The organism is Mesorhizobium sp. Z1-4 (assembly GCF_004000235.1).
Taxonomy (GTDB): Bacteria; Pseudomonadota; Alphaproteobacteria; order Rhizobiales; family Rhizobiaceae; genus RCIO01.
Genome location: NZ_RCIO01000001.1, coordinates 57,672 through 113,158 on the forward strand (window position 1 = coordinate 57,672; position 55,487 = coordinate 113,158).

The window sequence follows — 55,487 nt, forward strand, 5'->3', positions numbered from 1 at the left end:
CCTCAACGACGAACTCGGCACTTATCGTGCAAGCCTGCTCAGCGATGCCGGGGGGCTGACGCAGTTCGGGGCCTTTGTTGAAACCCTGTCTCCGGGCTCGAGATCATCGCGGAAGCACTGGCATGAGCGGGAGGACGAGTTCGTGTACGTGCTCGATGGTGAGGTCACGCTGCACGAAGGCGACAGCGAAACCGTCATGGGACCGGGCGATGCCGCAACCTTCAAGGCTGGCGTCGAAGCCGGCCACTGCCTGGAAAACCGGTCCGGGCGCGAGGTCTCCTATCTGGTGGTGGGCACACGCTCACCCGACGATGTTGTCCATTACACCGATCGCGACCTGTTGCTGGTCAAGTCAGGCGGGCAGCGGAAATGGACCGACCGCAACGGCCAGCCCGCCGAACCCGACTGACCGTTCCTGTGCACAGTGCCAAAGCTGCGCATTGCCTCTTGCCTCCCGCGCCGGCCACGATTAGAACATATCAGGAACAAAGAATGGAGTTGCGTGATGAAAAAAGACGGCAAGCTCGATTATCTCGAAATGGCGGCCGGCAACGGTTCGATCGATAGCGTGAAGGCGTTTTACAGCGCGGCCTTCGGCTGGACGTTCACGGACTATGGGCCATCCTACTCGGCATTCGAGGAGGGCCTCGATGGCGGCTTTGACGGGGCCACACCGCCCGGCAGCAAACCGCTGCCGGTTCTGTTTTCCACCAACCTGGAAAAATCGCTCGAAACGGTGACCAGTGCTGGCGGTAAGATCGTGAGGCCGATTTTCTCGTTCCCCGGCGGCCGGCGGTTTCACTTCACCGACCCGGCCGGCAACGAACTGGCGATCTGGAGCGAGGTATAACCCCTCCCCTCACGGGGGAGGACGCATCGGCTTAGCTCGCCTCGCGCAGCTGCTCGGCGGTTTGCAGATCGACCGAGACCAGCTGGCTGACGCCCTGTTCGGCCATGGTGACGCCGAACAGGCGGTTCATGCGCGCCATGGTGATGGGGTTATGCGTGATGATGACGAAGCGCGTTTCGGTCGATGACGCCATTTCGTCCATCAGGTTGCAGAAGCGCTCGACATTGTGGTCGTCGAGCGGGGCATCCACCTCGTCGAGCACGCAGATCGGGGCGGGATTGGTGAGGAAGACGGCAAAGATGAGCGCCATCGCCGTCAACGCCTGTTCGCCGCCTGAAAGCAGCGTCATCGTCTGCGGGCGCTTGCCCGGCGGACGAGCGAGGATTTCGAGCCCGGCTTCAAGCGGGTCTTCGGATTCGATCAGCTGAAGCTCGGCCGTGCCGCCGCCGAAAAGATGAGTGAACAGGCGCTGAAACTGCGCGTTCACTTCGGTAAACGCGGCCAGCAGCCGTTCGCGGCCTTCGCGGTTAAGGCTGTGAATCGCCTGGCGCAGCTTGCGGATCGCCTCGATCACGTCCTCCCGCTCCGAAACGATCGTCTCGAAACGTTCGGTTAGTTCCTGTTGCTCGGCCTCGGCGCGCAGATTGACGGCGCCAAGGCGCTCGCGCTCCACACGCAAACGGTCAAGCCGGCGCTCGAGTTCCGAAATATCTGGAAGCGCCTCGCCGTCGGACAGCCCCGCATGACGCAGCGCCTCGTGAGGGCCGACATTCAGGGCCTCGCGAATGCGGTGTTCCGCTTCCTTGCGCCGTTCTTCGGCTGCCGTCAGCTTTTCTTCCGCGCGCACGCGCTGCTCACGCGAGGATGACAGTGCCTCAACCGCGGCAATCGCCGTCCGGTCGAGCTCGGCCTGCCGGTTTTCAGCCTCCTGCAGGCGCGACGCAGCGCTGGTGCGCAACTCCTCGGCCTGCGAAAGCTGAGACAATAGCGCCCGGCGGCGTGCATCAATCTCGTCGGGTGTGTCGGCCAGCTTCTCCTGTTCGGACGCGGCCTCGGCCTGGCGCTCCGAAAGCGAGGCAATCTGCCGATCCGCATTTTCGGTTCGCGACGTCCAGCTTCCGCGTTCGGTCGCAATCGCGGCGAGCCGCTGCTGGCGCATCTCGGCATCGCGCGCGAGACCCTGATGTGCCGCGCGGGCTTCGGCGAGTGCGGCACGGTCCTGCGCGACTTCGGCCGAAACAGTGTCCAGCCGGCCCTGGAGCTCGGCAAGTTCGGGAGCGGCAGCCAGGGCAGCTTCGGCATCGCGGACGGCGGCGACCGCCTCGTCACGCGACTCCACCAGGCGCTGACGCGATTCCTCCAGTGCGGTGCGGCGGCTTGCGAGCTCGCCGGCGGCGCGCTCCGCACGCACCAGTTCAGCACGGGCATCTTCCAGCGTGCGCTGGGCGCTGCGCTGTGTCTCGCGCGCAAGCTTTTCCGCTTCGACTGCTTCTTTAACCGCTTGCTCGGCTTCGGCCTGCGCCGCCTCGGCGGCGCGCAGGTTCAAAGTCGCCTCCCGCACCTCGGCGTCGAGTTCGGCCAGCCGGTTTTTCTGGGCCAGACGCTGGGCGGCCGCAGTAGGCGCGTCGGCGCTTGCGACAAAGCCGTCCCAGCGCCACAGGGCACCGTCTCGGGAAACAAGCCGCTGGCCGGGTTTCAGCTGTGCCTGAAACCGGGCGCCCTCGTCTGCCTCAACCACACCGATCTGCGCGAGGCGCCGGGAAAGTTCGGCAGGGGCGCGGACCAGGTCGCCGAGGCTTTTGACACCCTGCGGCAGCTCGGGATCATCGCCGCTACCGATCGCTGCGCCCCAGTGGGCCGGCGCGGTGCGATCGAGCGGCGCGTCGAGGTCTTCGCCGAGGGCCGCACCCAGTGCAGCCTCAAACCCCTTGTCGACCGAAATGCGCTCCAGCACGGCGGGGAAGAGCCCACCGGACACAGCGTTGATAATGCGCGACAGTGTCTGCGCCTCGGTCTCGGCGCTTTGCAGCGCGGCGCGCGCCTCCTGCAATGCGGGCCGCAAGGCTGCCTCGGCCTCGCGGCGCTGAGCGACCAGGCTTTCGGCATCGAGCGCCCTCGCCTCCGCCGCGGTCAAAGCCGTTTCGGCAACCTCAACCGCCTCTTTTTTCGCGGCCGGGTCGGCAAGTTCGGCAATTCGCCTGCCGATCTCGGCCGTCTCGTCTTCGAGCTGTTTCAGCTGACGCTCGTGGCGGTCGCGGCGCTCCGTGCCTTCCTGAAGCGCGCGCTGCAGCTGCGTGCGGCGGGCCGAGACCTCCGCCCGTTCGGCGGTCAGTTCGCCAAGGGCTGCCTCGCTCGCTGCGAGCTTCGACTGTGCATCCTCGTAAGCAGCCTGCGCACGCCGCTCTTCCTCGGCCGCACCGTCATTGGCGGCGCGCAGCCCCTGTTCCTCGCTCTGCAGCCGCTCCAGAACTGAAGCATTGTCGGCAAGAAGCTGCTTCTCGCGCGCCATGTCGGCATCGAGCTGCATAATGCGCTTTTCGAGTTCCGCCTGGCGAGCGCGCACGCGCCCCGCTTCTTCGTCGATCTGGCCAAGCGCGATCTTGAGCCGCTGCAAGGCGGCAGCGGCTGCTGCCTCCGCGTCCCGCAATTCGGGCAGCTTGTGGGCGCCAATCGCCTGCTGTTTGGCGGCATCCATCTGCGCGGAGGCTTTTTCGCCAACGGCTGCGGTAGCGGCGGACAGTGCCGACTGCGCCTCGGCCTCTGAATCGCGCGCCTGCGACCATTTCAGATGCAGCAACGCGGCTTCGGCCTTGCGAATATCTGCGGAAAGGTTCTTGAAGCGCGATGCCTGCCGGGCCTGGCGCCTCAGGCTTTCGATCTGCGACTGCAACTCGCCGACAACGTCGTCGAGGCGCTCCAGGTTCTGTTCGGCCCCGCGCAGCCGCAGCTCCGCCTCGTGGCGGCGTGAATGCAGGCCGGAGATGCCGGCGGCCTCCTCCAGCAGAGCGCGCCGCGCCTGCGGTTTGGCCTGAATGAGCTCGCCGATGCGCCCCTGCCCCACCATCGAGGGCGAACGCGCACCGGTCGACTGGTCGGCGAACAGAAGCTGCACATCCTTGGCCCGGGCTTCCTTGCCGTTGATGCGGTAGATCGAACCCGCTTCGCGCTCGATGCGCCGCGAGACCTGCACTTCGTCGGCGTCGTTGAACGCCGACGGCGCCCTGCGGTCCGCATTGTCCAGGAAGAGCGTAACTTCGGCTGTGTTGCGTGCGGGCCGTGTGGCGGAGCCCGAGAAGATCACGTCGTCCATGCCCGAGGCGCGCATGTTTTTGTAGGAGTTCTCACCCATCACCCAGCGCAGGGCTTCAACGAGGTTCGACTTGCCGCAGCCATTGGGGCCGACAACGCCCGTCAGACCGCGTTCGATGACGAACTCGGATGGGTCGACGAAAGACTTGAAGCCGAGCAGGCGCAGACGGTTGAACTTCATCGCCGCGTCTCCGCAGTAGCCGTCGCTCCAGCGGGCAATGCGCCGCTAGAGATGGCTTTCGATGATGGCCGACATCTGGTCAACCGAGAGCGCCCCCGAATATTTGCCGCCATTGATGAAGAAGGTCGGCGTCGATTCGACCTTGAAATCATTCGCGCCGCGCGCGCGCACAGCCCGGACATCATCCAGAAGCTTCTGGTCCGTCAAGCAAGCCTCGAAGGACTCCTGTGAAAAACCGGCCAGTTTCGATATCTGGAGCAGCGCCGAACGCGCATCCTGCACCGACGCCCAGTCGCGCTGCTGGCTGAACAGCACATCGACCATGGGGAAATAATTGTCGTTGGAGCACCGGGCCAGCATGAATGCGGCTTCCGCGCGCGGATCGAACGGGAACTCGCGAAAAATCAACCGCGCCTTGCCGGTGTCGATGTAACGTTCCTTGATCGCGGGCAGCGTGGCCTCATGAAAAGAGGCGCAATGCGGGCAGGTCATGGAGGCATACTCCACGATCGTTACCGGGGCCTCGGCCTCGCCAAGAACCTTTTCGGGCAGCGCGCCCTCTTCCAGCAGCTTGGCCATATCGACGCTGCCCTGCGACGGCGGCACCTCGCCTGCGGTCGCCGGCGGCGTCTCTTCAGGCGCCTTGGCTTCCTCCTCGCCGCAAGCTGCGAGCAGCACGCCGGAGGCCGAAAGGGCGGCAAGGGAAATGAGAACGTTGCGACGAGGAAGCATTACGGTCATGCGAATCACCTGGCTATGCGCGGATTTTGCGGTTGGTAGGGGCAGAAAAGCGATAGATACCGCCGAATTAAGGCAGGTTCGTCCCCAGGCCAATTACCAACAGGCAATTTCGCCGATCACGAACGCGCGAGGCGATGCGGTCAGTTGCCGCTGCCAATGACACTCCTGCCGAGCCGGGCGAGCGAGGCGCGCAGCTCCTCGTCTTCGATCTTGGCCATCAGCCCGTCGATCCTGCCTGCTTCGGCGGCCGTAACCTGGCGCGGCGGGAGTGGGCGAGGCACAGCTTCGCCAACCGGCTTCTGGACGATGCGCAGCCTGCCGATCGCCGGAAACCCAAGATAGGCGTTCACCCTGCCGATCACTTCACCTGACTGATGCTGGAGATGCAGCGCATTGGCGCCGGAACAGCACACGACCAGCGTTGCAGGCTTGAAATCGTCCTCATCGCCGTCGCGCCGCGGCCAGATCACCCGCTCGGGCCGGGTGACGTCGCACAGCGACGGCCCGACGATCTCATCCCAGCTCTGCACCAGCCCGACCGATATGCCGGCGCGCTTGCGCAACACCGGGTCGAGGATCTTGCCGGCCGCCTCGCTGACCTGCACGGGATTGCTGAATTTGCGATTGGCTGCCATGTCGGTATCCGCACTCGAACCGTCTTGTAGCGCAATCCGGCCAGCACCGCACCATGCCCTCGACCACCCGACCGAAACCCGACGCCACTGCCAGGCTTCTCGCCTGGTACGACCGGCATGCGCGCGAGCTGCCCTGGCGCGTTGGGCCGGCAGATCGGGCATCCGGCTCCGTGCCCGACCCCTATCGCGTCTGGCTGTCCGAAATCATGCTGCAGCAGACGACCGTGGAAGCGGTAAAGCCGTATTTCCGGAAATTCCTGGAAAGCTGGCCGGATATCGAATCGCTTGCGGCCGCCGACAATGACGATGTGATGAAGGCCTGGGCGGGGCTGGGTTATTACTCCCGGGCACGCAACCTCAAGAAGTGCGCCGATACGGTAGCTGCCAAACTCCGCGGGCGGTTTCCCGCAAATTATGAAGCGCTTATCGAGCTACCTGGTATTGGCCCCTACACGGCCGCGGCCATCGCGGCGATCGCGTTCGACCAGCCGGAGCCGGTTGTGGACGGGAATGTCGAGCGCGTGATTACGCGTCTGTTTGCAATTGCAACGCCACTCCCGGCCGCGAAGCCGGAAATCAAGGCGCGGGTCGCGAAGATGCTCGCCGCCGAGCGGCCCGGCGATTTCGCGCAGGCAATGATGGACCTCGGCGCAACCATCTGCGCGCCGCGACGGCCAGCCTGCCTCACCTGCCCGCTGAACGATGACTGCGCGGCGCTTGAAAGCGGTGACCCGGCGCATTTCCCGGTCAAGCCGGCGAAGGCCGAGCGCCCTGCCAGGCGAGGCGCGGCATTTGTGGCTGTACGCGACGATGGCGCAGTGCTGCTGCAAAAACGCCCGGAGCAAGGGCTGCTCGGCGGCATGGCGGAAGTGCCCACGACGGGGTGGACCGCGCGCAAGGACGGCGAAACAGGCGTCGGCGGCGCGCCGTTCGCCGCAGACTGGCGGCATACGGGAACCGCCGCGCATGTCTTCACCCATTTCTCGCTCGAACTCACCGTATACCGCGCCGACGGCGTTGCCCGCGAACCCGGCAATGACGGCTGGTGGTCGGCGCCCGAAAAGTTGGCTGGGGAAGCGCTGCCTACCGTCATGAAAAAGGTGATCGAAGCCGCTATACCCGGAGCGACGCAAACGAAGCACCGGCAGTTGAATGGCCGGGGTAGGATACAATGACCGACATCCGTCACATCGTCTTCGACATCGGCCGCGTGCTGATCCACTACGATCCCGAAATTCCATTCCGCCGTCTCATTCCGGACGCGCAAACACGGCACTGGTTCCTTGAAAATGTCTGCACAGGCGACTGGAACCTGGAGCAGGACCGCGGCCGCAGCATCGCGGAGGCCGAGGCGCTGCTGATTGGCGAGTTCCCCGCCGAGGAAGAGAACATCCGAGCCTTCTACCGGCACTGGAACGAGATGGTGAGCCACGCTTATGACGACAGCGTTGCGATCATGGCAGCGTTGGTCGAGGACGGGCGCGACGTGACGATGCTGACGAACTTTTCGGCCGAGACCTATCCGCGGGCGCAGAAAATGTTCCCGTTTCTGGCGCTGCCGCGCGGCGTGTCGGTCTCAGGCGAGCTGGGCCTCATCAAACCCGATCGCGAAATCTACGACCATCACGTATCCGCATTCGGACTCGAACCCTCAGCGACACTGTTCATCGACGACAGCCAGAAGAACGTCGATGGCGCAATCGCGGCCGGCTGGCATGCCGTGCAGTTTACCGGCCCCGAGAAGCTGAAAGCCGATCTCGCGGCTCATGGTGTCGTCGTTTGAATAGGCAATAGTCACGCGTTCGGCTGCTTGCGGGCTTTGGATACGGCACCCGACAACCAATTGCGCGGAATCAGTTTCACGCGCGCCCATATTCATCATCAAATCGCTCGATATCGTCCTCGCCAAGATAATCTCCGCATTGCACCTCGATAAGCACCAGTTTCTCGATTGAGGGGTTCTCCAGCCGGTGGATACCGCCGCAGGGGATGTAAGCAGACTGGTTGGCTTCCAGTGTGCTGACGTCACGGCCGACGGTCACGCGCGCCTGCCCACTGACCACAACCCAGTGTTCCGAGCGGTGCCGGTGCGCCTGCAGGCTTAGCCGGCCGCCCGGTTTCACCTCGATGCGCTTGATCTTGAAGCGCTGACTTTCCTCCAGCACGGTGTAGCTGCCCCATGGGCGGCAAGCGGTACGATGCAACAGAGCGCTGTCGGACCCCGCCACTTGCAGCTGGTTGTAGACTTCCTTGATCTCCTGCGCGGCGTCTTTCGTGCACACCAGCAGCGCGTCGGGAGTGTCGACGACCAGCAGGTCCGAAACACCAACGAGACAGACCAGCCGGTCGGCACCGTGCACGAAACTGTCTTTTGTTCCTTTCAGCACCACATCCCCAATGACGCGGTTGCCCTCGCCGTCCGGCGACGTCAGTCCCGTTATCGCATTCAGCGAACCGATGTCGGACCATTCGAATTCGCACGGTATGCAGGCACCCCGTTTCAGTTTTTCCATCACCGCATAGTCGATTGAAACCGGGTCCACCTTGGCAAACTCGCCCTGGTCAACCTCGATCGTCGTGCGGTTGTCACAAGCGGATATGCGCGAAGCTTCGAAGGCGGCTCCGGTCCGGTTAAGCACATCCGGGCAATGCTCTTTCATCAACGCCAGCATGACGCCAACGCGGAAGCAGAACATGCCGCCGTTCCAGAAAAAGCGGCCGCTCTCCAGAAACTCCCGGGCTTTTTCCAGGCTCGGCTTTTCAACGAAACGGATGAGGTCGGTACCATCCGCCTCCACGTAGCCAAAGCCGGTTTCGGGCCTGTCGGGCCTTATGCCGAACGTTGCGACACGGCCTGCTGCCGCAATTTCTTCGGCGGCCAACACCGCCAATGAAAAGGACTTGGTATCCGCGATGAGATGGTCGGCCGGCAGCACCAAAGCGATTGCATCCAGCCCCTCTACCTGTGCCAGATGCAGACAAGCGAGCGCAACGGCGGCTGCCGTGTCTCGGCCAACCGGCTCCAGAATAAGGCTTTGCGCGATCCCGGCGGACCGTGCGTGCTGATACTCGTTCAATGCGAGAGACATCAGCTCGTGGCCCGTCACCGTCACAATACGGCCAACGCCCGACAGCGCAGCAGCACGCGTATATGTCTTGCGGATCAGCGTTTCGCCATCCGGCAGCGGAATGAACGGCTTCGGGCGGCCCTTGCGCGAAAGCGGCCACAAGCGCGCGCCTGCCCCGCCACACATGATTACCGGCACGACACTCATCTCGAAACTGCACTCCCGGCAGAGGCAGCTCGACAATCTCAATCAGGTCATGCCGAGATACTTCCGCGCCCGCGCCAGCCCCTCGTCCAGCAGAAACGACGCCCGATCATCGGAATTTGCTTCAGTATAGCAGCGCAACTCTGCAGCGTTGCCTGAAATTCTGAAATGAACAATACATCCATCTTTTCCAATAATCTGCAAACCGTCGGTTGTATTTATCATACTTACTTCAATTACATCTCTGAACATATCCGAAACAAACAATCCATCAGCCGCCATCTCGCGTATGAACGCCGCACTCATGTGAAAGTCGGCGTCTTTTATACAACCTGACTTTGATGCATTGAATTTCAGAGCTGCTTCCACTTCGGAAATTTTCGCTCCCGCGCGCTTCGACATATTGAGAACCGCAAGAATCGGCAGCATTGCGTCCCGGGTCGGCAATGCGGCGATCCGGCGGCCAGCCAAAAATACGTCACTCCCCAGCAGCACGCCGCCATTCGCTTCAAAGCCGACGACCGTGGAAGCGCCGCCTGCACTGGCGATATCCATCCCTTCAATTACATAGGGCGATCCGACCCGGGTGCGTATGACGCGCGCAAAGCGTCCGCTGCGTTCGATTCCCGTGTTGGAGGTTACAGGCGTTACAACGCTCCCAGCGCCCATGTCCGAGGCGGTCAAGGCGCCAATCACGTCACCACGCAGCAATCTTCCCGTTTCGTTGCCGATCATCGGACGGTCACCGTCGGCATCGGCTGAGACCACTGCATCAAGCCGATGTTCGCGCACCGCCGTGCCGCAGATCGCCGCATCAGTCGCGCTCAGTGCCTCGGTATCGATGGGCACAAACACGTCGCTACGGCCGAAGGGCACGACGTCCGCACCCAGCGCCGAAAGCACGTCGACAAGCAGATCGCGCGTCACGGACGAATGCTGGTAGATACCGATTCGCATCCCCTTCAGCGCGTCCGGCGCAAGCGTGCCGATCGCGCGCGCACGGTATTCGTCAACGGCCACGCCATGATCGCTCTCGGCATTTGCGGGCGCCACATTTTCAAGGAGCTCCGCTGCCCTTTCGGCATCTGCGATCGCGGCCTCGTCATGCTTGTCGATTTCGCCGTCGGGCCGATAGAATTTCAGCCCGTTTCGGTCTGCGGGAATGTGGCTCCCCGTCACCATGATCGCCGGGACGCCCAGTTTCATCGCGCGCGCGGCAAGCGCCGGTGTCGGCAATTCTCCGCAATCGACCGGCTCAACGCCCGCCTCGAGCAAGCCCGCAAAACAGAAGCGTGCGATACCCGGGCTGCTGGTACGCAGGTCGCGCCCGACAAGAAACCGCCTGCCTCTTTCCGCCCTGCCCTGCGCAATCATGACATGAGCGAACGCTTGTGCGTATGCGGCGGCCGGGCGTCCATTCAGCAATCGGGACAAACCTCGCAGCCCGCTCGTTCCGAATCTGAGCTCATCGTCCTTCACATGTGCAACCGATCGTTTTTGGTCAGCCCATGGTAACGGTTAGCCACTAGAATGTTCGCCGATCAAGTGAACAGAGCGGACCAGCAAATTGACAACTCTCATCACCGGCGGCGCGGGTTACATCGGAAGCCACATGGTCTGGCGCATGCTCGATGCTGGCGAGGACGTGGTCGTGGTCGACCGGCTGAGCACCGGTTTCGATTGGGCCGTGCCTGCGGAAGCCGAACTCGTGGTCGGCGACATTGCGGATCAGGAGCTCATCGAAGCCACGATCAAACGGCGCAATGTCGATGCGATCATCCATTTCGCGGGCTCCATCATCGTACCGGAGTCGGTGTCCGATCCGCTCGGTTATTACCTCAACAACACCGTCAAGTCGCGGGCGCTGATTGAAAGCGCGGTACGCACCGGTGTCGAGCATTTCATCTTTTCCTCGACCGCGGCCGTCTATGGCAGCCCCGAGCAGGTGCCGGTGACCGAGGATGAAACGACGAAGCCGGAATCGCCCTACGGCACCTCCAAGCTCATGACCGAACTGATGCTGCGCGATGCCGCGGCCGCACATCCGCTGCGCTACACCGCGCTGCGCTATTTCAACGTTGCCGGCGCCGACCCGAAAGGCCGCACCGGCCAGTCGACAAAGGGCGCAACGCATCTCATCAAGGTGGCATCCGAAACCGTCACCGGCAAACGCAACTACATGGAAGTGTTCGGGACCGACTATCCGACACCGGACGGCACCTGCATTCGCGATTACATTCACGTGAGCGACCTGGCGGACGCGCATTACCTTGCGCTCAAGCGCCTGCGCGTCGGCGGCGACAGCATTGTCGCGAATTGCGGCTATGGCCGCGGCTATTCGGTGCTGGAAGTTATCGACGCGGTGAAGAAGGTCGTCGGCCACGATTTCGACGTCCGCGTCAGCGGCCGCCGCGCAGGCGACGCCGTTTCGATCGTTGCCAATTCGGACCGCGCGCAGCGCGAGTTCGGCTGGACGCCGGCGCTCGACGATCTCGAGACCATCGTCAGCCACGCTCTCGCCTGGGAAGAGGCCCTGGCGAAGCGCAACAGCTAAGTGACTGCTCTGGCCTGCGCGACAATTTCTGTGAAAGAGCCGTCCCGCACTTAATGACCTGATTCAAGCAGCTCAGAAACTGATTCAAGGCGCTGCCGGAAAGATTCCGCGGCGCCTTCTTAGTTTTTGAAATCGTTAGACGATTAAGCGCCGGCAGCGGCCATGTTCTGGCGTGCGATACGCCGCAGTTCGTCGATCGGCATCAGTTTGCCGCCCTGCTCGTAATGCCAGAACGTCCAGCCGTTGCAGGCGTCCAGACCCTGCACTTTCGCACCCATGCGGTGGATCGATGCGGCCTCGCCATCGGCAAAAACCGTGCCGTCGGCGCGCACCTGCGCAGCCCATCGGCGGCGCGTGTCGTGCAGGATCGTGCCCGCAGCGATTAGCCCGGATTCAACCAGGCTGACAAAGGCCACACGCGGCTCGGCGCGCTTGCCCGGGATGACGCGGAGCTCCGCCTCGGCCAACGGCTCGACCGCGTCGATGCGGGCGCGGGCGGCGTCGATATAGTCCTGTTCGCGCTCGCAGCCGACGAAATGCCGGCCGAGTTTGCGCGCCACCGCACCGGTGGTGCCGGAACCGAAAAACGGGTCGAGCACGACATCGCCCGGCCTGGTCGACGACAGAAGCACACGCGCCAGCAGCGCCTCAGGCTTCTGTGTCGGATGCACCTTGTCGCCGTTCTCGTCCTTCAGGCGTTCGCCGCCCGTGCAGATCGGAAACAGCCAGTCGGAGCGCATCTGCACGTCGTCATTGGCTGCCTTCATCGCATCGTAGTTGAAGGTGTAGCTTTTGGCGTTTGCGTCGCGCGAGGCCCATATCATCGTCTCATGTGCGTTCTGGAAACGTCGGCCGCGGAAGTTGGGCATCGGGTTGGTCTTGCGCCACACCACGTCGTTCAGGATCCAGAAACCGAGGTCCTGCATGGCCGCGCCGACGCGGAAAATATTGTGGTAGGAACCGATCACCCAGATCGTGCCGTTCGGCTTCAGCACCCGGCGGCAGGCCAGCAGCCAGGCGCGGGTGAAGGCGTCGTAGGCAGCGAAATTGTCGAACTGGTCCCAGTCGTTGTCGACCGCGTCGACCTTGGACTGATCGGGCCGGTGCAGATCGCCATTGAGCTGCAGATTGTAGGGCGGGTCGGCAAAGATCGCGTCGATCGAGTGTTCCGGCAGTTTTTCCAGAGCCGCAACGCAATCGCCTTTCAGGATCGTGTCGATCCACTCGGCTTTGTCGGAGGATGCGGGAAGATCGGCAAGTAGGCGTATTGCGGCCATGGGTACACCAGAACTCGTACACATTTACTGAGACTGTTTACTGGCCGTTATGGTTACCGCTTTGCGTAAAGAATTGGTGAAGCCGGGTCCGTTTGCGCCTCGGGCTGCAATCGTGTAACCCGCCTGCGTGCGCTCCCTCCCGAGCTCCAACAAACAAATCCCGAGAGAATCCGCGTTGATCGAACTGGTTATATTCGACTGTGACGGCGTGCTGGTCGATTCCGAGATCATTGCCGCGCGCGTCGAAACCGCGCTGCTGGCCAAGGTGGGCATAGAGATCGACCCCATCGAATTTGCCGGGCGTTATGCCGGCCTCACCTTCCGCGACATTCTGATGCGCCTTGAGGCCGAAACGGGGCAAGTGCTGCAGGCTTCTCTGCTCGACAAACAAAGGGCGGAGCTCGACCGGCGGCTGGCGCGGGAGCTGCGTGCCATTTCAGGCGTTGCGGACGCCGTATCGGCGGTCAAGCAGCCGCGATGCATTTGCTCCAATTCGCGTTCCGAGCGGCTGGAAATGATGCTCGGCAAAACCGGGCTGATGCCACTCTTCGAGGGTCGCGTGTTCTCGGCAATGGATCTGCCGGATCAGCGGCCGAAACCGGCACCGGACGTTTATCTTCACGCGGCGTCCGTGATGAACACAGATCCGGCAAATTGCATGGTGCTCGAGGATTCCGTGCACGGCGTGGCAGCGGCCAAGGCGGCCGGCATGCGGGTGATCGGCTTTACCGGCGGCGCGCACAGCTATCCCGGTCATTCGGACGTGTTGACGGAAGCTGGCGCGGAAACCGCAATTAACCGCTGGGCAGATCTTGGGCCCGTGCTCGAGGCGCTGTCGATGTGGACGGAAGACGAGGCCGGCCCGGCCTAGGTTGTCACGAGCCGGATAATCGTGTCGGGCACAACTTGCACGGCTTCCTCCTCCGTCAGGCGTCCGGTCCTCAGCGCCGCGGCACCCTCATGCAATATCGCGTAGATGCAGGTCATCTGCCATTCGACGGGCTGATCGTCCCTAAAACGTCCCTCCCTTCGGCCGCGGTCGACAAGATACTGGAGTTGCGTCATCGGCTGGTCGTTGTACGTGCGAATGCGGTCCGGCTTGAGTTCCTGTTCGGCAGCCGCCAGCAACTGCTTGTGTTGGTCGACAAGCTTCCATGACAGTGAAATCAGCCTGCTGAGCGCGCCCGCCGGGTCACCGTTGAGGTCGACAGCGGCAAGCTGCTCTTCCGTACGCTGCATGACGTCCTGGAACACCGCTTCAATGAGTTCCTTTCGCGACGAAAAGTGGCCGTAAAGCGTGGCGCGGCTGACGCCGGCCGCTTGTGCCACGTCGACCATGCTCGCCTCCGAATCCCCGGCGATGCAGGCAAGCGCGGCATCGATGATCAAGTTCCGATTGCGCCGTGCATCCGCGCGCTTCTGAACCGTTTTTAGCGGATCTTTCATGTGACGCCTTTACTAAATTAGACACAGGTGTATATGTTGCTCACAAGTCAGACACTAGTGTATGAATTAGGTGGCAACATGACCATTTCCGACACCAATGCCGTTCAGAATGACATAACTGCTCCATCGTCGGGCACCCCGCGCGGATCGTGGATCGCGCTCCTGCTGCTCAGCGCAGCACAATTCATGCTGATACTCGATCTTACAATCGTGAACATCGCCCTTCCCGATCTCAGTCTTGACCTGGGGCTGACCGGCGACGCCGCCGGTTGGGTCATAACAGCCTACGCCATTCCCTTCGGTCTCCTAATGTTGCCGGGAGGCAGGGCCGCCGACAGGTTCGGCTCCCGCCGCATCTTCCTCATCGGCCTGGTGATGTTCACCATCTCGTCGATGGTTGCGGGCTTGGCCATTAACGCGCCATTGCTGATCGCCGCAAGAGCAGGACAAGGTGTGAGCGCGGCATTGATGTCGCCAGCAGCCCTGGCGACGATTACCGCTATGTTCGACGGAACCGATCGCAACCGCGCACTCGGTATTTGGGGCTCCATCGGTGCCGTCGGCGGTGCGGCAGGCGTGTTGATAGGTGGATTACTGACAGGCGGTCCCGGGTGGCGCTGGATATTCTACATAAATGTCCCCGTCGGGCTGGCGATTGCAGCGTTGCTGCCCATGTATGCACCGTATGTCACTCCGGCTGCCGACCGCTACTGGTCCGGCTTTCTGCGCAATTTCAGGGTCGTTCGCGACCGCGCAATACTGTCAGGACTCTACCTCATGGTGGGCGGCAGTGCATTGATGTTCGCCATCTTCTTCCTGCTATCCTTCGTGCTTCAAAGCCGGCTTGGCTGGTCACCGGTTTCTACTGGCCTCATGTTTCTGCCCGTTGCCCTGGGAACGGTCGTCGGAGCCCAACTTGCGGGGCATATAGTGTCCCATATGGGCGTGCGCCTGCCATCGGTCCTGGCTCTGGCCATCGCCGGCCTTGGCCTCGCGCTTCAGGCATACTTCCTTGATCAAACATGGATACTCATCGGCGGCGCAACAGTCGCAGCGCTCGGGCTGGGGGTCGTGATGGTCGCGGCAACAATCATAACGATGGGGCATGCGGGCGAGAACCAGCGCGGTTTCGTATCGGGGTTGCTGAATACGCTGCACGAGCTTGGAGGTGCGGCAGGGGTAGCGGGTTTCTCCGCTCTCGCTGCGTCCAGCATCGCAACGCCGGAACTGAGTGCCGAAGGCTTCGTCACCTCTCTCCTGGTCGGTGCCGGTTTCGCTGCCGTCGCGACAGTGATCTCGATAGTTCTGGTACCGGGCGGCAGACCCAAAGGCGACGTTTCGGGCTTCGTCCATTGAGGCCACCGGACCAAGCCAGATCGAGGGTGAGATAGCCATGTCGACCTGCGGCGCGCCGCCAGGTGGCGCGTCGCGCTAAAGCCTAGGGCGTATCGTACGGCCCCTCGTCGTAACCTGCGAAGATCAGCACATTCTGAGTGGCCGGCACAGGTATCTGGAACACGGCTTCGGAGAAGATGAACTGGGTCGCGCCGATCGTGTCGGGGATGTTCACCGGGTGCTTGTAAAGCTGTGAATAAAGCACGTCCGAGCCCTGTATCGCGGCAACCCGGATCGGCATGGTGATGGTACCGGCCTTACCCTTGGGCCCCGGCACAATGCGGCCAGCAATGGCGACTTTGATGTTCAGCATGTCGCCCGAACGGCTGCACTGCCGCGTCACATCGGCGATGGAAGCCTGGTAGATCACGCGGGTTGCGTCGTCCTTGCCGCCACGCTCAAAGGTGTTGAAATATGCCGTTCCTTCGCGCAGCTGAACCGCCGGGCAATACATACGCAGTTCGCTCAGCTTTACCGGTTCGTTGGCCCGCTGGTTTTCCAGATCAAGCGCGTCAACACCGCTGCCCGACTGGCACCCGGCCAGGCCGAGCGCGGCCAAAGCCAGCACCGATACGGCGGCAAAAGAAAACCTGCTCAATGAAAACCCCTGAAACTGTGCTTCCCACACGCTAAGTGGCTGTTCTATATCAATCACGCGCGCGGAAAGCGACCGAAGGAATACGGTTTTTCAAAGGCCGGTAAACAACACAGCAGCAGCCCGGATCAATCGAAATGCATTACATCAGCACCCGAGGCACCGCACCGCGGCTTGGTTTCTCCGACGTACTTCTTGCCGGGCTCGCACGCGACGGCGGGCTGTACGTTCCCGAAGAGTGGCCAACGTTCAGCGCAGCCGAAATTGCCGCGATGCGCGGACTTCCCTATGCCGAAGTCGCCAAGCGACTGCTGACTCCCTTTGTCGGCGGTGAAATCGAGTCATCGAAATTCGCGGAAATCATCGACGATGCCTACGCCTCGTTCCGGCATCCCGCAGTATGCCCACTGGTGCAGACAGATGCCAACGAGTTCGTGCTCGAGCTCTTTCACGGTCCTACCCTCGCTTTCAAGGACGTTGCCATGCAGCTGCTTGGGCGGCTGATGGACCATGTTCTGACCGAGCGCGGGCAACGCGCCACTATCGTCGGCGCAACTTCCGGCGACACGGGCGGGGCCGCCATCGAAGCCTTTGCCGGCCGCGAACGCGCAGATATCTTCATTCTGTTTCCGCATGGGCGCGTTTCGCCGGTCCAGCAGAAACAGATGACCACATCCGGCGCCAGCAATGTCCACGCGCTGGCGATCGAAGGCAATTTCGACGACTGCCAGGGCCTGGTGAAAGGCATGTTCAACGACCATGCCTTCCGCGACCGTCTGGGCGTGTCGGGCGTAAACTCGATCAACTGGGCACGGATCATGGCCCAGATCGTGTATTATTTTTCCTCCGCGCTTTCGCTGGGTGCGCCCGACCGAGCAGTGTCGTTCACGGTCCCCACCGGCAATTTCGGCGATATTTTCGCCGGTTACGCCGCGAAAAGGATGGGCCTGCCCATCGACCGCCTGATCATCGCCACCAACGACAACGACATTCTGGCGCGCACGCTCGAAACGGGGCGCTACGAAACGCGGCCTGTCATCGCCACCACATCGCCTTCCATGGACATTCAGGTGTCGTCGAATTTCGAGCGGCTTCTGTTCGAGGCCGGCGGCCGCGACGCCGGTGCCATTATACGAGCCATGGACGGGCTGAAGCAGTCAGGCGCATTCGGCATAGAGCCAGGCACGCTGGCGGCCATCCGCGCCGACTTCGCGGCGGGTGCTGCGACGATGGACCAGACGGCGGCCACAATCGATGCCGTGCTCAAAGGGTCCGGCTATCTGCTCGACCCGCATACGGCGAGCGCCATGCATGTCGCGCGCCGTCATGAAGCCGCAGCAACCCCCATGGTCGTGCTTGCGACCGCGCATCCGGCTAAGTTCCCGGACGCGGTTCGTACAGCAAGCGGTGTGGTGCCAGCCTTGCCGGCCTGGCTTTCAGGACTGATGGAAAAACCAGAAAAGTTTGAGGTTCTTTCATCTGATCTGAAAATGTTGGAGGATTATGTTGAGGAGCGTGCCCGCGCAGCGGTCTAGCGTTTCCCAGGGAGTAGGAAGTTGATGGGTGTACAGGTAAGCCGTCTGTCGAACGGCATGACGGTCGCTACCGAGAACCAGCCACATATCGAAAGCGTTGCACTGGGCGTCTGGGTCCGTTCAGGCTCACGCAATGAGCGCGACGACGAACACGGCATCGCTCACCTGCTGGAACACATGGCCTTCAAGGGAACCAGTTCCCGGTCGGCCTGGGACATCGCCTCGCAGATCGAGAATGTGGGCGGCGAGATCAACGCCGCCACAAGTGTCGAAACGACCGCCTTTTACGCGCGCGTAATGCGCAATGATGTGCCTCTGGCGATCGACATCATTTCGGACATCCTGACGGATTCCAAATTCGACGCCGACGAACTGGCGCGCGAACAGCATGTCATTCTGCAGGAGATCGGCGCAGCGCACGATACACCCGACGATATCGTTTTCGACCGCTTCACGGAGACCGCATTCCGCAACCAGACGCTCGGCCGTTCGATCCTGGGCACCCCGGATACGGTGCGCTCCTTCTCGTCGGACAATCTCAGATCGTTCCTCGACAACCAGTACGGCGCCGACCGCATGGTCGTGGTTGCGGCGGGCGCGGTCGATCACGACGCCTTTGTGCGCAGGATCGAACGCGGACTTGGCGGCTTCAGGGCGAAGGCTCCTGCAGGCGAACCGACCGACGCCACCTATGTCGGCGGCGACTTCCGCGAAGACCGCGATCTCATGGACGCGCAGATCGTGCTCGGCTTCGAAGGGCGCGCCTACCATGTACGAGATTTCTATGCCTCGCAGCTGCTTTCCATGATTCTCGGCGGCGGCATGTCATCGCGGCTGTTCCAGGAGGTGCGCGAGCGCAAAGGTCTCTGTTATTCGGTCTATGCCTTCCACTGGGGCTTTTCCGATACCGGCGTATTTGGCGTACATGCGGCCACGGGAAAAGAAGATATTGCCGAGCTTGTTCCACTGCTCCTGAACGAACTGCACAGAGCAGGCGACGAAATCACCATGGAGGAGCTCAACCGGGCACGTGCGCAGTATCGGGCCGGCCTGGTCATGGCGGCGGAAAGCCCGGCCAGCAGGGCTTCACAGGTCGCACGGCAATTGCTGCTTTACGGCCGGCCAATCCCGATGGAGGAGCTTATGGACCGGTTGTCGAACATCACCGTGGAACGCCTGTCGGACCTCGCCAGACGGCTCTTTTCCACCACTCCGACAATCGCGGCCATCGGGCCGGTCGGCTCGATGCCCGCATTCGAGACCGTGCGCAAGAATCTCGAGCGTGCGGACACGCCGGCCCACAGGATTGCTGTCTGACGCGGCGGCGATGCTCGGTCTGTCAGCCTATCGCCGACCTGAACCGGAGCTGGCGGCCGGATCGATCAGGCTTCGGCTTCCGCGACGCGGCGACTATCGCGAATGGGCCGCGTTGCGCAATCAAAGCCGTGACTTTCTGACGCCGTGGGAACCGCGTTGGGGAAAAGACGAGCTGGAAAAGGCAGCCTGGCGCGAAAGGCTGAGACGCTACCGGCAGGAATTCAATTCCGGTGCAGCCGTGCCGCTGTTCATCTTCGACGCTCAAAGCGGCGCGCTTGTCGGCGGCATCACGCTCAGCAACATCCGCTATGGTGTAGCGCAATGCGCCAGCATCGGCTACTGGCTCGGCGAGCCGCATGCCGGCAAGGGGCTGATGGTCGAGGCGCTTGAGCCGGTCGCTGTTTACGCATTCCAAAGGTTGCGATTGCACCGCCTCGAAGCTGCCTGTATTCCCGACAACAACCGATCGGTTCGCGTACTTGAAAAAGCCGGATTCAAACGCGAAGGACTGCTCAGATCCTACCTGAAGATCAACGGGGTCTGGCAGGACCATCTTCTATATGCCCGGGTGGCTGACGGCTACGGACGGGCGCCGCAGTGAGGCAGCGCGCATTGGCGACTACAATAAGAACAAGCATCAAGACGCTGATTGCCGGCCTGCTGGCGCTGTTGATTTCCGCCCTCTCGGCGGCTGCTGTCGAACCCATCAAGATTTCGCGCGGGGATATCGCACTCGACCTCTCCCGCGCGGTCGAAATCTACCGCAACCAGGGGCAGAACTTCCAGGTTTCCACGGCGCCGGGCCTCGACGGTATCGTGCGGCGCATCGAGGTGGAGGCAAGCAGCGAACGATCGACCGGCGACTGGGCGGTGTTTGCGCTGGCCAACAATACCGACCAGCAGCTCGACAGGCTGATCGAAGCACCGCATTTCCGGTTGTCGGGGTCGGGGCTCATCTGGCCCGACCTGGGGTCGCGCCGTATCGCCGCGATCACACCTAGCGAGGGTTTTGCGCTCGACCGGCAGGCCAGCAGCGATGCCGATGTGTTTCTGGTGACGCTGAACCCCGGTTCGGTGGTGACGTTTGTCGCCGAACTGTCGTCCTCACGTCTGCCGCAGGTCTATCTGTGGGATCCGGAAGCCTACAAGGACACCGTCAACTCCTACACGCTCTTCAGGGGTATCGTGATCGGCATCGCCGGTCTGCTGGCGCTTTTCCTGACGATCCTGTTTGTCGTCAAGGGAACGTCAATGTTCCCTGCCACCGCAGCGCTGGCCTGGGCCGTGCTGGCCTACATCTCGATCGACTTCGGCTTCATGACGCGGGTGATCGATATTTCGCCCGGCAACGAACAGCTGTGGCGCGCCGGCACCGAGATCGCCCTCGCGGGCACGCTGATCGTGTTCCTGTTCACCTATCTCAACCTCAACCGCTGGCACGGGCACTTCAGCTACGGCGCCCTCGCCTGGATACTCGCGCTGCTGGCGATTGGCGGCGTCGCGCTTTTCGACCCGGCGGTAGCGGCGGGTATCGCACGCATTTCCTTCGCCCTGACGGCCATCGTCGGCATCGCCGTGATCGCCTATCTGTGTTTCCAGGGCTATGACCGCGCAATCATGATCGTGCCGAGCTGGCTGATGATCCTGGCCTGGCTCACCGCCGCCTGGATGACGGTCACCGGGCTGCTCGACAACGACATCATACAGCCCGCGCTTGGCGGCGGACTGGTTCTGATCGTGCTCCTGATCGGCTTTACTGTGATGCAGCACGCATTCGCCGGCGGCGCCCTGCATCAAGGCCTCTTCAGCGACATGGAACGGCAGGCGCTGGCCCTGACGGGTTCCGGCGACAGCGTGTGGGACTGGGACGTGCCGCGCGACCGCGTCGTGACCCGGCCGGATATCAGCCGCCAGCTCGGGCTTGCTGCCAACAGTCTGCACGGGCCCGCGCGCAACTGGCTTCCGGCCCTGCACGCCGACGACCGCGATACTTTCCGCACGACGCTCGATGTTGTGCTGGAGCACAGGCGCGGGCGCATTTCGCAAGCGTTCCGCCTGCGCGGTTCCGATGGACACTATCACTGGTTCCTGTTGAGGGCGCGCCCGGTGATTGGCTCCGATGGCGAAATTATCCGCTGCGTCGGCACGCTGATCGATGTGACCGAGCAGAAGAAGGCCGAAGAGCGGCTGCTCCAGGACGCGGTTCATGACAATTTGACGGGACTGCCAAACCGGCAGCTTTTCATGAACCGGCTCGAGACTGTGATCACGCTGGCACGGGACGACGACAAGGTGCGCCCGACCGTGTTCGTCGTCGATATCGACCGGTTCAAGCACGTCAATGACAGCCTCGGCATCTCCGCCGGCGATACGATCCTGCTCACCATTTCCCGGCGGCTGCACCGGCTTTTGAAACCGCAGGACTCGCTGTCGCGTTTTTCCGGCGACCAGTTCGCCATCATGCTTCTGTCGGAGCAGGACCCTGCCCGTATTGCCGCTGTCGCCGACGCGATCCGGCAGGCGGTGCGCGCGCCGCTCACCTTTGCCAAGCGCGAAATCGTTCTCACGCCATCGATCGGTCTGATCTCCTGGACGTCGCAGCAGGCGACTGCAGAGGATATCGTCAAGGATGCCGAACTTGCCATGTTCCAGGCCAAGCGCTTCGGCGGCGACCGTGCGGAGCCTTTCCGCCCGGCGTTCCGGTCGATCGGCACTGACCGCCTGCAGCTTGAATCGGATCTTCGCCGGGCGCTGGAGCGGAAGGAACTGACGCTCGCCTATCAGCCGATCGTTCGTCTCGAAGACCAGTCGATCGCTGGGTTCGAAGCGCTCATACGCTGGGAGCACCCTCGCCGCGGCACCATTCCGCCCTCAGATTTCGTGCCTATTGCGGAGAGCTGCGGCCTGATCGTGCCGATCGGCCTGTTCGCCATGCAGCGCGCGGCGGAAGACCTTGCCAGCTGGCAGAAGCAGATCGACGACGTGCCGCTGTCGGTGTCCGTCAATCTCTCGAGTAGGCAGCTTCTGCGGCGCGATCTGGTGAACGACGTTTCGTCCGTCATCGCGCGCTCGGGCATCAAGCCGCGCTGCTTCCGGCTGGAACTCACCGAGTCGCTCGTGATGGACAATCCCGAACAGTCCAGCCACGTGCTCAACCGCCTCGCCGGCCTCGGCATCGGCCTCTCGATCGACGATTTCGGGACCGGCTATTCATCGCTCGCCTACCTGACGCGGTTCCCCTTCGACACGATCAAGATCGACAAGAGCTTCGTAGACGACACCAGCCCGAAGCGGGTCGTGCTGCTGAACTCCATGGTCAACATGGCGCATGAGCTCGGACTGTCGGTCGTGGCTGAGGGCGTATCGGACGAAAGCGATGCGCTACAGCTGAGACAGATGGGCTGCGAATATGTCCAGAGCTTTGCTTTCGGACCGCCACAGCCGGCCGAGGCAACTTTCAAACTGCTGAAGGAGCAGTACCCGCTCGCTCAGGCGTGACCGGCCGTTCCGCTGAAATGCACGAGATTGACACCGATACGCGCCAATATGCGCTCGTACTTGGTGTCGATGTCGGCATCGAACAGCATGTCGGAATCAGCCGGACAGGTTAGCCAGCCATTCTCGGCGATTTCGCCCTCGAGTTGGCCGGCGCCCCAACCGGCATAACCCAGCGCCATCAGTGCGCGGTCGGGACCTCTGCCCGTCGAGATGGCGCGCAGAATATCCACCGTCGCGGTCAGGCAGACCCGGTTGTCGACCTGCATGGACGATTCCACAACATAGTCGTCGGTATGGAGCACGAAACCGCGGCTGCGATCCACGGGCCCACCATGACGCACCACGATGTCACGTGCCGACGCGGGAATCTGGGTGGTCTCCCGTTCTTCGAGAATGCCCAGTTGCACCAGCAGGTCGGGGAAGCCGAGTTCCTGAACCTGATTGATGATCAGGCCCATCGCGCCTTCATCATTATGCGCGCAAACATAGATGACGGACCGCGCAAAGCGGTCGTCCTTCATTCCCGGCATCGCGACCAGAAACTGGCCGTCGAGATAGGCTTCCGCCTCCCGGGATCGCATGTCGTCGCCGTCAGCTGCCATGGCCGAAGCGTAGCGCCTTTCTGCGCGTCTTGGAAGCTCGCGGACCTGTCCGGATGCGACCAAATCATTCAGATCACGAGGAAATGAGACGGTACGGCCACGACACGCCTTGCTCTTGCCGCGCCGATGCAGAAACTGCCGCCATGAACCGTTCCCTGCTTAACACAGCTTGCGCCAGCCTTGTTCTGGCATGCACCTCGACCCATGTGTCCGCCGCTTCGAGCGAATGGGTCGGCGCCGAAGGCGGTGCTGTTCGCATGGTTGCCGAGCCCGCAAGCCACAACGGCAAGCTGCGGGCCGCCCTTGAGATCCGGCTTGAACCGGGCTGGAAAACCTATTGGCGCGATCCCGGCGAGTCGGGGATCCCCCCGATGATCGACGTCGCCACTGCCGAAGGGCCCGCGAGTGTGGAAATCGGCTACCCGGCCCCGGAGCGGTTCAATGACGGATATTCGACATGGGTCGGCTATGACGGCCCGGTCAGCCTCGCGCTGATCATCGATGTGCCGGCCGGTGCGCGCAAGCTCACCGCGTCAGTGCTCGTCGGCATTTGCGAGACCATCTGCATTCCGCTGCAGGCCGATCTCGCCTTGGACCTTGGCGATGACACAACCGGGCAAGCCGAAGCCCACCTGGTAGATGCCGCTTTTGCAGCATTGCCGCGCAGTGCCGGCCCATCGTTCGAAGCGTCCCTGAGCGACGTCAGCGAAACCCGTATCGTCGTCGATACACGCGCTCCCAGCACTCAAGACCTTTCCCTGTTCGTTGCGTCCTCCGGAGACTGGCTCTTCGGCACACCAACACCGCTCGGCAACGGCAACTCAACCGCCTTCGAAGTGCCGGTTTTCGCGGCGCCGGACGCACCCTCGGCGCCACAGCTCATCCACTACCTTCTGGCCGCCGGCGGTGACGCGGTTGCTGGCACATTCGAAATCACCCGCTGATCCTGCTTGGCAATTGCACAGTAACGCCCACCTTTGTAAGCAGGCCCCTGCTTAGAAATCATAGGGATAGAAGATGACGATTTCCGTTGGCGAAAAACTGCCCGACTGCAAACTGAAGCGCGCCTCGTCCGAAGGGCCGGCGGACACTTCGACTGCAGACTACTTTGCCGGCCGGAAGGTCGTTCTGTTCGGCGTACCCGGCGCCTTCACCCCGACCTGCTCGAACAGCCATCTGCCCGGCTTCGTCGAGAACCGCGATGCTATTCTGGCCAAGGGCGTCGACGCCATTGCCGTCGTCTCGGTGAACGACCACCATGTCATGGCTGCCTGGGCACGCTTTTCCGGCGCGGAAGACAAGATCGACTTCATCGCCGACGGCAACGCGGAGTTCGTTGACGCGATGGGGCTTTCGCTGGATGCATCGGCCGCCGGTATGGGCCGGCGCTCGCAGCGGTTCTCGATGATCGTCGACAACGGCGTTGTCACCGCCGTGAACACCGGCGACAAGCCCGGTCAGGCCGAGATCACAGGTGCCGCGCGCATTCTCGAACAGTTGTGAGGCTGGTTAGCGCTTCGCGCCATCGGGCTTGAATTCAGCCATGCCTTCGCGGGCCAGCTCGTCGGCGCGTTCGTTTTCAGGGTGGCCGGCGTGCCCCTTAACCCAGTGCCAGCTGATCTCGTGGCGGCGGGAGAGCGCATCGAGTTCCTGCCACAGCTCGGCGTTCTTGACCGGCTTTTTCGCGGCCGTTTTCCAGCCATTGCGCTTCCAGCCGTGGATCCAGCCGGATATGCCGTCTTTGACGTAGACGGAGTCCGTATAAAGATCGATGCGGTGCGGGCCGCCCTTCAACGCCTCCAGAGCGCGGATGGCCGCCAGCAGTTCCATGCGGTTGTTTGTGGTTTGCGCCTCGCCGCCGCACAGCTCTTTCTCGTTGCCATTGTAACGCAGAATGGCACCCCATCCGCCCGGACCAGGATTGCCCGAACACGCGCCGTCGGTGAAGATTTCAACGGTCTTCATGTGTCGAGACCGTATTCGGAAGCGGAATGGACCGCGCGGTGGAAGCGGACGCGACGCAGATATTCCTTGGGGTCACGTTTCTGGATCATGGCGCCGTCGGGCACATGCAGCCAGTCGTAGAGCCGGGTCATCAGGAAACGCAATGCGGAGCCGTGCGCCAGAACCGGCAGGGCGGCACCTTCGGACAGCGCGAGCGGGCGGACCGACTGATACCCGGCAAGAAGCGCGCGGCCCTTGGTCAGGTTGAAGGAAAAATCCTTCTCGAAACACCAGGCATTGAGGCACGTCGCGAGATCGTAGGCATAGAAATCGTTACAGGCGAAATAGAAGTCGATCAGACCCGACAACCGGTCGCCGAGAAAAAAGACGTTGTCGGGAAAAAGATCGGCGTGGATAACCCCCTCCGGCAGGCCTGACGGCCAAGCGGCTTCGAGCGCGGCAAAGTCCGCCTCAACCTCGTTGGCGAGACCGCGCTCTACCTCGTCCGCCCGGTCGCGGGCGCCCGCCCACAGCGCCTTCCAGCCCGGTATCGCCATCGCGTTTTGCCGGGTGAGCTCGAAATCGGCGCCCGCCCGGTGCAACTCGGCCAACGCCTTGCCCACCTCGCGGCAATGCGCAGCGCTTGGCCGGCGGACCCAGAACCCTTCGATGAACGTAATAATTGCCGCGGGCCGGCCTGCAATCTCGCCCATCAGCGCACCATCGCGGCGCTGAACCGGCAGCGGACATGAGATGCCCTTGTTCGCCAGATGCTGCATCAGGCCCAGAAAAAAGGGCAGGTCTGCCTTGTCTACGCGTTTCTCGTAGAGCGTCAGGATGAACTCGCCTGCGCTGGTGTGCAGCATGTAGTTCGAGTTTTCCGATCCCTCGGCGATGCCGCGATAGGAGCGCAGCCCGCCGATATCGTACTCGCCGAGAAACGCCGCCAGTTCGGTTTCGGTGATGTCCGTGTAGACGGCCATGAACCTCAGGCCGCTCCGTTTACGAACGCCATATCGGCAGCGGTGATCTCGGTGTCGCGCAATTCGCGATTGACCGGGAAGTTCTCGTCCTCGCGCACAGTGAGTGCGATTTCCACATTCACGTCGAAGCGCTGACGGAAAGCCTCGATGATTTCATCGACGATGATCTCGGGTGCGGATGCGCCGGCAGAAAGCCCTATGCTCGTTGCGCCGGCGAGAGTGTCCCACGGAATTTCGCTGGCGCGCTGCACAAGAAGACCGCGCCTGGCACCTGCACGTTCGGCGACTTCCACGAGACGGCGGGAGTTGGACGAGTTGGGGGCGCCGACAACAAGGAAAAGGTCGGTTCCGGGTGCGGCGAGCTTCACAGCCTCCTGGCGGTTCGTGGTGGCGTAGCAGATCGATTCCGACGCCGGCGGCTGCAGTGACGGAAAACGCTCTTCCAGCGCCCGAATTACGCCTGCGGTGTCTTCCACCGACAGAGTGGTCTGAGTGACATAACCCAGCGCCTGCGGGTCCGGCGGCGCGATGCGCTCGACATCGGCCTCCGTCTCGACAAGCGTCACAGTCCCAGGCTCAAGCTGACCCATCGTGCCAATCACTTCCGGATGCCCGGCATGGCCGACCAGAAGCACGTGGCGGCCGAGGCGGCGATGACGCATCGCCTGTTTGTGAACCTTCGAAACCAGCGGACAGGTCGCATCGAGATAGAAAAGGTCGCGGGCTTCCGCGTCGGCCGGCACCGACTTGGGCACACCGTGAGCGGAAAAGACGACCGGCCTGTCGCGATGTTCGGCCGGGATTTCGCTCAGCTCTTCGATGAAGATTGCCCCGCGGTCGCGCAATCCGTCCACAACGTAACGGTTGTGCACGATCTCGTGCCGCACATAGACCGGCTTGCCGTATTTTTTCAGCGCCAGCACCACAATCTGGATTGCCCGGTCGACCCCGGCACAAAAACCGCGCGGCTCGCACAGCTTGATGACGAGGTGTGTCTTGTCGGAATTTTCGGCGGTCGTTGCTGAAGCGTTCATGCTGCGCAGATGGAGGTTCGCGGCAGGGCCTGTCAAGGGCGGGTTGCTATGCCGCGCGACCGCGCCGGAAGCGGAAGAGAGCAACGCCGACCAGAGCGGCTGCAAGGCCGTACCAGGTCACCGCATATTGCAGATGGTTGTTCGGCAGATCGATCAGAGTCACGCCGCCCACAGGCAGGCCACCCGGATTCGGTGCCCCGCCGGCATCGACGAAAAACGGCACGATTTCGATACCCCGGGGCAAGTTCGCAGTCGCCGACATCGCTGCAATGTCCTTCCAGTAGAAGACATTCTTGCCAGGTTCGTTCTCGGGCACCATGAATGAAGGCTTTTCCCGCAGCGGATCGCGGGCAAGGCCGGCGATCTCCACCGGACCGGCGACCTGGCCGTCCGCACGCGTGGCCGCGTCCTTGCGGTCGTACGGCACAAAGCCACGGTTGACGATGATAACGCGGCCGTCGTCCAGCATCAGGGGCGTGTAGACGTTGAAACCCGATTGCCCCTTCCAGGTTGAGAAAAAGTGGCGTTCACCGGCATGGTGAAACGTGCCCGTCACCTCGACAGGCCAGTATTCGACGCCAGCGCCTTCCGCAAAGCGCCGCTCCATCTCGGCGAGTGTGACAGGCTGCGCCTTGGTGCGGGCGTCGATGTCGGCAAGCAGGCCTTCCTTCCACTGAAGGCGATAGACCTGCCAGGTGCCCAGCGCCATGAGGATGAAGAAGGCGCATGCCAGGACAATCAGCACGCCGGCAGAGAGCCGCGCCCTATTGCCAGACGTTTTGGCTACACCGTTCACCGGTCACCGCCCAGCCGCCCCTCGGCAGCCTTGTTGCGGTATTGCAGTGTGATCAGCACACCCTTCATCAAGCGCAGGGCAGTCAGGCACAGGGCGACCGCGAGCGGAATCCAGATCAGGAAATGAACAACGAGCGGCGGGTTGAGGCTTACCTCCATCCACAGCGCCAGCCCGACAACGATGAAGCCGATAATCAGGATGACGAATACGGCCGGCCCATCGCCCGCATCAGCAAAACCGTAGTCCAGGCCACACACTCCGCAGCCTTTGCCTACCGTCAGGAAGCCTGAAAACAGGCGCCCCTCGCCGCATCTGGGGCAGCGGCCCGAAAGACCGGCCTTGACCGGGTCGACCGGGGGCCAGATTGCGGTGTCCCTGTTGTGCATGTCCTCTTTCATGGCCTGATCTCGATCGGTGTTCCGTTGTCGACCATTTCCCATATCTCGTCCATGTCGGCATTGGTCACGGCAATGCAGCCGTCGGTCCAGTCAGCCATCTGGAGAAGCCACGACCACCACCCAAATCCATTCGGCTGTCCGTGGATCATGATATCGCCGCCGGGGCTGTAGCCGGCCGTTGCGGCTGCTGCACGGTCATCGGCGTCCGGATATGAGATGTGAATGGACAGATGAAACGCGCTGTTCGGATTGCGCCAGTCCAGCACATAGCGGCCTTCAGGAGTTCGCTCGTCGCCTTCGCGCTGCTTGTGACCGACCGGCGCATCGCCCAGCGCAATCTCGTATGTACGTACCGCTTGGCCCCCTTATAGCAGGATCATCTGCCGAGCCGCCTTTTCGACAACCACAAGGTCAATGCGCTGATCGTCCTTTGCGTGCGCCGCGGACAGGGTCACCAATGCAAAAAAGAAAATGGCGGCACGAAAGCTGATTTTCATGCCGCCATCACATCACTCGAATGCGTCCAAACGCGGACGCGGGTGGCTAGTGTGCCGCTATCGTCGCCCCTGCAGACGCCCAGACATAAACGCAGGCGAACAGGAACAGCCAGACCACGTCAACGAAGTGCCAGTACCAGGCGGCAGCCTCGAAGCCGAAATGCTGCTGCGGCGTAAAGTGCCCTGCCATCGCACGGAACAGACAGACGAGAAGGAAGATCGTTCCGATCAGAACGTGGAACCCATGGAAGCCGGTCGCCATGAAGAACGTCGCTCCGTAGATCGACTGCGAGAACTGGAACGGCGCCTCGGCGTATTCGTATGCCTGCACGCAAGTGAAGAGCACACCGAGCACAACTGTCAGGGCAAGACCCCGGATGAGGCCCTTGCGGTCATTGTGCAGCAGAGCATGGTGAGCCCAGGTGACGGTCGTGCCCGACAGAAGCAGGATGATGGTGTTGTAGAGCGGCAGGTGCCAGGGGTCGAGCACCTCGATACCCTCCGGCGGCCAGTGACCGCCAGTGTATTCCAGACGCGATACCTGAATGGCCTCGTTGGCAAACAGGCTTGCGTCGAAAAACGCCCAAAACCAAGCGACAAAGAACATCACCTCGGAGGCGATGAACATGATCATCCCGTAGCGCAGGTGCAGCGAAACCACGCGTGTGTGGTCGCCCTGATGGGCTTCCTTGATCGTGTCCGACCACCACGCAAACATCACATAAAGAACGATCGCGAAGCCGACGAAGAACAGCCAGGGATTGGCAAGGTTGATACCGAAAAGCGGGAACTCGCCGCCGTTCAGATAACGCATCCAGGCGACGCCGCCCAGTGCCATGATCAGCGCGCCGACAGCGCCGAGAACCGGCCACGGACTCGGATCTACGAGATGGTAATCGTGATGTTTGGCGTGTGAGTCAGCCATTTCAACCCCCGAGATTGTTGCCGGTTTTGGGCAATGAGACGGATTCTGCTTCCGGCGACGGTTCGTCAACCGGATAGAAGGTGTAGGACAGTGTTATGGTGCGAATGTTCTTCAATTCGGGAAGATCGACGATTTCCGGATCGATGTAGAAAACGACCGGCATTTCGATCTCTTCCCCTGGCGTAAGCTTGGTATCGGTGAAGCAGAAACACTCGACCTTCATGAAGTAACCGCCTGCAAGCGGCGGCGTCACGTTAAAGGACGAACGGCCCCAGGTCGGATTGCCGGCCAGGTTTTTGGCGCGATAGGCAATCTGCACAGTCTCGCCGATCTTCATCGTCACGTCGCGCTCGACAGGCTGGAAATCCCAGGCAAGACCGGCAGAGGTGTTGGCGTCGAACCGCACCGTGATCTTTTCGTCGAGAATGCTGCCCGAATACTGGGTCTCTGCCCGCTGCGTGGTACCGCCGAAGCCGGTGACCTGACAGAAGAGCTGATAGAGCGGAACAGCGGCGTATGCCATGCCGATCATGCCGACGAAAAACGCAGCGCACAGCATGGCGATGACACCGTTGCTGAAGCTCTTGCCGCCGTCGGTCGTGCGTTCGCTCATGACTGCCTCAGAACGACCGGTCGAGTATGGACGGGCCGAATTTGACCAGCGTGGTGACATAGAAGATCACGACCAGAGCGGCGAGCGCCAGCCCGAGTGCAACCGAACGGCTGCGGCGCGCCTTCTTCTGCGCGTCGGTAAGATCGACGAATTCCTGATCGGCCGGCTTCATCACATAAAGCTCCGAAGCACGATGCTGTCTGCCAGCACGAGCGCGAAAATCGCAAAAAGATAGAGAAGGGAATAACCGAATAGCGCTTTGGCGGGCCTGGTGTCGACCGTGGTCAGCACGCGGTAGGCATACCAGACGAAGCCGATGCCAAGCACCGAAGCGGCGGCGCCATAGACCATTGACGAAAAGCCAAACGCCCAGGGCAGAACACCCGCGGCTGCAACAAGCAGCGAATAAGCAAATATCTGGCGGCGCGTCGCCGTTTCGCCGGCCACGTTCGGCAGCATCGGAATACCCGCCTTGCCGTAGTCAGTTTGCGAAAACAGGGCGAGCGCCCAGAAATGCGGCGGGGTCCACAGGAAGATGATCAGAAAGAGGATCACGCTTTCGAGGCCGATCGCGCCCGTTGCCGCGGTCCAGCCGATCATTGGCGGGAACGCGCCGGCAGCACCGCCGATGACGATGTTCTGGGGCGTCGAACGCTTCAGCCACATCGTGTAGACAACGGCATAGAAGAAAATGGTGAAAGCCAGCATCGCAGCGGCCAGCCAATTGGCGACAAGCCCGAGCGTGACGACGGAAAATACCGAAAGCACGAGGCCGAAAGCGAGCGCGTCAGTCGCGCTCATCCTGCCGGCCGGTACAGGGCGGCCCGCCGTGCGCGCCATCACCCGGTCGATGTCTGCGTCGTACCACATGTTGAGTGCACCGGACGCGCCGGCACCGACGGCGATCGCCAGGATCGAGATTACAGCAATGAACGGGTTCGGCCATTCAGGTGCAATCGCGAGGCCGACAAAGGCCGTAAACACGACGAGCGACATTACACGCGGCTTCAGCAGGGCGATATAATCGCCCGCGGTCGCCTCGAATACCGAGCCGTCGGTATCGTCAATATGTCGTGCGTCGGCGATTGCCATTGCTCTTTTCCGGTCAATTCGACTGGCAAGGCCGCCGGGTGTTTGCCGGCGGCCGCCATCTCATCTGCCTTAGTTGATCTTCGGCAGCTTTTCCCACTGGTGGAACGGCGGCGGAGACGGCAGGTGCCACTCCAGCGTCGTTGCGCCTTCGCCCCAAGGATTGGCGCCTGCCTCACGCTTCTTGGCGAAGGCTTCGAATACGCCGACCAGGAAGATCACGACACCCAGCGCGGACAGGTAGGAACCGTAGGACGATACGAGGTTCCAGCCCGCAAACGCGTCGGGATAGTCGATGTAGCGGCGCGGCATACCGGCGAGGCCGAGGAAATGCTGCGGGAAGAAAATCAGGTTCACGCCTATGAAGGTGACCCAGAAATGCGCCCGCGCGATCAGCGGCGAGTACATATAGCCGGTCATTTTCGGGAACCAGTAGTACCAGGCCGCGAAGATCGCGAACACGGCGCCCATCGACAGCACGTAGTGGAAGTGAGCCACCACGTAATAGGTATCGTGCATGGCGCGGTCGAGGCCGGCATTGGCGAGCTGCACGCCCGTTACGCCCCCTACCGTAAACAGGAAGATGAAGGCGATCGCCCACAGCATCGGCGTGCGGAACTGGATCGACCCGCCCCACATCGTCGCGATCCAGGAGAAGATCTTCACGCCCGTTGGAACAGCGATCACCATGGTGGCGAAGACGAAATAACGCTGCGTGTTGAGCGAGATACCGGTGGTGTACATGTGGTGCGCCCACACGACAAATCCGATGCCGCCGATCGCGACCATGGCATAGGCCATGCCGAGATAGCCGAAGACGGGCTTGCGCGAGAAGGTGGACACGATGTGCGACACGATACCGAAGCCCGGCAGGATCAGAATGTAGACCTCGGGGTGACCGAAGAACCAGAACAGGTGCTGGAACAGGATCGGGTCGCCGCCGCCATCGGGCGCGAAAAATGTGGTGCCGAAGTTGCGATCCGTCAGCAGCATCGTGATGCCGCCGGCCAGAACCGGCAGCGACAGAAGCAGAAGGAACGCCGTCACAAGCACTGACCAGACAAATAGCGGCATCTTGTGCAGCGTCATGCCGGGCGCGCGCATGTTGAAGATCGTGGTGATGAAGTTGATCGCACCGAGGATCGACGACGCGCCTGCAATATGCAGCGACAGAATGGCCAGATCCATTGCCGGGCCGGGCTGTCCGGAGGTCGACAATGGCGGATAGATCGTCCAGCCGCCGCCAACGCCGAACGCGCCGGCCGGGCCGGGCACGAACATCGACAGAAGCAGCAGGATGAATGCCGGCGGCAGCAGCCAGAACGAAATATTGTTCATGCGCGGGAAGGCCATATCCGGCGCGCCGATCATGATCGGCACGATCCAGTTGCCGAAACCGCCGATCAGCGCTGGCATGACCATGAAGAAGATCATGATAAGGCCATGACCGGTGGTGAACACATTGTACATGTGCTTGCCGGCATCAATGGCGGCCGCGCCTTCATAACCGTAGACCATGGAGGCAAGGCCATGGAATATCTGGATGCCGGGCTCGGCAAGCTCCCAGCGCATCATCACCGACAGGAAACCGCCGATGATGCCCGCAATGATCGCGAAGATCAGGTAGAGCGTGCCGATATCCTTGTGGTTGGTCGAATAGACCCAGCGCGTCCAGCCGTAGGGCTGGTGATGTTCTTCGTGGGCGTCAGCCGCAGCGCCTGCCATGTTCCGCTCCGTTCCTGTTATCAGCCTGCCCGCACTAATTGCCGGCGGCAGCGAGTTTGGTGTCTTCGCGGCTCTCCGCTGAGGCCGTCAGATTCTTGTATGCGTTGCCAAGGTCGGCCTGCGCTTCAGCGCGCCAGGCATCATACCGATCCTGGCTCACGACATGAATGGCGATCGGCATGTAGGCGTGATCCTTGCCGCAAAGCTCGGAACACTGGCCGTAATACATGCCCTCGCGGTCGGCCTTGAACCAGGTCTCGTTGAGGCGCCCGGGCACGGCATCGACCTTGATGCCGAAGGCCGGCATGGCGAATGCGTGGATGACGTCCGAAGCCGTGACGAGCACGCGAACGGTGGTGTTCACCGGCACGACCAGTTCGTTGTCGACGGCCAGAAGCCGCGGATACTGCTCGACGTCTTCCTTGCCGGCTGCGGCACGGTCGGATTCCTGAAGCATGAAGGACGAGAATGAGAGGTTATCGTCATTCTGGTACTCATACTCCCAGCTCCACTGCACGCCGGTCGCCTTCACGGTAATGGCAGGCTCCTCCGGCGGCGTGTACTGCGCCGTCAGCAGCTGAAACGAGGGAATCGCCAGGAACAGCAGGATCACCACCGGCCCGACGGTCCAGATCACCTCGATCAGCGTATTGTGGCTGGTACGCGAGGGGGTCGGATTGGCCGACGCCCTGAAGCGGATCATCACCCATGCCAGAAGCGCCATCACCAGAAGGGTGATCGGGATGATGAACCACAGAGTGTAGACCTCGAACCAGATCACGTCTTCCATGATGCCGGTAGCGGCGGGCTGGAATCTGGTTTGCCACGGTGTCGGCTGTGCCGCGTACGCGGACTGCGCCCACGTGAAAAGCGGAAGAACAGCTGCAGCGGAAAGGATTTTCTTCATTATCCTCAATCTCTTCGGATCGGCCTCGCCGGAACATAACGCCTTCGCACCGATCTTTCATTCTGCAACAGAACGCGATCAGCACCGGCACGGAATCCCGGCGTTTTCCGGCGACGTTCAAACCATACTCTCATTGCGACCGCAAGGAACCCGTCGGTGCCAAGATGCGGCATTTTTGCGCGCGCTGCAGGGCCGTCTTGCGCCTGTCCGGCGAATGCAGCCATGAGGTGTAACGGCTTCAGCGCGATAGTGGCGGCCGCGCAAGTGTCGCATTTCGGTCGGATTTGACGATCAATAGGCTTGGTCAAAGGTGCCGGCGCCAGCCTCGCACATTCTTCCGCTTGTATTCGCACCACGCTACATTTCCGTGATTCGCTTGGGAGCTGACATGACGAACATCCCGTTCCGGGCAACGATGAGCGCGCTGGCAGCGGCGCTTCTTTTGTCTGCGCCGCTTCAAGCCGCGGCTCAGCAGGCCGGAACCGTGCGTTCCACGCATGGTGCATGGTCGATCATCTGCGATACGCCGCCCGGAAGCAGCTCCGAACAATGCGCCATGATGCAGAACGTGATCGCCGAGGATCGTCCGGAGGTCGGGCTTTCAGTGGTTGTGTTGAGAACCGCGGACAACAAGGCCGAGATACTGCGCGTACTGGCACCGCTTGGCGTGCTTCTGCCCAACGGGCTCGGCCTCAATGTCGACGGCCAGGATATCGGCCGCGCCTATTTTGTGCGGTGCTTCCAGGACGGCTGTTATGCCGAAGTCATTCTCGAGCCACAGCTTCTGGAAACGCTAAAGACAGGCGCCGCGGCAACGTTCATCGTATTCCAGACGCCTGAAGAGGGCATAGGAATACCGGTCGATCTCACCGGGTTTGGCGAAGGTTTCGGCGCCCTGCCCTGATGCGCTGTCGCAACGCAACGGCGATTCCGAGGCCGCCAGCAGCGCCAATGCCGGCTCCGGCAAGCGCATAATCCCAGCCAAACAAGGCACCCGAAACAGCGCCCGCAATCAGTCCGGTGGCAATCCAGCGTATGTAAAGCGCCAAGCCGATCTCCCTTGCCCCGCACCAAAGCTGTCACGGGTGCAATTCCCGTGCAATCGCCTATATAGCCGAGACAGCACCAGTTCGCATCGGAGCTCCAGCATGGCCGACCGGCTTCTCAACCAGTTCGATATTTCCGAAGACGCGGTTCGCGCAATTGTGGAAGATACGATCCACGGCGCCGATGACGGCGAGCTCTTCGTCGAGTATCGTGAAGGCGAAGCGCTCGTCTTCGACAATGGCCGGCTGAAAACCGGCAGCTTCAACACCGACAAGGGGTTCGGACTGCGGGCCGTGGCAGGCGAAGCGGTCGGCTACGCACACGCGTCCGAGCTCTCCGAAGCGGCGCTGAGGCGCGCCGGCGACGCGGTCTCCGCGGTCAAGACAGGTCATTCGGGAACGCTCGCCGAGCGGCCGGCCGGGACCAACCGGCATCTTTACGGCGAAGAGAATCCAATCGCAGCGCCGGGCTTTGAGGAAAAGGTCAAGCTGCTCACGGAGATCGACGCCTATCTGCGCGGGGCCGACCCGCGCGTGCGCCAGGTGACAGCCTCGCTCGCCGCCTCCTGGCAGCAAGTCGAGATCATGCGTGCAGACGGCATGACCTTGCAGGACATCCGGCCGCTGGTCAGGGTCAATGTCTCCGTTGTCGTGGGCGACGGCGACCGCCAGGAAAGCGGCTCCTACGGCATGGGTGGGCGAAAGAGCTTCGGCGAATTCGTCGCTCAGGACAGCTGGCGCTTCGCGGCGGACGAAGCGCTGCGGCAGGCGCTCGTCAATCTCGACGCCGACCCGGCGCCCGCCGGCACATTCGATATCGTGCTCGCCAGCGGCTGGCCGGGTGTGATGTTGCACGAAGCCGTCGGTCACGGGCTGGAAGGCGATTTCAACCGCAAGAAAACCTCCGCATTTGCCGGTCTCCTCGGCAAGCAGGTGGCGGCAAAGGGCGTGACGGTTGTCGATGACGGCACGATCGCGGAGCGCCGCGGTTCGCTCACCATCGACGACGAAGGCACACCAACAAACCGCAATGTGCTGATCGAAGACGGTAAGCTGGTCGGCTACATGCAGGACCGGCAGAATGCGCGCCTCATGGGCATGAAGGCGACGGGCAATGGCCGCCGCGAATCCTACGCCCACCAGCCGATGCCGCGCATGACCAACACCTTCATGACCGGCGGCGACAAGACGCCCGAGGAAATCATCTCCTCGGTCGACAAGGGCATCTATGCCGTCTCCTTTGGCGGCGGACAGGTCGACATCACTTCGGGCAAGTTCGTGTTCGGCTGCACCGAAGCCTACATGATCGAAAACGGCAAGGTGACTCGGCCGATCAAAGGCGCGATGCTGATCGGCAACGGGCCGGACGCCATGCACCGCGTTTCGATGATCGGCAACGACATGAAGCTCGACACCGGCATCGGCATGTGCGGCAAGGCCGGCCAAGGCGTGCCGGTCGGCGTCGGCCAGCCGCATCTGAGAATGGACGCGATGACAGTGGGCGGCACGCAGGCTGGCTAAAGCCAGGAAGCCGGCGATCTCGGCAGCCGATGCTCCGGGTCGACGACCTCCAACGCCGGGCCGCCTTCAGTATTCCATCGCCACAGGGCTACGCAGGTGCCGCCGGGCGACATGAACGAAGGGAATACCAACCCGTCGAAGCCGGCGGCCTGCAGCCGTTTTGCCACTCGATGCGTTTCAGGCACCCGGCCCGCGTCGAGTTCGGCGCGCCATTCGCATTTGTGGATCGAGGCATCGAGGCCGTAATGCAGAAGGCTTTCATCGCTGGTGAGGTCGGCCAGCGACGCGTTGGTGAGCTTCAACCTCGCGATCAGCGCCGGATGCTGGACGAATCCCTGATTGTATTCCGCCCACGCTGTCGAAAGCTCCCGCGCAGCATAGATGGCAGGCGTCCCGACGGCGTTCCAGCGGCCACCGAACTGCGCGGCACCTTCGCCGGAAAGCGGCAGATGCGCCCAACGCGGCACATAGGCGCGCCAGAGTTCGACGGCTTGCCCGTCACTCTCAGGCATAAACGCCGGCGCGCACAGCCTCCAGATAGGCGATCACCCTGTCGGCCTTGCCCCCGCGCACGAGATCGTAGGCCGTCTTGCCAGCCCAACCGGGAATAGGTTGATGCTTGAACCAGATCGCCGCACGGTCCTGCCCGCCGGTCATTTCCGCCGCCATCGCGAGAATGCGCACCACCGGGCTCAACGCGGCATCGACCTTGCGCGCACCGGATTTGGCTGTGAGAGTGTTGCGCGCGACGCCGGCCAGTGCGGCGAGCTCGGTCATGGTCACTCCCAGTTCTTCCGCCACGCGGCGCGCGGAAAGGAAGGGCGAATTGTCGGCCCCAAATCTTGAAGTCCAGTTCTCGGCAGTGATACCGGTCATTGTTTGCACTCAGACTGACATAGTTGCGCTCAATATGAGCTCAATTTCTGATCAATTCAAGTTCGATCACTGGACTATCGGATGAACAAGTCCCGCCCTTCCTCCATCGTCGTCCTCACCGGGGCGGGCATTTCCGCCGAATCCGGTGTCGACACGTTTCGGGACAAGGACGGTATCTGGTCGAAGGTCGATTTTCGCGAGGTCGCGACACCAGAGGGTTTTGCCGCCGATCCTCACAAGGTGCATGCTTTCTACAACCAGCGGCGCGCCGGGCTGAAAGGCATCGAGCCCAATGCGGCGCATTTCGCGCTCGCGCGGCTGGAGCGTGCGTTTGGCGGCGCTTTTCTTCTCGTCACGCAGAATATCGATCATTTGCATGAACGGGCCGGTTCCCAAGGCCTGATCCACATGCATGGCGAACTCGCCAATGCGCTTTGCGGCAATTGCGGCGACCGCCGCCAATGGGAAGGTGATCTTTCGACCGACAGCCCCTGCCCGGCGTGTCACGCAAACGGCTACCTGCGACCGGACGTCGTCTGGTTCGGCGAGATGCCTTACCAGATGGAACGGATCTATGCCGCGCTTGCCGGCTGCGATCTCTTCGTTGCCATAGGCACCAGCGGCACCGTCTACCCCGCCGCCGGCTTCATTGAAGAGGCCCGCGCCGCCGGCGCCCGTACGCTTGAGCTCAATCTGGAACCGACCGAGGGGACGAACCGCTTTTCGGACGCCATCCACGGCAAAGCGACCGAGATCGTGCCTGAATGGGTGGAAAGGGTGCTCGTCGACTAAGCGTCAGCGCTTTTCAAGCAGCGCCACCGCTTCGACATGCGCCGACCACAGAAACTGGTCGATCGGCGTGACCGACAGCAGCGTATAGTCGCTCCCGGTCAGGATGGAGAGATCGCGGGCAAGCGTGACCGGATTGCACGACACAGCGGCAACGCGTTTCACGCCGGATTTTGCAATCTGCTTCACCTGAATCTCAGCACCGGCGCGGGGCGGGTCGAAGACAATGCCGTCAAAGCGCGACAGCTCTTTTGCCGTCAACGGACGACGATCGAGGTCGCGACGCTCGGCCGATACCGGTCGCAAACCCGGTGTGTGGCGGGAGGCGCGATCAAGCGCAGCAATCGCGGCGGCATCCGATTCCACTGCGTGAACCTCCGACCTGACGGCAAGTCGCAGGGCGAAAGTGCCCGAGCCGGAAAAGAGGTCGGCCACACGCTTGCACCTCGCCAGATGCCCGGTCACCAGCCCGGCCATGGCAGCCTCCGCCTCGGCAGTCGCCTGCAGAAACCCGCCTGGCGGCACTTCCACCGTGGCCGAACCGAATGTCACCATTGGCTTGCGCGGCTCGATGATGATTTCACCAGCCATCGAAACGCGCGCCAAGCCCGCAGCTCCGGCAAAGCGCGCGATGGCCATACGCTGCTTTTCGCCAAGCTTTTTCAGGCCGCCAATGTCGATATCGAGGCCGGACTCAGTCGCCGTGACCGAAAGCCGAAGCACTTCCTTGCCGGGCTCGGCGAGGCTGACGATCTTTCGAATATCATCCAGACGCTCGAAGATAGCCGGCAGCAGAATCGGGCATTCTTCGATCGGCACGATCGTGTGAGACGCTGCCTGCCGATAGCCCAGAAGCACGCCGACCTGCGTGGTGCGCGCCGAGAATACGGCGCGGCGGCGCGTGTTTGGTTCACAGCGCACGATTTCGGCCACAGGCGCATCCAGCCCGCGGCTGCGCAGAGCGTGAACCACCAGTTCGCGCTTCCAGCCATTGTAGTCCTCGGCATTCATGTGCTGCAGCGCGCAGCCACCGCAGGTGCCGAAGTGCCGACAGGTTGGCTCGGCGCGTTGAGACGACGGTTCGATGACCGCTACCAGTTCGGCGCGGTTCTTCTGCCTCGCTGCGGTGACGACCTCACCGGGCAGCGTGAAGGGTATGAAGACCGGTCCGCTGTCGGTCTTCGCCACGCCATCGCCCTGCGCTCCCAGATGATCGATCGTGAAACGCGTGTTCATAGGTCCCGCACGCCCCCAAGAAGGAACTCGCGGTTGCCGTCTCCGCCCTCGATTGGCGATGGAATGGCGCCAAGGGACCGCCAGCCGGTCTGGCCATCGAGCCAGTCGGACATCTCCCCCGCGATGCGTTCGCCGAGCGCAGCATCGACGATGCCGCCCTTGCCGATCTGCTCCCTGCCTGCCTCGAATTGCGGCTTCACGAGGAAGACGCCATATGCACCCTCCGCCGCAAGGCCCAGTGCGAGCGGAAGCGCCAGGCGGATCGAAACGAAGCTCACATCGCAGACGACAATCTCGGGCGACTGGCCGTCGAGATGAGCGGACGTCAGTTCGCGTACATTCAGGCACTCGATATTGGTGACGCGCGGATCGGCGGCAAGCTCGGGCCGCATCTGACCGTGCCCGACGTCAATCGCCATCACATGACCTGCACCGCGTTCCAGCAGCACCTGCGTGAAGCCGCCAGTGGACGCGCCGACATCGAGCGCCAGCTTTCCCGACGGGTCAAAGCCGAAATGGTCCAGCCCCGCAACAAGCTTGAGAGCGGCACGCGAAACATAGTGCCTTGCAGGATCTTCAACCGATATCTCGGCATTTGCGGATACGGGTTTTCCGGGTTTGGCGGCGGCCGCGCCATCGACCGAAACCGTGCCGCGCAAAATAGCATCGCGGGCGCGCGAGCGGCTTTCGAAAAGCCCGCGCCGGACCAGCAGGTCGTCGAGCCTGAACTTCGTCGAATGAGCCGGAACCGATTGCATGGCTCTCAATGGCGAATGGCGTCAGCCAAGGCAAGCGGCGTGTGGGCTCAGGGCTTGCCAATCGTCACGCGCGGCAGTTCGGTCGCCGGTGCCAGCCCGTCCTTCCAGCCGTCCTTGTCGGCAGTGTCGTTTTCCGGCGCAGCCTTTGCGGGGCGGTAGAATCTGGGCCGGTTTTCATCCGAGAAGCCACCGCGCAACTGGCCGAGCTTGCTTACAGCAAGTTTGGTTGCAGCCTCTTCCAAAGCGGAATCATAATCCGGGGCAGCTCCCGCCAGCGACGGCAGCGCTGCCAAAAAACACCCAGCCGCCAGACATTTGGCGCGCATCATACCAGTTCTCCCTGTCCGAAGAACTGACTAGCAGCCAGCTGCTAAGAATCCGCCAAATGAAAGGGTTAGCAATTTGCCAACGGTTCAGGCGCGCGCGGACTTGTCGGCCTGACCCAGGGCGCCGAATACGGTGCGCACGATACCGGCACTGTCGAGCCCGGCATCGGCATACATCTTTTCCGGCTTGGCATGATCGACAAAGGCGTCCGGCAGAACCAACGGCCGTATCTTGAGCCCGTTTTCGAGCTGGCCGGTGTGAGCAAGATGTTGCAACACGTGGCTTGCAAAACCGCCGACGGACCCTTCCTCGACCGTGATCAGCACCTCGTGGTTGCGGGCCAAACGATCGACGAGGTCGGTGTCCAGAGGCTTGGCGAAGCGCGCGTCGGCAACGGTGGTCGAAAGCCCTGCAGCGTCCAGTTCCTCGGCCGCGGAGAGACAATCGGCAAGGCGCGTACCGAAGGACAGTAGCGCGACCTTGCTGCCCTCTCGCAAGATACGGCCCTTGCCGATCTCCAGCACCGCGCCGCGCTCCGGCATATCGACGCCGACGCCGTTGCCGCGCGGGTAGCGGAAGGCGATCGGGCCTTCATCGTAGGCAGCGGCGGTGCGCACCATATGTTTGAGTTCGGCTTCGTCGCCGGCGGCCATGACGACAAAACCCGGGAGGGAGCCGAGATAAGCGACGTCGAATGCGCCGCAATGCGTTGGGCCGTCTGCGCCGACAAATCCGGCGCGATCTATGGGGAAACGCACCGGCAGTTTCTGGATCGCAACATCGTGCACAACCTGATCGTAAGCACGCTGCAGGAACGTCGAATAGATCGCTGCAAACGGCTTGTAACCTTCAGTCGCCAGGCCGGCGCAGAAGGTTACCGCGTGCTGCTCGGCAATGCCGACGTCGAACATGCGCTTGGGGAACGCCTGCTCGAACAGATCAAGCCCAGTGCCGGAGGGCATCGCCGCGGTCACCGCGACAATCTTGTCGTCAGCTTCCGCTTCCTGGATCAGGCTTTGTGCAAAAACCTTGGTGTAGCTCGGCGCATTTGCGGGTGCCTTGGCCTGCGCACCGGTGATGACGTCGAATTTCGACACGCCATGATACTTGTCGGCTGCGGCTTCGGCGGGCGCGTAACCCTTGCCCTTCTGCGTCATCACATGAATGAGTACAGGCCCATTGCCGTGGTCGCGCACATTGCGCAGCACCGGTATCAGATGTTCGAGATTGTGGCCGTCAATCGGGCCGATATGGAAAAAGCCCAGTTCTTCGAACAGCGTGCCGCCGGTTACGTAACCGCGCGCATGCTCGACTGCCCGCGTCACCGCGCGGTCGATGCGGCGGCCGAGATACCCGGTCAGCTTTTTGCCGAAGTCGCGCACGCCGGCATAGGTGCCGCCTGAGGCGAGGCGCGCGAGATAGCCGCTCATCGCACCCGAAGGCGGGGCGATCGACATGTCGTTGTCGTTGAGGATCACGATCAGCCGCGCATCAAGCGCGCCAGCGTTATTCATCGCCTCATAGGCCATGCCGGCCGACATGGCTCCGTCGCCGATCACCGATATCACATGGTTTTTGCGGCCATCGAAATCACGTGCCACGGCCATGCCGAGGCCGGCCGAAATCGACGTGGAGGAGTGCGCGGCCCCGAAGGGGTCGTATTCACTTTCCGCCCGCTTGGTGAAGCCTGAGAGGCCGTCTTCCTGCCGCAGCGTTCGAATGCGTTCGCGCCGGCCCGTCAAAATCTTGTGCGGATAGGCCTGGTGGCCGACGTCCCAAATGACGCGGTCATCCGGCGTGTTGAAAACGTAGTGAAGCGCGACTGTGAGCTCCACGACGCCAAGCCCCGCGCCGAGATGCCCCCCCGTCTGCGACACAGCGTCGATCAGTTCGGTGCGCAGTTCATCGGCGAGTTGAGGAAGTTCGGCTTCCTCAAGCTGTCTCAGATCACCGGGGATGCGGACACGGTCCAGCAGCGGCGTGGCAGGTTGGTTACTCAATTCAGGCTCGGCGCTGTGTTACATAACTCTCTGGACATAAGCACTGACAGGCGGAAAGTAAACGCGTGCAGTGGCCGCACCAAGGCACGTCGCGCTCACCTCTCCGGCAGCGGAACGAACTCCTCCTCATCGCCCGGAACGATGTCGAATCGCCCCGTACGCCATTCTTCCTTCGCCTGCTCGATGCGCTCTTTCGAGGAGGAAACGAAGTTCCACCAGATGTAGCGCTTCGAACCCAGCGACGCGCCGCCGAACAGCATCAGATGCACTGCCGACGCTGCCTCGATGACAATCTCTGCGCCGGGCTTGAAGACGATCAGCCGGTCGGAGGGAAACCTGTCGCCTGCGATGACAAGGTTGCCCTGCAGTACATAGATCGCGCGTTCCTCGGCATCGGCCGGGATCGGCAGCCGCGCGCCCGGCTCCAGCCGGATATCGACATAGAGCGTTTCGGTTTCCGTACGTACCGGCGCGGCCTTGCCGTGAAACGCCCCGATGACGACCCGCGCATGCGCTCCGTCGCCCTCAAGCTCCGGCAGGTCACCGGCATGTGTGTGGTCGAATGCCGGCGCGATCTCCTCTCGGTGATCGGGCAGCGCCAGCCATGTCTGCAGGCCTGAGAGCGAAAGCGGGCCGCCGCGCAGTTCTTCCGGCGACCGCTCGGAGTGAACGATGCCGCGACCGGCCGTCATCAGGTTCACATCGCCGGGCGCAATCACCATCTCGGTACCGAGCGAATCCCGGTGCCGTATCTGCCCGTCGAACAGGTAAGTAACAGTGGAAAGCCCGATGTGCGGGTGCGGGCGTACATCCATTGCCTCGCCCGCGCGCAAAACAGCTGGACCCATTCGGTCGAAGAAGATGAACGGCCCGACAAGCCGCCGGCGCGCCGTGGGCAAAGCCCGGCGAACCTCGAAACCGCCGATGTCGCGCGCATTCGGAATGATCAGCGTTTCGATGGCATCGCAGGCGAAAGCGTCGCCGGGTTGAGGGTCGTTGCCGGGAAAGAAGCTCATTTCGCAATCACCATGTCAGCATGGCAACATCGTAGCGCGACAGCTGGCGATCATATGTCACGAGTTGCATGTTTTCGATGATTGCCTGCGAAATCATCATCCGGTCGAATGGGTCGGCATGGATCAATGGCAAACGTTCCACAAAGGCGGCGTGGGGAGCCGTTACGTCCAGCATGTGGAAATCTGCGGCGGCGAACTCGTTGACGGCCTGATGAGCTGACAGCGGCGGAGCGTCCGAACGGCCAAGAGCACGCTTGATGGCAATTTCCCAAACCGCCACGACTGAAACAGCTACCTGATTTGCCGGGTCTTCGATCGCAGCACGCAATTGGTTCGACAGGCGTTCGGGCGTGTTTGTCAGCCACACCGCAATATGTGTGTCGAGGAGAAGTCTCACTTCTCTTTCGTGGCTCCGCCGTAAAACAATGCCTCAACCTCGGCGTCCAATGCCTGAAAGGCCTCGAAATCCAGCGGCGGATATTTTCCGCGGGCCAAGCCAAGCCGACGCTTCTGCTTCGGAGCGGCGTCGAGCGGAACCAGCTTGGCGGCAGGCTTTCCATTGCGGGCGATGATGATCTCGCTCTCCGCTCCCGACTCTACCGCCTCAACCAGCTTGGACAGCTTGGTCTTAGCTTCGAGCATGTTGACCGTGCTCACGGCATTTCTCCTTAGCTAAGTCTAGCTAAGATGGGTCGGCTGCCGGCACCTGTCAAGTCAGCGAGGCCCCGACATTCAGGCTTCGGCGCGCGCAAAACGTGCGGTGGAGCGGGCGCGCGCCTTCTCGGCCTCTTCCTCGCGGTTCTTCGGAGGTTGCGCGGTTTCCATCGCGTCCAGCAATTCATGGACGCTTGCGGTGATCGCCATAACGGCGCGATCGAACGCTGCTTCATTGCGCCTGGAAGGCCGGGTCGAGCCGCTCACCTTGCGCACGAACTGCAGCGCGGCATCGTGGATTTCGTCACGCGTTGCCGGCGGCTCGAAGTTGAACAGCGGTTTGATATTGCGGCACATATCTTCGCTCCCTGCTCGTTCTGACGCCAGAATTGTGGCGGTAAAGGCGGCGATTACATGTCGCCGTCGAGCGGCACCGTACTCTCAGGCTTGCCTTCGCGCGACAGCCTGATCTTCTCGACCTTGTCTTCGGCTGCCTTCAGCAGCTTGTCGCAATGCGCCTTCAGCGCCTCGCCGCGCTCATAGGTGCGGATGGATTCGTCCAGCGGCACGTCGCCACGCTCCAGGTCCTCGACGATCTTTTCGAGCGCCTCAAGCGCCTTCTCGAAGGTCATTGTCTTGATATCGTCGTTGCCGTTCTCGGCCATTTCTTATCCCTTCATCAGGCGGCTGACATGAGCTGCAGTCGACGTTGCAAGCCCCTGCAGGTCGTAACCGCCCTCAAGCAGACTGACGAGCCGGTTCGAACAGAACCGCCCCGCCCGTTCCAGAAGTTCGCCCGTTGCCCAGTCGAAATCGTCTTCAACGAGATTGATCTCGGCCAGCGGGTCGCGGTGATGCGCGTCGAAACCCGCCGAAATGATGATCAGGTCCGGTTTGAAGGCATCGATTGCCGACAAAACGCGCGTGCGCATCGCGTCCTTGAAGGCCTCGCCCTCGTCACCGGCGGCGAGCGGCGCGTTGACGATGTTGCCGGCCCCGGTTTCGTGCCTGTCGCCCGTGCCGGGATAAAGCGGCATCTGGTGCGTGGAACAATAAAGCACGCTCGGGTCGTGCCAGAAAATGTCCTGCGTGCCGTTGCCATGGTGCACGTCCCAGTCGACAATCGCGACCCGCTCGGCGCCATGCTTGCGCTGCGCGTGACGCGCGGCGATCGCCGCATTGTTGAACAGGCAAAAGCCCATCGCCGTTTCGCGCTCGGCATGATGCCCCGGGGGACGCGACGCGACGAATACGTTATCGGCGGCACCCGAAAACACGTCGTCCACGGCAGCCGTTGCCGCGCCGATCGCGGTCAGCGCCGCCTCCCAGCTTTTCGGACTGGCCGAGGTGTCCGCATCGATGCGCACAAGGCCCTCGGTCGGGATAGCCGCTTCGACCTTCTCGCGATACGACAGCGGATGCGCCAGGAGAATGGCGTCGGGGTCTCCCGGCGGCGATTCCTTTCGGTCGAGCGCATCGAAGCGCTCGTCCTGCAAAGCCTGCGCGATGGCGCGAAGCCGGTCGGGCCGCTCTGGGTGGCCGGTCGGCGTCAGGTGCTCAAGGTAGATCGGGTGCGTGTAGAGGCGCGTCGTCATGCCCCGATATAGGCGCTTGAGGCGCGATTGACCATCGCGGACACAGCCGCGCGGCGCGTGTTCAACAGGTCACGCACCTTCGGCCGCGGACGGGCGCCCGCCGAAAGACGACACCGCCTTCTCCTTCAATTCGCGAAAGTGGCTGGAGGCGCCCGCGAGCCGCTGATCCCATTCCGGGTCCGGTACCTGGCCTTCGATCACACGGAAATAGACCTGCATGAGTGCGGCGATCGCAAATGGTTCGATCAATGCGGCTTTGATGGCCCAGGCGAAGATGATGGCCAGCACAAACGACCAGCCCGCAAGCTGCCCCGGCATGACGTAGAGGACCGCAGCGGCCGGCGCCAGCATCAGGAGGAACACCAGCAGCGCCAGCACCCACATGAACAATGCCAGCCAGACCGCGTTCTTGACCATCACCATGCCGTTTTGGGCATAAAGAACGACACCCTGGCGCGCGGTATCGAACGGGTCGCGTGAATTGATGCGGATATTGTAGCCGAGCAGCACTTCGTCGACATAGGTCAGGGACAGCCGGATGACGGTGTTGATGAAACCCACAAGACCGTTGAGGCCGGGGATCGGCAGAAAACGCGCTATGCCGCCCAGCAGACCGGTGATGACCCTGATGGCGCCTTTCACCAACTGGTCCACCACGAAGAGAACATTGGCCTCGCCGAAACGCTCGGTCACGACAGCGCGGGCATGATCGATCTGGCTTTTTCCTGCGGGCAGTTCCCTGCCCTCGATCAATTCGACCAGAACCGCGATATGCCCGGCCTTGACCATGTAGAGGATGTATTCGCGCAGCCAGTAGAGCACGACAGAGACGACGACGATGCCACCGAGACCGCCGAAGACGGCAAAGCCTGCCGGACCATCGGCGTCTGCGAACACGTGGCCCAGCCCGAAGCCAACCCCGGCCCCTACACCCGTCGCCAGCACGTAAGCCAGGGTGATGGAAAAATAGACGACCAGCCGCAGCAGGATGAACGGCCAGGTGCGAACCATCATGCCCAGTGTCCTGCCGATATCGAAATCCCACATCTTCGAACTCACTCCTCGTCTTCTTACCTGTGTGCCTATGCCGGCAGATCAGGGAATCACTGCAAGCAGAGTACCATTATCGTCTGCCGTCACGATGGCACCCCCCACATTGGAGAGCGCGGTGGCGACGCGACCGGGCAAGCGGGTTCTGGCAATCGCCCCTCTCGAGACAAAGACAATCGAACGGCGGTCAGCGCTGGGCAGTGCGAGGTCAAGCCGGCCATCGCCGGTGAAGTCGCCAGTCGCGGACAACTGCTGCTCGCGCGAACCGATGAAATGATTGGAGAAACCCGTGCGGTTTTTGCCGAAGCGCTTGAGCCTGCCGTTTTCGAACGTCGCCATCTTGAGCGTGCCGCCGATATGCGGAGTTTCCACCCAGGCGACGACCGGCCTGCCTGCACCGTGGTAGCCGGCGATGCCGGCCACGTTGAGCCAGCGGCGGCTGCGGCCAATCTCGGCCGATGCATCGAGAAGTTTCAGCTCGCCGTCGCGCAGGCCATAAACTGCCACCGCGCCGCCACGTGCGAGCGATGACCGTATCGCGACGATCTCGTTGCGGCCGTCGCCATCGAGATCCGCGATGCGCGGGGTGATGTCTTCGAACACATGGCTCTCGGGCAGAACAAGCTCGTGCAGCTGGCCTGCAGCATCTCGTGCGACGAGCGAGCCCGCTTCGATACCGTCGCCCAGGACGGCGTGGTCATAACGTGTGGTCGGGCGGCCGTACCAGGCCTGCCTTACGTCACCCGAGGAGGCGCTGGCGATGCGGCCATCGGGAAGGCCATCACCGGGCGCCTTGGGCGGCAGCCCGGAAACTCGTGCCGATGCCAGACAGACGATCCTGATTTCGCAGCGCGCGAGCCTGTAGGTCGCACCGTCGCGCAGAACGGCAAATGAACTATCGCCAGCGTTCAACAGCATGCTCACTGGCGCAGGGGTGTCGATCGCATATTGCTCTGCAGCGTGCACCGAGGAGGTCGCGGCAACAATCCAACCCAGCGCGGCTGCTACTGCCGTCCGTTTGACCTGATCACCCATCCTCGCCCCTGTCCGTGCGCAATCCGTCCAGCATCGCCTTGAAAACCCTTACCGCGTCGGCGGAGACAGATTCAGGCTCATCCGAATTGGCGATCCACTGGGCGGCATGAAGCGAAGCGCCGTTGATCAGCCGGGCCGCGGCCGCCGGTGTAATGTCATGCCTGAAATAGCCTTCGTCCTGCAACCGGGTCACATTCGCCGCCAAAGCGGCGATACAGCCATCCTGGTTTGCCCAGCGCGACGGGTCGCCCAGCACGGCCGGTCCGTCGCGGTGAACGATGCGCTGGATTTCCGGTTCCAGAGCCATCTCGATATAGGCAACGCATTCTTCCACGAAGCCAAGCAAGGGGCTGGAAGCCTTTGCCGAAACGGCATTCAGCCTGACTGTCATCTCGGCATCGATCTGAGTTACCACCGCTTCCAGCAGGCCCTTTTTGCCTCCGAAGTGATGGTATATCGCACCCCGCGTCAGCCCCACTTCAGCGGTGAAGTCGTCCATCGAGGCGTCGGCATACCCGACCGTCCCGAAAGCGCGGCGCGCCGCCGAAATCAGCTTCGAACGGGTTTCGGCAATCATCTCGGCTCTGGGTCGATGGGCCATCTTCTGTCCTAATCGACATACGCCTCGTATGCCAATTGACATACGCCTCGTATGAAATTACCTGAATACATACGCAGCGTATGTAGATCATCCCGCGCCGCGAATCGAGGAGAAACTCCATGCCCAACCTTTACAGGGACATCTTTCGCGCGCCCGGCGCAAAGGGCTTCGCGGCGGCCGGATTCGTGGCCCGACTGCCGATCGCAATGGCACCGATCGGCATCGTGGCCATGCTGTCTCAGACCCATGGCGAATACTGGCTTGCGGGCGCGGTCTCGGCGACCTACGCGCTGACCAATGCTCTGGTTTCGCCGCAGATCTCACGCCTTGTCGATCGCTACGGCCAGGCCTCCATTGTCGTTCCGGCCACGCTCGTCTCCGTCATCGCGTTCACCGCGCTGATGATCGCGGCAAACCAGAACTGGTCAACATGGACGTTGTTTGTCGCGGGATTTTTCGCCGCTGCAATGCCCAGCATGCCGGCGATGATCCGTGCGCGCTGGACCGAGATTTTCCGCGGCAAGCCAGAACTGAATACCGCCTTTGCGTTCGAATCTTCGATGGATGAAATGATGTACATTGCCGGTGCATCGCTTTCTGTCGGGCTGGCGGTTTCGGTGTTTCCGGAAGCCGGCATCCTGGCGAGTACTGTACTTCTCACCATCGGCACCGCCGCCTTCATCATACAGCGGTCGAGCGAACCCAAATTGAGATCCGCCGATCAAAGGGCTACCGGCTCGGCGATCCGTCTTCCGGCGGTTCAGATCGTCACCCTGGCGCTTATCTTTGTGGGAGCCATATTCGCTACCGCTGAGGTCAGCGCCGTGGCAATCACGGAAGAACTCGGCCAGCCCAATGCCGCCAGCCTGGTAGTCGGCGTCTATGCCGTCGGTTCGTTCGTCCTAGGTCTCGTCCTCGGCGCGCTGAAACTCACAACGCCGCTTCAGAAGCAGTTTGCCGTAGCCGTGGGTGTCGTTGCACTCACGCAGGTGCCATTGCTGTTCTTCACCGGAACCGTACCGCTGCTTGCAACGGCAGTATTCGTCAGCGGCCTGGCAATTTCGCCAACCTTCATCACGGCGTTCGGCCTGATTGAGCGCCGGGTGCCCGAATCGATGCTCACCGAGGGTGTCACCTGGGTGATGACCGGTATCGGTATCGGAATGGCTCTCGGCGCATTCCTGGCCGGATGGGTCGTCGACAATCTGGGGCCGCGACATGGCTTCTGGGTATCGGTCTTGTCCGCATCCATCGCGTTGTCGGTGGTATTGCTCGGACAGCGCCTGCTGAGCGGCAGGCGCATGACCGCGGTGCCGGATCCGGCGACACAGCCTGCGGAATAGAACCGGTCAAGAGCTGGGGCGGTGCGGCGGGCCTGCCCGCCCCTGGCCTAAAGGATCTCGGTCGAGGCGATTTCGATGCCGAAGCCTTCGAGGCCGACATAGTGGCGCTCGCGCGAAGCAAACAGCCGGATGGATGAAATGCCCAGATCGCGGAGTATCTGTGCGCCCAACCCGATCTCCCGCCATTCATTCTCGCGCGTCACCGCCTCGTCATGGCCTTCGCCGTCCTCGGCTGCGGGGCGGCTGCGGGGCTGGTGCGCAACGCCTACCGACCCTTTGCGCAGATAGACGATGACGCCGCGGCCGCCCTTGCCCATTTCAGCGATCATCTCGTCCAGCTTGCTCTCGGCTCCGAACACGTCTGCCACGATATCCTCGCTGTGGAGGCGCACCGGCACCTCGATGCCGTCGCGTATGTCGCCGAACACGACCGCCAGATGGTGCATGGCATCCCACGGCACGGAGTAGGTGAATGCCTTTGCCGGCCCGCCTGCGGTTTCAAGGTCGAACGTGTCGACACGATGCACTAGAGATTCCTGCCGCTGGCGGTAGGCGATCAGATCGGCAACCGAAACCTGCTTCAGGCCATTCGCATCGGCAAAAGAGCTGACCTGCGGTCCGCGCATGACGGAGCCGTCATCGTTGACCAGTTCGCAGATAACGCCGACTTCGGGCAATCCGGCGAGCCGGCACAGATCGACCGCTGCTTCGGTATGGCCGGAGCGCATCAGGACGCCGCCCTCGCGCGCAACCAGCGGAAAGATGTGACCTGGCCGGACAAAATCGCCCGCACCGACATTCGGATTGGCGAGATTGCGGACCGTCAGCGTTCTGTCGTCGGCGGAAATACCTGTCGTGGTGCCGTGCTTGAAATCCACCGAGATCGTGAAAGCGGTCGAGTGCGGCGCATCGTTTTCGGCAACCATCGGCGCCAGGTTGAGGCGGCGGGCCGCATCGCGCGTCATCGGCGTACAGACGATGCCGGAAGTGTGGCGCACGATGAACGCCATCTTTTCCGGCGTGCAGTGCGTGGCCGCAACGATCAGGTCGCCCTCGTTCTCGCGGCCGTCATCGTCCATGACCACCACAATTTCCCCGCGCTCGAATGCACGAAGCGCATCGACAACTTTTTTCTGGTCGTAAGCCAACATCGCCGGTCCTTTACACGCGGCCGGTCTGGCCACGATGCCGCAAATAGTGGTCCGCGATCGCGCAGGCAACCATCGCCTCGCCGATCGGGACAGCGCGAATGCCGACACACGGGTCGTGACGGCCCTTGGTGACGACCTCGACTTCCCTGCCGTCAGCGTCGATCGACTTGCGCGGCGTGAGGATGGAGGATGTCGGCTTGACGGCAAAACGCGCCACCACCGGCTGTCCGGTCGAGATGCCGCCCAGAATGCCGCCGGCATGGTTTGAGTTGAAAACCGGCTGGCCGTCATTGCCGATGCGCATTTCGTCGGCGTTTTCGACGCCGGTCATGCGCGCCGTCTGAAAGCCGTCGCCGATCTCGACGCCCTTCACCGCGTTGATCGACATCAGGTTCGAGGCGATGTCCTGATCGAGCTTGGCGTAGACAGGCGCGCCGAGGCCGGCCGGCACGCCCTCGGCCACGACCTCGATCAGAGCGCCGACAGAGGAACCGTCCTTGCGGATGCCGTCGAGATAATCGGAAAAAACCGAAACCGAAGCAGGGTCCGGCGTGAAGAAAGGATTTTCCGCGTCACCGACGAAATCCCAGTTCCAATTGGCGCGGTCGATCTCTTTTTTACCCATGCCGACGAGTGCGCCGCGAACAACAAGGCCAGGCACAACCTTGCGGGCAAGCGCGCCAGCTGCCACGCGCGCCGCCGTTTCTCGAGCGGACGAGCGCCCGCCGCCGCGGTGGTCGCGGACCCCGTACTTCACATCATAGGTATAGTCGGCATGGCCCGGCCGGTACTGGCGGGCAATCTCGCCATAATCCTTGGAGCGCTGATCGGTGTTTTCGATCATCATCGAGATCGGAGTGCCTGTCGTCACCAGCATATCGCCGTCTTCGATGAAGCCGGACAGTACCTTCACCTCATCCGCCTCGCGGCGCTGCGTGACGAATCGGGACTTTCCAGGCTTGCGGCGGTCGAGCTCGGCCTGAATGTCGGCGACCGTGAAGCGAATGCCGGGCGGGCAGCCGTCCACCACGCAGCCGAGCGCGGCTCCATGGCTTTCGCCCCAGGTCGTAACCCGGAAGAGATGGCCGAAACTGTTGTGCGACATTAGAAAAGCGTCCGCGCGGATGGTGCCGATCGCCCACGCTTCTATTGTTGAACGGCGTTGTGGTCAAACCGCACGGCGCGAAGTAATTTTGACACATTCGGTGTGTTTGTGCCTGTGTACGGATTGGGGCCGGGGCACGCTTGCCGAAGGCAGGCGAAAAGATCAAGGAATACGGGAATGCGCAGATTGATTGCCGCAGCCGGGGCACTGATGTTGATGGTTTCTGGCGCTCTTGCCGGCAACACTGAAGGCGAGATCAAACAGCTCAACACCGATGAGATGACGATCACGCTGGATGACGGCAAAACCTACAAGCTGCCGGCCGAGATGGACATGAGCGTTCTGTCCGAAGGCGTCGTGGTCGCCATTGCCTATGACGCGCGCGAAGGCGTGAACCAGATTACGGATATGTTTCTTCCGTAAGGCTAGAGCCAGCGAAGCCGCCCTTCATTAAGTTCGAGTATCCGGTTCTGAGGCACCGGATCCTTGCAGGCCGCTTCGACCGGCCAGCCCTCGATCAGCCTGAACAGCACCCGGATGATGCCGCCATGCGTTACACATAACGTTGGCTGCTTCAGTTCCGCCAGCCACGGCGAAATGCGCTCCGCCAGAAGTTCATAGCTCTCGGCCTTCTCGCCCGGCGGACGATAGTGCCATTTGTCGCCTTCCCGCGCTTCAGAACTTCCGGGCGTGCGCTGTTCGATCTCGGCGAGCGTAAAACGCTCCCAGTCGCCATAGTGCATTTCGATCAGGCGGTCGTCGGTGCGGTAGCCCTCGCGTGGCAGGCCCATCGCGGCCCGGACGCGCTCCATCGTTTCGCGGGTGCGCCGTTTCGGGCTGGCGACGAAATCGAAACCCTCTGCGGTGCCGATCAGTTCGGCCAGCCGCGCCCCGTTGCGGTCCGCCTGACGGCGGCCGGTTTCGTTGATGTCAGTGTCGGTCTGGCCCTGGAAACGCCCCTCGGCGTTCCAGTCGGTCAGGCCGTGCCGGACGAAATAAGCGTGAGGGAGCATGTCGGAAGCGAACGGTGACCTATTCCTTCACCACCGAGATGTCCGGCGCATCGACCGCTTTCATGCCGACGACGTGATAGCCCGAATCGACATGAAGCACCTCGCCGGTGACACCGCGCGACAGGTTCGACAGCAGGTAAAGCGCGGAATCGCCCACTTCCTCGATCGTGACCACGCGCTTGAGCGGCGAATTATACTCGTTCCAGCGCAGAATGTAGCGGAAGTCGCCGATGCCCGACGCCGCAAGCGTCTTGATGGGACCGGCCGAGAGCGCATTGACGCGGATGCCGCCGCCGCCGAGATCGACCGCGAGATATCGCACGCTCGCCTCAAGCGCAGCCTTGGCAACGCCCATGACATTATAGTGCGGCATCACCTTTTCGGCGCCGTAATAGGTCAGCGTCAGCATGGAGCCGCCGTCCGCCATCAGCGCCTCGGCGCGTTTGGCAACCGCAGTAAAGGAATAGACCGAAACATCCATCGTGCGCTGGAAGTTTTCGCGGGTGGTTTCTACGTAGCGGCCGTCGAGCTCGTCCTTGTCGGAAAAGGCTATCGCATGGACGAGGAAGTCGAGCTTGCCCCATTTCGCCTTGAGCCCGTCGAACACGGCATCGACGGAAGCCATGTCGGTGACATCGCAATCGCCGGCGACGATCGCGCCCAGTTCCTCGGCGAGCGGCTCGACGCGTCTACGGAAGGCATCGCCCTGGTAGGTGAGCGCCAATTCCGCGCCCTCGCGCTGCAGAGCCTTGGCCACACCCCATGCGATCGACCGGTTGTTTGCGACGCCCATGATGAGACCCCGTTTGCCCGCCATCAGGCCGTTGCCACCGCTCATGCCATGAAACTCCCTCGTGATTTTTCACGAACAAGCCTATCGCACAGGGCATGGACGCCATCAAGCGGGGAGCGGTTGGCTCAGCCTTGCCGCTTCCTCATCAGCGCTTCGAGCTCAACATCATCCTTCGGCAGCATGATGCGGACATTGGCGTAGAGGTCGCCGCGGCCGCCGGTCTTGACCGGCAAACCACGTCCCTTAAGCCGCAGAGCACGGTCCGAACTCGAGCCCGGCGGTACACTGACGGCGACCTTGCCGTCAGGCGTTTCGACAGGAACTTTCGCTCCGAGCACGGCATCCGAAAGGTCGACGGGAACATCGACATGAAGGTCTCGACCTTCAATCCGGTAGCGCGGATGCCGCCTGAAGCGAATCTTGGCCAGAGCATCGCCACGCCCGCCGAAGGGTGAGGGATCGCCCTGCCCTTTCAGGCGGATCGTCTGACCGTCCTCGACATAGGCGGGCAGCTTGACGGCGAGCTTGCGCCCGTCGGGAAACGCAGCCGTTACCTTCGAGGCCTTGATCACGTCTTCCAGCGTGACGTCGAGATTGACATTGAGATCGGCAGGCTTAGGTCCACCGCGGCTTTGTGCACCGGCACCGGGGCCGGCGCCCGGCCCGCCGCCGCGGCCGAATGCGTCGCCGAAAATTTCGGAGAAGATGTCGTTGCCATCGAATCCCGAGGTGCGGAATTCGAAATGGCGCGCACCGCCCGGGCCACCGCCCTGCTGGCGGAAGCCTGCGAACGGGTCCCCGCCACCGGCGGCATGGAAATCCTGGAAGCGGGGCTTGCCAGTCGCGTCGATCTCGCCGCGGTCGAACTGTTTGCGCTTCTTTTCGTCGCCAACGACCTCATAGGCCTGGTTGGCCTCCGCAAAGCGTTCCTTGGCCTTCGCATCATCCGGGTTCTGATCCGGATGATACTGCTTGGCCAGCTTGCGATAGGCCGACTTTATGTCTTTGTGCGAGGCGTCACGCGGGACGCCCAGAACGTCATAAGGATCACGCATGGGTTGCCAATACCGGAGTGCCGGGGATCAAGTCACCACGTTATATGCGCATTGCTAGGAAGAAATTCCAGTATTCCGGCCGTATTTCCGGTGTTCTGGCGCGGATTTCAGCCCTGGACGAGTTCAGACACCGTCCAGGAGCCACCCTCGCCGATGCAGGCCTTGCCGCGATAGCGCGTGCTGCCGGTGAAGCTGTCGCGCGTGGCACTGAACAGGCGGCAGCGGCGCGGTCCGTCGCGCGAATCCGCCAGCCGCGCGATTGCACCGCTGGACCCGGTATTGGCGTTGACCCACGGTACGGTCTGGGGCGGGGCCTCGTCGGGCGGCCATGCGGAGACTGCAGCGCGGATCGCCGCCTCGTCTGACACACGCGTATCAGGCTGCTGGCCCGTATGCTGGACCACG

The 55,487-nt window shown here is 62.3% G+C and carries 61 protein-coding genes (2 of these 61 cut by a window edge); 18 read left to right on the forward strand and 43 right to left on the reverse strand.

From position 1 onward, the window contains the following. On the forward strand, positions 1-409 hold the 3' portion of the coding sequence (locus tag EP165_RS00255; protein WP_127519563.1) for a cupin domain-containing protein. The gene continues 53 nt to the left of window position 1, outside the view; only the last 409 of its 462 coding nucleotides appear in the window; its start codon lies off the left edge, out of view; its stop codon occupies positions 407-409. A gap of 96 nt (positions 410-505) precedes the next feature. Beyond that, positions 506-850 (forward strand): VOC family protein, encoded by a 345-nt coding sequence (locus EP165_RS00260; RefSeq protein WP_127519564.1) that lies wholly within the window; start codon positions 506-508, stop codon positions 848-850. Positions 851-881: 31 nt separating this feature from the next. Here EP165_RS00260 and smc read toward each other — a convergent pair whose 3' ends face one another. From smc to EP165_RS00275, 3 genes are all read right to left on the reverse strand, one after another. Beyond that, positions 882-4,340: a chromosome segregation protein SMC gene (gene smc, locus EP165_RS00265; RefSeq protein WP_127519565.1), complete on the reverse strand. Its 3,459-nt coding sequence runs from the start codon at positions 4,338-4,340 to the stop codon at positions 882-884. 45 nt (positions 4,341-4,385) lie between these two features. Then, entirely contained in the window at positions 4,386-5,081 is a 696-nt protein-coding gene (locus tag EP165_RS00270) for a DsbA family protein (RefSeq protein ID WP_127519566.1), read from the reverse strand. 140 nt (positions 5,082-5,221) lie between these two features. Further along, positions 5,222-5,716, reverse strand: a complete 495-nt coding sequence (locus EP165_RS00275) for a DUF721 domain-containing protein (protein WP_127519567.1) — start codon at positions 5,714-5,716, stop codon at positions 5,222-5,224. A 53-nt stretch (positions 5,717-5,769) separates the two neighbouring features. Here EP165_RS00275 and mutY point away from each other — a divergent pair, with 53 nt between their 5' ends. Together mutY and EP165_RS00285 are read left to right on the forward strand one after the other, a co-directional pair. After that, entirely contained in the window at positions 5,770-6,891 is a 1,122-nt protein-coding gene (gene mutY, locus EP165_RS00280) for an A/G-specific adenine glycosylase (RefSeq protein ID WP_127519568.1), read from the forward strand. Further along, the gene (locus EP165_RS00285) at positions 6,888-7,499 is read left to right on the forward strand and encodes an HAD family hydrolase (RefSeq protein ID WP_127519569.1); all 612 of its coding nucleotides are present in this window, start codon (positions 6,888-6,890) and stop codon (positions 7,497-7,499) included. The genes mutY and EP165_RS00285 overlap by 4 nt, the downstream gene beginning before the upstream one ends. A gap of 76 nt (positions 7,500-7,575) precedes the next feature. On the opposite strand, the gene EP165_RS00290 is transcribed toward EP165_RS00285, so the two are convergent. Then, positions 7,576-8,991: a mannose-1-phosphate guanylyltransferase/mannose-6-phosphate isomerase gene (locus EP165_RS00290; protein WP_127519570.1), complete on the reverse strand. Its 1,416-nt coding sequence runs from the start codon at positions 8,989-8,991 to the stop codon at positions 7,576-7,578. 42 nt (positions 8,992-9,033) lie between these two features. After that, a complete protein-coding gene (locus EP165_RS00295) occupies positions 9,034-10,467 on the reverse strand; it encodes a phosphohexomutase domain-containing protein (RefSeq protein ID WP_127519571.1) in 1,434 nt (477 codons plus the stop codon). 88 nt (positions 10,468-10,555) lie between these two features. Between EP165_RS00295 and galE the strand changes: the two genes are divergently transcribed. Further along, a complete protein-coding gene (galE, locus tag EP165_RS00300) occupies positions 10,556-11,542 on the forward strand; it encodes a UDP-glucose 4-epimerase GalE (protein WP_127519572.1) in 987 nt (328 codons plus the stop codon). A gap of 143 nt (positions 11,543-11,685) precedes the next feature. Here the strand turns inward: galE and EP165_RS00305 are convergent, their stop codons facing one another. Beyond that, positions 11,686-12,819, reverse strand: a complete 1,134-nt coding sequence (locus EP165_RS00305; RefSeq protein WP_127519573.1) for a site-specific DNA-methyltransferase — start codon at positions 12,817-12,819, stop codon at positions 11,686-11,688. 175 nt (positions 12,820-12,994) lie between these two features. Between EP165_RS00305 and EP165_RS00310 the strand changes: the two genes are divergently transcribed. Next, positions 12,995-13,690 (forward strand): HAD family hydrolase, encoded by a 696-nt coding sequence (locus EP165_RS00310; protein WP_127519574.1) that lies wholly within the window; start codon positions 12,995-12,997, stop codon positions 13,688-13,690. Here the strand turns inward: EP165_RS00310 and EP165_RS00315 are convergent. Further along, entirely contained in the window at positions 13,687-14,265 is a 579-nt protein-coding gene (locus tag EP165_RS00315; RefSeq protein ID WP_127519575.1) for a TetR/AcrR family transcriptional regulator, read from the reverse strand. The genes EP165_RS00310 and EP165_RS00315 overlap by 4 nt on opposite strands. A 78-nt stretch (positions 14,266-14,343) precedes the next feature. Between EP165_RS00315 and EP165_RS00320 the strand changes: the two genes are divergently transcribed. Continuing rightward, on the forward strand, positions 14,344-15,621 hold the full coding sequence (locus tag EP165_RS00320; RefSeq protein ID WP_164742910.1) for an MFS transporter: 1,278 nt from the start codon (positions 14,344-14,346) through the stop codon (positions 15,619-15,621). Positions 15,622-15,703: 82 nt separating this feature from the next. On the opposite strand, the gene EP165_RS00325 is transcribed toward EP165_RS00320, so the two are convergent. Beyond that, the gene (locus EP165_RS00325) at positions 15,704-16,258 is read right to left on the reverse strand and encodes a hypothetical protein (protein WP_127519577.1); all 555 of its coding nucleotides are present in this window, start codon (positions 16,256-16,258) and stop codon (positions 15,704-15,706) included. A 134-nt stretch (positions 16,259-16,392) separates the two neighbouring features. On the opposite strand from EP165_RS00325, the gene thrC reads away from it, so the two are divergent. The 4 genes from thrC to EP165_RS00345 are packed head-to-tail and all read left to right on the forward strand — an operon-like array spanning position 16,393 to position 22,605. Next, on the forward strand, positions 16,393-17,790 hold the full coding sequence (gene thrC / locus EP165_RS00330; protein WP_127519578.1) for a threonine synthase: 1,398 nt from the start codon (positions 16,393-16,395) through the stop codon (positions 17,788-17,790). 24 nt (positions 17,791-17,814) lie between these two features. Next, positions 17,815-19,107: a M16 family metallopeptidase gene (locus EP165_RS00335; protein WP_127519579.1), complete on the forward strand. Its 1,293-nt coding sequence runs from the start codon at positions 17,815-17,817 to the stop codon at positions 19,105-19,107. A gap of 10 nt (positions 19,108-19,117) precedes the next feature. Continuing rightward, complete coding sequence (locus tag EP165_RS00340; protein WP_127519580.1) at positions 19,118-19,708, forward strand: GNAT family N-acetyltransferase; 591 nt, start codon at positions 19,118-19,120, stop codon at positions 19,706-19,708. A gap of 35 nt (positions 19,709-19,743) precedes the next feature. Further along, positions 19,744-22,605 carry an EAL domain-containing protein gene (locus tag EP165_RS00345; protein ID WP_501981648.1) on the forward strand — a complete coding sequence of 954 codons (2,862 nt, stop codon included), beginning with the start codon at positions 19,744-19,746 and terminating at the stop codon, positions 22,603-22,605. On the opposite strand, the gene EP165_RS00350 is transcribed toward EP165_RS00345, so the two are convergent. Next, entirely contained in the window at positions 22,596-23,207 is a 612-nt protein-coding gene (locus tag EP165_RS00350) for a YqgE/AlgH family protein (RefSeq protein WP_245439874.1), read from the reverse strand. The genes EP165_RS00345 and EP165_RS00350 overlap by 10 nt on opposite strands. Positions 23,208-23,350: 143 nt before the next feature. Here EP165_RS00350 and EP165_RS00355 point away from each other — a divergent pair, with 143 nt between their 5' ends. Together EP165_RS00355 and EP165_RS00360 are read left to right on the forward strand one after the other, a co-directional pair. Next, complete coding sequence (locus EP165_RS00355; RefSeq protein WP_164742911.1) at positions 23,351-24,151, forward strand: protein-disulfide reductase DsbD domain-containing protein; 801 nt, start codon at positions 23,351-23,353, stop codon at positions 24,149-24,151. A 73-nt stretch (positions 24,152-24,224) separates the two neighbouring features. Further along, on the forward strand, positions 24,225-24,710 hold the full coding sequence (locus tag EP165_RS00360; RefSeq protein ID WP_127519582.1) for a peroxiredoxin: 486 nt from the start codon (positions 24,225-24,227) through the stop codon (positions 24,708-24,710). 6 nt (positions 24,711-24,716) lie between these two features. Here EP165_RS00360 and rnhA read toward each other — a convergent pair whose 3' ends face one another. The 13 genes from rnhA to coxB all read right to left on the reverse strand — a co-directional run bounded on the left by rnhA (position 24,717) and on the right by coxB (position 34,118). Next, positions 24,717-25,172: a ribonuclease HI gene (gene rnhA / locus EP165_RS00365; RefSeq protein WP_127519583.1), complete on the reverse strand. Its 456-nt coding sequence runs from the start codon at positions 25,170-25,172 to the stop codon at positions 24,717-24,719. Next, entirely contained in the window at positions 25,169-26,134 is a 966-nt protein-coding gene (locus EP165_RS00370; RefSeq protein ID WP_127519584.1) for a homoserine kinase, read from the reverse strand. Before EP165_RS00370 ends, rnhA begins: the two co-directional genes overlap by 4 nt. 5 nt (positions 26,135-26,139) lie before the next feature. Next, the gene (ispH, locus tag EP165_RS00375) at positions 26,140-27,168 is read right to left on the reverse strand and encodes a 4-hydroxy-3-methylbut-2-enyl diphosphate reductase (protein ID WP_127519585.1); all 1,029 of its coding nucleotides are present in this window, start codon (positions 27,166-27,168) and stop codon (positions 26,140-26,142) included. A gap of 46 nt (positions 27,169-27,214) precedes the next feature. Then, positions 27,215-27,964, reverse strand: coding sequence for an SURF1 family protein (locus EP165_RS00380; protein ID WP_501981640.1), 750 nt, complete (start codon positions 27,962-27,964; stop codon positions 27,215-27,217). Next, the gene (locus tag EP165_RS00385) at positions 27,961-28,362 is read right to left on the reverse strand and encodes a DUF983 domain-containing protein (RefSeq protein WP_127519586.1); all 402 of its coding nucleotides are present in this window, start codon (positions 28,360-28,362) and stop codon (positions 27,961-27,963) included. The genes EP165_RS00380 and EP165_RS00385 overlap by 4 nt, the downstream gene beginning before the upstream one ends. Next, the gene (locus EP165_RS00390) at positions 28,359-28,700 is read right to left on the reverse strand and encodes a L,D-transpeptidase family protein (protein ID WP_501981649.1); all 342 of its coding nucleotides are present in this window, start codon (positions 28,698-28,700) and stop codon (positions 28,359-28,361) included. The genes EP165_RS00385 and EP165_RS00390 overlap by 4 nt, the downstream gene beginning before the upstream one ends. A gap of 27 nt (positions 28,701-28,727) precedes the next feature. Further along, positions 28,728-28,859 (reverse strand): hypothetical protein, encoded by a 132-nt coding sequence (locus tag EP165_RS20790; protein WP_348629548.1) that lies wholly within the window; start codon positions 28,857-28,859, stop codon positions 28,728-28,730. 46 nt (positions 28,860-28,905) lie between these two features. Continuing rightward, a complete protein-coding gene (locus tag EP165_RS00395) occupies positions 28,906-29,784 on the reverse strand; it encodes a cytochrome c oxidase subunit 3 (protein ID WP_127519587.1) in 879 nt (292 codons plus the stop codon). 1 nt (position 29,785) lies between these two features. Continuing rightward, positions 29,786-30,397 carry a cytochrome c oxidase assembly protein gene (locus EP165_RS00400; RefSeq protein WP_127519588.1) on the reverse strand — a complete coding sequence of 204 codons (612 nt, stop codon included), beginning with the start codon at positions 30,395-30,397 and terminating at the stop codon, positions 29,786-29,788. A gap of 7 nt (positions 30,398-30,404) precedes the next feature. Further along, positions 30,405-30,569, reverse strand: a complete 165-nt coding sequence (locus tag EP165_RS20340; RefSeq protein ID WP_164742912.1) for a cytochrome c oxidase system small membrane protein — start codon at positions 30,567-30,569, stop codon at positions 30,405-30,407. Then, positions 30,569-31,489 carry a heme o synthase gene (locus tag EP165_RS00405; RefSeq protein WP_127519589.1) on the reverse strand — a complete coding sequence of 307 codons (921 nt, stop codon included), beginning with the start codon at positions 31,487-31,489 and terminating at the stop codon, positions 30,569-30,571. The genes EP165_RS20340 and EP165_RS00405 overlap by 1 nt, the downstream gene beginning before the upstream one ends. 69 nt (positions 31,490-31,558) lie before the next feature. Further along, on the reverse strand, positions 31,559-33,211 hold the full coding sequence (ctaD, locus tag EP165_RS00410; protein ID WP_127519590.1) for a cytochrome c oxidase subunit I: 1,653 nt from the start codon (positions 33,209-33,211) through the stop codon (positions 31,559-31,561). A 34-nt stretch (positions 33,212-33,245) separates the two neighbouring features. Next, positions 33,246-34,118: a cytochrome c oxidase subunit II gene (gene coxB / locus EP165_RS00415; RefSeq protein WP_127519591.1), complete on the reverse strand. Its 873-nt coding sequence runs from the start codon at positions 34,116-34,118 to the stop codon at positions 33,246-33,248. A 415-nt stretch (positions 34,119-34,533) separates the two neighbouring features. Between coxB and EP165_RS00420 the strand changes: the two genes are divergently transcribed. Together EP165_RS00420 and tldD are read left to right on the forward strand one after the other, a co-directional pair. Further along, positions 34,534-35,022 (forward strand): invasion associated locus B family protein, encoded by a 489-nt coding sequence (locus EP165_RS00420; RefSeq protein WP_245440045.1) that lies wholly within the window; start codon positions 34,534-34,536, stop codon positions 35,020-35,022. Between the two features lie 244 nt (positions 35,023-35,266). Continuing rightward, positions 35,267-36,685: a metalloprotease TldD gene (gene tldD, locus EP165_RS00425; RefSeq protein ID WP_127519593.1), complete on the forward strand. Its 1,419-nt coding sequence runs from the start codon at positions 35,267-35,269 to the stop codon at positions 36,683-36,685. On the opposite strand, the gene EP165_RS00430 is transcribed toward tldD, so the two are convergent. Both EP165_RS00430 and EP165_RS00435 read right to left on the reverse strand, forming a co-directional pair. Beyond that, positions 36,682-37,197 carry an RES family NAD+ phosphorylase gene (locus tag EP165_RS00430; protein ID WP_127519594.1) on the reverse strand — a complete coding sequence of 172 codons (516 nt, stop codon included), beginning with the start codon at positions 37,195-37,197 and terminating at the stop codon, positions 36,682-36,684. The genes tldD and EP165_RS00430 overlap by 4 nt on opposite strands. Next, a complete protein-coding gene (locus EP165_RS00435; protein WP_127519595.1) occupies positions 37,190-37,561 on the reverse strand; it encodes an MbcA/ParS/Xre antitoxin family protein in 372 nt (123 codons plus the stop codon). The genes EP165_RS00430 and EP165_RS00435 overlap by 8 nt, the downstream gene beginning before the upstream one ends. 81 nt (positions 37,562-37,642) lie before the next feature. Here EP165_RS00435 and EP165_RS00440 point away from each other — a divergent pair, with 81 nt between their 5' ends. Beyond that, on the forward strand, positions 37,643-38,353 hold the full coding sequence (locus tag EP165_RS00440; protein WP_127519596.1) for an NAD-dependent deacylase: 711 nt from the start codon (positions 37,643-37,645) through the stop codon (positions 38,351-38,353). Positions 38,354-38,356: 3 nt separating this feature from the next. Here EP165_RS00440 and EP165_RS00445 read toward each other — a convergent pair whose 3' ends face one another. From EP165_RS00445 to EP165_RS00505, 13 genes are all read right to left on the reverse strand, one after another. Then, positions 38,357-39,586 carry a class I SAM-dependent RNA methyltransferase gene (locus tag EP165_RS00445; RefSeq protein ID WP_127519597.1) on the reverse strand — a complete coding sequence of 410 codons (1,230 nt, stop codon included), beginning with the start codon at positions 39,584-39,586 and terminating at the stop codon, positions 38,357-38,359. Next, complete coding sequence (locus EP165_RS00450; protein ID WP_127519598.1) at positions 39,583-40,344, reverse strand: TlyA family RNA methyltransferase; 762 nt, start codon at positions 40,342-40,344, stop codon at positions 39,583-39,585. The genes EP165_RS00445 and EP165_RS00450 overlap by 4 nt, the downstream gene beginning before the upstream one ends. Before the next feature lie 47 nt (positions 40,345-40,391). Then, on the reverse strand, positions 40,392-40,673 hold the full coding sequence (locus EP165_RS00455) for a hypothetical protein (protein WP_127519599.1): 282 nt from the start codon (positions 40,671-40,673) through the stop codon (positions 40,392-40,394). Between the two features lie 84 nt (positions 40,674-40,757). Then, complete coding sequence (dxs, locus tag EP165_RS00460; protein ID WP_127519600.1) at positions 40,758-42,671, reverse strand: 1-deoxy-D-xylulose-5-phosphate synthase; 1,914 nt, start codon at positions 42,669-42,671, stop codon at positions 40,758-40,760. Between the two features lie 95 nt (positions 42,672-42,766). Then, a complete protein-coding gene (locus tag EP165_RS00465; protein WP_127519601.1) occupies positions 42,767-43,687 on the reverse strand; it encodes a pirin family protein in 921 nt (306 codons plus the stop codon). A gap of 7 nt (positions 43,688-43,694) precedes the next feature. After that, positions 43,695-44,084, reverse strand: a complete 390-nt coding sequence (locus EP165_RS00470; RefSeq protein WP_127519602.1) for a type II toxin-antitoxin system VapC family toxin — start codon at positions 44,082-44,084, stop codon at positions 43,695-43,697. Continuing rightward, positions 44,081-44,344, reverse strand: a complete 264-nt coding sequence (locus EP165_RS00475) for a type II toxin-antitoxin system Phd/YefM family antitoxin (protein WP_127519603.1) — start codon at positions 44,342-44,344, stop codon at positions 44,081-44,083. The genes EP165_RS00470 and EP165_RS00475 overlap by 4 nt, the downstream gene beginning before the upstream one ends. 75 nt (positions 44,345-44,419) lie before the next feature. Next, a complete protein-coding gene (locus EP165_RS00480; RefSeq protein ID WP_127519604.1) occupies positions 44,420-44,698 on the reverse strand; it encodes a DUF2277 domain-containing protein in 279 nt (92 codons plus the stop codon). 53 nt (positions 44,699-44,751) lie between these two features. After that, positions 44,752-45,006, reverse strand: a complete 255-nt coding sequence (locus EP165_RS00485) for an exodeoxyribonuclease VII small subunit (RefSeq protein WP_127519605.1) — start codon at positions 45,004-45,006, stop codon at positions 44,752-44,754. A 3-nt stretch (positions 45,007-45,009) separates the two neighbouring features. Then, positions 45,010-45,936, reverse strand: coding sequence for a histone deacetylase family protein (locus EP165_RS00490; protein WP_127519606.1), 927 nt, complete (start codon positions 45,934-45,936; stop codon positions 45,010-45,012). Between the two features lie 69 nt (positions 45,937-46,005). Beyond that, positions 46,006-46,983, reverse strand: coding sequence for a hypothetical protein (locus tag EP165_RS00495; RefSeq protein ID WP_127520743.1), 978 nt, complete (start codon positions 46,981-46,983; stop codon positions 46,006-46,008). Between the two features lie 48 nt (positions 46,984-47,031). Further along, positions 47,032-48,021: a hypothetical protein gene (locus EP165_RS00500; protein ID WP_127519607.1), complete on the reverse strand. Its 990-nt coding sequence runs from the start codon at positions 48,019-48,021 to the stop codon at positions 47,032-47,034. Next, positions 48,014-48,622, reverse strand: a complete 609-nt coding sequence (locus EP165_RS00505; RefSeq protein WP_127519608.1) for a TetR/AcrR family transcriptional regulator — start codon at positions 48,620-48,622, stop codon at positions 48,014-48,016. Before EP165_RS00505 ends, EP165_RS00500 begins: the two co-directional genes overlap by 8 nt. A 119-nt stretch (positions 48,623-48,741) precedes the next feature. Between EP165_RS00505 and EP165_RS00510 the strand changes: the two genes are divergently transcribed. Beyond that, the gene (locus tag EP165_RS00510; protein ID WP_127519609.1) at positions 48,742-49,965 is read left to right on the forward strand and encodes an MFS transporter; all 1,224 of its coding nucleotides are present in this window, start codon (positions 48,742-48,744) and stop codon (positions 49,963-49,965) included. A gap of 47 nt (positions 49,966-50,012) precedes the next feature. Here EP165_RS00510 and ribB read toward each other — a convergent pair whose 3' ends face one another. Continuing rightward, entirely contained in the window at positions 50,013-51,113 is a 1,101-nt protein-coding gene (gene ribB, locus EP165_RS00515) for a 3,4-dihydroxy-2-butanone-4-phosphate synthase (RefSeq protein WP_127520744.1), read from the reverse strand. Between the two features lie 13 nt (positions 51,114-51,126). After that, positions 51,127-52,221, reverse strand: coding sequence for a chorismate synthase (aroC, locus tag EP165_RS00520; RefSeq protein ID WP_127519610.1), 1,095 nt, complete (start codon positions 52,219-52,221; stop codon positions 51,127-51,129). 177 nt (positions 52,222-52,398) lie between these two features. Between aroC and EP165_RS00525 the strand changes: the two genes are divergently transcribed. Continuing rightward, complete coding sequence (locus tag EP165_RS00525) at positions 52,399-52,644, forward strand: DUF1344 domain-containing protein (protein WP_127519611.1); 246 nt, start codon at positions 52,399-52,401, stop codon at positions 52,642-52,644. A gap of 2 nt (positions 52,645-52,646) precedes the next feature. Here the strand turns inward: EP165_RS00525 and EP165_RS00530 are convergent, their stop codons facing one another. The 4 genes from EP165_RS00530 to EP165_RS00545 all read right to left on the reverse strand — a co-directional run. Then, the gene (locus EP165_RS00530; RefSeq protein ID WP_127519612.1) at positions 52,647-53,234 is read right to left on the reverse strand and encodes a histidine phosphatase family protein; all 588 of its coding nucleotides are present in this window, start codon (positions 53,232-53,234) and stop codon (positions 52,647-52,649) included. 19 nt (positions 53,235-53,253) lie between these two features. Further along, on the reverse strand, positions 53,254-54,072 hold the full coding sequence (gene fabI / locus EP165_RS00535) for an enoyl-ACP reductase FabI (RefSeq protein ID WP_127519613.1): 819 nt from the start codon (positions 54,070-54,072) through the stop codon (positions 53,254-53,256). 80 nt (positions 54,073-54,152) lie between these two features. Beyond that, positions 54,153-55,082 carry a DnaJ C-terminal domain-containing protein gene (locus tag EP165_RS00540; RefSeq protein WP_127519614.1) on the reverse strand — a complete coding sequence of 310 codons (930 nt, stop codon included), beginning with the start codon at positions 55,080-55,082 and terminating at the stop codon, positions 54,153-54,155. Between the two features lie 107 nt (positions 55,083-55,189). Further along, positions 55,190-55,487: the 3' portion of an RT0821/Lpp0805 family surface protein gene (locus tag EP165_RS00545; protein ID WP_127519615.1), read on the reverse strand. The gene runs 155 nt beyond the window's last position; the window shows 298 of its 453 coding nt (coding positions 156-453); the start codon falls outside the window, past its right edge — the gene reads right to left on this strand; its stop codon occupies positions 55,190-55,192.

Coding starts and splice junctions, on each gene's coding strand:
- EP165_RS00260 (WP_127519564.1), top strand. CDS start 506: ATGAAAAAAGACGGCAAGCTCGATTATCTCGAAATGGCGGCCGGCAAC.
- smc (WP_127519565.1), bottom strand. CDS start 4,340: ATGAAGTTCAACCGTCTGCGCCTGCTCGGCTTCAAGTCTTTCGTCGAC.
- EP165_RS00270 (WP_127519566.1), bottom strand. CDS start 5,081: ATGACCGTAATGCTTCCTCGTCGCAACGTTCTCATTTCCCTTGCCGCC.
- EP165_RS00275 (WP_127519567.1), bottom strand. CDS start 5,716: ATGGCAGCCAATCGCAAATTCAGCAATCCCGTGCAGGTCAGCGAGGCG.
- mutY (WP_127519568.1), top strand. CDS start 5,770: ATGCCCTCGACCACCCGACCGAAACCCGACGCCACTGCCAGGCTTCTC.
- EP165_RS00285 (WP_127519569.1), top strand. CDS start 6,888: ATGACCGACATCCGTCACATCGTCTTCGACATCGGCCGCGTGCTGATC.
- EP165_RS00290 (WP_127519570.1), bottom strand. CDS start 8,991: ATGAGTGTCGTGCCGGTAATCATGTGTGGCGGGGCAGGCGCGCGCTTG.
- EP165_RS00305 (WP_127519573.1), bottom strand. CDS start 12,819: ATGGCCGCAATACGCCTACTTGCCGATCTTCCCGCATCCTCCGACAAA.
- EP165_RS00315 (WP_127519575.1), bottom strand. CDS start 14,265: ATGAAAGATCCGCTAAAAACGGTTCAGAAGCGCGCGGATGCACGGCGC.
- EP165_RS00320 (WP_164742910.1), top strand. CDS start 14,344: ATGACCATTTCCGACACCAATGCCGTTCAGAATGACATAACTGCTCCA.
- thrC (WP_127519578.1), top strand. CDS start 16,393: ATGCATTACATCAGCACCCGAGGCACCGCACCGCGGCTTGGTTTCTCC.
- EP165_RS00335 (WP_127519579.1), top strand. CDS start 17,815: ATGGGTGTACAGGTAAGCCGTCTGTCGAACGGCATGACGGTCGCTACC.
- EP165_RS00340 (WP_127519580.1), top strand. CDS start 19,118: ATGCTCGGTCTGTCAGCCTATCGCCGACCTGAACCGGAGCTGGCGGCC.
- EP165_RS00350 (WP_245439874.1), bottom strand. CDS start 23,207: ATGGCAGCTGACGGCGACGACATGCGATCCCGGGAGGCGGAAGCCTAT.
- EP165_RS00355 (WP_164742911.1), top strand. CDS start 23,351: ATGAACCGTTCCCTGCTTAACACAGCTTGCGCCAGCCTTGTTCTGGCA.
- EP165_RS00360 (WP_127519582.1), top strand. CDS start 24,225: ATGACGATTTCCGTTGGCGAAAAACTGCCCGACTGCAAACTGAAGCGC.
- rnhA (WP_127519583.1), bottom strand. CDS start 25,172: ATGAAGACCGTTGAAATCTTCACCGACGGCGCGTGTTCGGGCAATCCT.
- EP165_RS00370 (WP_127519584.1), bottom strand. CDS start 26,134: ATGGCCGTCTACACGGACATCACCGAAACCGAACTGGCGGCGTTTCTC.
- ispH (WP_127519585.1), bottom strand. CDS start 27,168: ATGAACGCTTCAGCAACGACCGCCGAAAATTCCGACAAGACACACCTC.
- EP165_RS00385 (WP_127519586.1), bottom strand. CDS start 28,362: ATGAAAGAGGACATGCACAACAGGGACACCGCAATCTGGCCCCCGGTC.
- EP165_RS20790 (WP_348629548.1), bottom strand. CDS start 28,859: ATGAAAATCAGCTTTCGTGCCGCCATTTTCTTTTTTGCATTGGTGACC.
- EP165_RS00395 (WP_127519587.1), bottom strand. CDS start 29,784: ATGGCTGACTCACACGCCAAACATCACGATTACCATCTCGTAGATCCG.
- EP165_RS00400 (WP_127519588.1), bottom strand. CDS start 30,397: ATGAGCGAACGCACGACCGACGGCGGCAAGAGCTTCAGCAACGGTGTC.
- EP165_RS20340 (WP_164742912.1), bottom strand. CDS start 30,569: ATGAAGCCGGCCGATCAGGAATTCGTCGATCTTACCGACGCGCAGAAG.
- EP165_RS00405 (WP_127519589.1), bottom strand. CDS start 31,489: ATGGCAATCGCCGACGCACGACATATTGACGATACCGACGGCTCGGTA.
- ctaD (WP_127519590.1), bottom strand. CDS start 33,211: ATGGCAGGCGCTGCGGCTGACGCCCACGAAGAACATCACCAGCCCTAC.
- coxB (WP_127519591.1), bottom strand. CDS start 34,118: ATGAAGAAAATCCTTTCCGCTGCAGCTGTTCTTCCGCTTTTCACGTGG.
- EP165_RS00420 (WP_245440045.1), top strand. CDS start 34,534: ATGAGCGCGCTGGCAGCGGCGCTTCTTTTGTCTGCGCCGCTTCAAGCC.
- tldD (WP_127519593.1), top strand. CDS start 35,267: ATGGCCGACCGGCTTCTCAACCAGTTCGATATTTCCGAAGACGCGGTT.
- EP165_RS00430 (WP_127519594.1), bottom strand. CDS start 37,197: ATGCCTGAGAGTGACGGGCAAGCCGTCGAACTCTGGCGCGCCTATGTG.
- EP165_RS00435 (WP_127519595.1), bottom strand. CDS start 37,561: ATGACCGGTATCACTGCCGAGAACTGGACTTCAAGATTTGGGGCCGAC.
- EP165_RS00440 (WP_127519596.1), top strand. CDS start 37,643: ATGAACAAGTCCCGCCCTTCCTCCATCGTCGTCCTCACCGGGGCGGGC.
- EP165_RS00445 (WP_127519597.1), bottom strand. CDS start 39,586: ATGAACACGCGTTTCACGATCGATCATCTGGGAGCGCAGGGCGATGGC.
- EP165_RS00450 (WP_127519598.1), bottom strand. CDS start 40,344: ATGCAATCGGTTCCGGCTCATTCGACGAAGTTCAGGCTCGACGACCTG.
- EP165_RS00455 (WP_127519599.1), bottom strand. CDS start 40,673: ATGATGCGCGCCAAATGTCTGGCGGCTGGGTGTTTTTTGGCAGCGCTG.
- EP165_RS00465 (WP_127519601.1), bottom strand. CDS start 43,687: ATGAGCTTCTTTCCCGGCAACGACCCTCAACCCGGCGACGCTTTCGCC.
- EP165_RS00480 (WP_127519604.1), bottom strand. CDS start 44,698: ATGTGCCGCAATATCAAACCGCTGTTCAACTTCGAGCCGCCGGCAACG.
- EP165_RS00485 (WP_127519605.1), bottom strand. CDS start 45,006: ATGGCCGAGAACGGCAACGACGATATCAAGACAATGACCTTCGAGAAG.
- EP165_RS00490 (WP_127519606.1), bottom strand. CDS start 45,936: ATGACGACGCGCCTCTACACGCACCCGATCTACCTTGAGCACCTGACG.
- EP165_RS00495 (WP_127520743.1), bottom strand. CDS start 46,983: ATGTGGGATTTCGATATCGGCAGGACACTGGGCATGATGGTTCGCACC.
- EP165_RS00500 (WP_127519607.1), bottom strand. CDS start 48,021: ATGGGTGATCAGGTCAAACGGACGGCAGTAGCAGCCGCGCTGGGTTGG.
- EP165_RS00505 (WP_127519608.1), bottom strand. CDS start 48,622: ATGGCCCATCGACCCAGAGCCGAGATGATTGCCGAAACCCGTTCGAAG.
- EP165_RS00510 (WP_127519609.1), top strand. CDS start 48,742: ATGCCCAACCTTTACAGGGACATCTTTCGCGCGCCCGGCGCAAAGGGC.
- aroC (WP_127519610.1), bottom strand. CDS start 52,221: ATGTCGCACAACAGTTTCGGCCATCTCTTCCGGGTTACGACCTGGGGC.
- EP165_RS00525 (WP_127519611.1), top strand. CDS start 52,399: ATGCGCAGATTGATTGCCGCAGCCGGGGCACTGATGTTGATGGTTTCT.
- EP165_RS00530 (WP_127519612.1), bottom strand. CDS start 53,234: ATGCTCCCTCACGCTTATTTCGTCCGGCACGGCCTGACCGACTGGAAC.
- fabI (WP_127519613.1), bottom strand. CDS start 54,072: ATGAGCGGTGGCAACGGCCTGATGGCGGGCAAACGGGGTCTCATCATG.
- EP165_RS00540 (WP_127519614.1), bottom strand. CDS start 55,082: ATGCGTGATCCTTATGACGTTCTGGGCGTCCCGCGTGACGCCTCGCAC.